Source organism: uncultured Vibrio sp., from assembly GCF_947488985.1.
Taxonomy (GTDB): domain Bacteria; phylum Pseudomonadota; class Gammaproteobacteria; order Enterobacterales; family Vibrionaceae; genus Vibrio.
This window is the reverse complement of the sequence record NZ_CANLBV010000030.1, coordinates 1-43,453: the sequence shown is the minus strand read 5'-3', so window position 1 is coordinate 43,453 and position 43,453 is coordinate 1. Positions and strand designations below refer to the sequence as shown.

General features: G+C 45.0%; 40 protein-coding genes and 1 pseudogene. 15 read left to right on the top strand and 26 right to left on the bottom strand.

Annotated features, from left to right (window positions below; all coding sequences use genetic code 11):
- Positions 1 to 73 precede the first annotated feature (73 nt).
- From csdA to Q1A70_RS09240, 3 genes are all read right to left on the bottom strand, one after another.
- Positions 74 to 1,285 (bottom strand): cysteine desulfurase CsdA, encoded by a 1,212-nt coding sequence (gene csdA / locus Q1A70_RS09250; protein ID WP_299689480.1) that lies wholly within the window; start codon positions 1,283 to 1,285, stop codon positions 74 to 76.
- 92 nt (positions 1,286 to 1,377) lie between these two features.
- Entirely contained in the window at positions 1,378 to 2,265 is an 888-nt protein-coding gene (panE, locus tag Q1A70_RS09245) for a 2-dehydropantoate 2-reductase (RefSeq protein ID WP_299689483.1), read from the bottom strand.
- A gap of 110 nt (positions 2,266 to 2,375) precedes the next feature.
- Complete coding sequence (locus tag Q1A70_RS09240; RefSeq protein WP_299689486.1) at positions 2,376 to 3,188, bottom strand: outer membrane protein OmpK; 813 nt, start codon at positions 3,186 to 3,188, stop codon at positions 2,376 to 2,378.
- A gap of 580 nt (positions 3,189 to 3,768) precedes the next feature.
- On the opposite strand from Q1A70_RS09240, the gene Q1A70_RS09235 reads away from it, so the two are divergent.
- Positions 3,769 to 5,115 (top strand): DUF4397 domain-containing protein, encoded by a 1,347-nt coding sequence (locus Q1A70_RS09235; RefSeq protein ID WP_299689489.1) that lies wholly within the window; start codon positions 3,769 to 3,771, stop codon positions 5,113 to 5,115.
- 59 nt (positions 5,116 to 5,174) lie between these two features.
- Here Q1A70_RS09235 and Q1A70_RS09230 read toward each other — a convergent pair whose 3' ends face one another.
- The 4 genes from Q1A70_RS09230 to Q1A70_RS09215 form a co-directional block, all read right to left on the bottom strand.
- Positions 5,175 to 6,533 carry an MFS transporter gene (locus Q1A70_RS09230; RefSeq protein WP_299689492.1) on the bottom strand — a complete coding sequence of 453 codons (1,359 nt, stop codon included), beginning with the start codon at positions 6,531 to 6,533 and terminating at the stop codon, positions 5,175 to 5,177.
- Positions 6,534 to 6,586: 53 nt separating this feature from the next.
- Entirely contained in the window at positions 6,587 to 7,135 is a 549-nt protein-coding gene (locus tag Q1A70_RS09225; RefSeq protein WP_299689495.1) for a peptidylprolyl isomerase, read from the bottom strand.
- Positions 7,135 to 7,704 carry a YajG family lipoprotein gene (locus Q1A70_RS09220; protein ID WP_299689498.1) on the bottom strand — a complete coding sequence of 190 codons (570 nt, stop codon included), beginning with the start codon at positions 7,702 to 7,704 and terminating at the stop codon, positions 7,135 to 7,137. Before Q1A70_RS09220 ends, Q1A70_RS09225 begins: the two co-directional genes overlap by 1 nt.
- A 66-nt stretch (positions 7,705 to 7,770) precedes the next feature.
- On the bottom strand, positions 7,771 to 8,922 hold the full coding sequence (locus tag Q1A70_RS09215) for a methyltransferase (RefSeq protein ID WP_299689501.1): 1,152 nt from the start codon (positions 8,920 to 8,922) through the stop codon (positions 7,771 to 7,773).
- Between the two features lie 174 nt (positions 8,923 to 9,096).
- On the opposite strand from Q1A70_RS09215, the gene Q1A70_RS09210 reads away from it, so the two are divergent.
- The 9 genes from Q1A70_RS09210 (at position 9,097) to nqrM (ending at position 17,203) form a co-directional block, all read left to right on the top strand.
- Positions 9,097 to 9,405 carry a BolA/IbaG family iron-sulfur metabolism protein gene (locus tag Q1A70_RS09210; RefSeq protein WP_299689504.1) on the top strand — a complete coding sequence of 103 codons (309 nt, stop codon included), beginning with the start codon at positions 9,097 to 9,099 and terminating at the stop codon, positions 9,403 to 9,405.
- Between the two features lie 510 nt (positions 9,406 to 9,915).
- Positions 9,916 to 11,256, top strand: coding sequence for a Na(+)-translocating NADH-quinone reductase subunit A (locus Q1A70_RS09205; RefSeq protein WP_299689509.1), 1,341 nt, complete (start codon positions 9,916 to 9,918; stop codon positions 11,254 to 11,256).
- Between the two features lie 5 nt (positions 11,257 to 11,261).
- Positions 11,262 to 12,506, top strand: a complete 1,245-nt coding sequence (locus Q1A70_RS09200; RefSeq protein WP_048669180.1) for an NADH:ubiquinone reductase (Na(+)-transporting) subunit B — start codon at positions 11,262 to 11,264, stop codon at positions 12,504 to 12,506.
- A complete protein-coding gene (locus Q1A70_RS09195) occupies positions 12,496 to 13,263 on the top strand; it encodes a Na(+)-translocating NADH-quinone reductase subunit C (RefSeq protein ID WP_299689518.1) in 768 nt (255 codons plus the stop codon). The genes Q1A70_RS09200 and Q1A70_RS09195 overlap by 11 nt, the downstream gene beginning before the upstream one ends.
- Positions 13,263 to 13,895: an NADH:ubiquinone reductase (Na(+)-transporting) subunit D gene (locus Q1A70_RS09190; protein ID WP_008223083.1), complete on the top strand. Its 633-nt coding sequence runs from the start codon at positions 13,263 to 13,265 to the stop codon at positions 13,893 to 13,895. The genes Q1A70_RS09195 and Q1A70_RS09190 overlap by 1 nt, the downstream gene beginning before the upstream one ends.
- A 7-nt stretch (positions 13,896 to 13,902) precedes the next feature.
- Entirely contained in the window at positions 13,903 to 14,499 is a 597-nt protein-coding gene (nqrE, locus tag Q1A70_RS09185) for an NADH:ubiquinone reductase (Na(+)-transporting) subunit E (RefSeq protein ID WP_004735211.1), read from the top strand.
- A gap of 29 nt (positions 14,500 to 14,528) precedes the next feature.
- Entirely contained in the window at positions 14,529 to 15,755 is a 1,227-nt protein-coding gene (gene nqrF / locus Q1A70_RS09180; protein WP_081231180.1) for an NADH:ubiquinone reductase (Na(+)-transporting) subunit F, read from the top strand.
- Between the two features lie 172 nt (positions 15,756 to 15,927).
- The gene (locus Q1A70_RS09175; RefSeq protein ID WP_299689534.1) at positions 15,928 to 16,932 is read left to right on the top strand and encodes an FAD:protein FMN transferase; all 1,005 of its coding nucleotides are present in this window, start codon (positions 15,928 to 15,930) and stop codon (positions 16,930 to 16,932) included.
- Between the two features lie 16 nt (positions 16,933 to 16,948).
- Positions 16,949 to 17,203: a (Na+)-NQR maturation NqrM gene (nqrM, locus tag Q1A70_RS09170; RefSeq protein WP_239832005.1), complete on the top strand. Its 255-nt coding sequence runs from the start codon at positions 16,949 to 16,951 to the stop codon at positions 17,201 to 17,203.
- A gap of 101 nt (positions 17,204 to 17,304) precedes the next feature.
- Here nqrM and Q1A70_RS09165 read toward each other — a convergent pair.
- Positions 17,305 to 17,589: pseudogene (locus tag Q1A70_RS09165) on the bottom strand (response regulator); the annotation flags it as partial.
- Between the two features lie 164 nt (positions 17,590 to 17,753).
- Between Q1A70_RS09165 and dinB the strand changes: the two are divergent.
- The gene (dinB, locus tag Q1A70_RS09160) at positions 17,754 to 18,830 is read left to right on the top strand and encodes a DNA polymerase IV (RefSeq protein ID WP_299689543.1); all 1,077 of its coding nucleotides are present in this window, start codon (positions 17,754 to 17,756) and stop codon (positions 18,828 to 18,830) included.
- A gap of 96 nt (positions 18,831 to 18,926) precedes the next feature.
- On the opposite strand, the gene Q1A70_RS09155 is transcribed toward dinB, so the two are convergent.
- Positions 18,927 to 20,861, bottom strand: coding sequence for a RecQ family ATP-dependent DNA helicase (locus Q1A70_RS09155; protein WP_299689546.1), 1,935 nt, complete (start codon positions 20,859 to 20,861; stop codon positions 18,927 to 18,929).
- A gap of 143 nt (positions 20,862 to 21,004) precedes the next feature.
- On the opposite strand from Q1A70_RS09155, the gene Q1A70_RS09150 reads away from it, so the two are divergent.
- Both Q1A70_RS09150 and Q1A70_RS09145 read left to right on the top strand, forming a co-directional pair.
- Complete coding sequence (locus tag Q1A70_RS09150) at positions 21,005 to 21,478, top strand: GreA/GreB family elongation factor (RefSeq protein ID WP_299689549.1); 474 nt, start codon at positions 21,005 to 21,007, stop codon at positions 21,476 to 21,478.
- 76 nt (positions 21,479 to 21,554) lie between these two features.
- Positions 21,555 to 22,313: a YggN family protein gene (locus tag Q1A70_RS09145; RefSeq protein WP_299689552.1), complete on the top strand. Its 759-nt coding sequence runs from the start codon at positions 21,555 to 21,557 to the stop codon at positions 22,311 to 22,313.
- 98 nt (positions 22,314 to 22,411) lie between these two features.
- On the opposite strand, the gene lipA is transcribed toward Q1A70_RS09145, so the two are convergent.
- The 12 genes from lipA to leuS form a co-directional block, all read right to left on the bottom strand.
- Entirely contained in the window at positions 22,412 to 23,377 is a 966-nt protein-coding gene (lipA, locus tag Q1A70_RS09140; RefSeq protein WP_299689555.1) for a lipoyl synthase, read from the bottom strand.
- Positions 23,378 to 23,381: 4 nt separating this feature from the next.
- Positions 23,382 to 24,041, bottom strand: a complete 660-nt coding sequence (lipB, locus tag Q1A70_RS09135; RefSeq protein ID WP_299689558.1) for a lipoyl(octanoyl) transferase LipB — start codon at positions 24,039 to 24,041, stop codon at positions 23,382 to 23,384.
- 194 nt (positions 24,042 to 24,235) lie between these two features.
- Positions 24,236 to 24,514, bottom strand: coding sequence for a DUF493 family protein YbeD (gene ybeD, locus Q1A70_RS09130; RefSeq protein WP_299689603.1), 279 nt, complete (start codon positions 24,512 to 24,514; stop codon positions 24,236 to 24,238).
- Between the two features lie 253 nt (positions 24,515 to 24,767).
- On the bottom strand, positions 24,768 to 25,949 hold the full coding sequence (locus Q1A70_RS09125; RefSeq protein WP_299689561.1) for a serine hydrolase: 1,182 nt from the start codon (positions 25,947 to 25,949) through the stop codon (positions 24,768 to 24,770).
- 100 nt (positions 25,950 to 26,049) lie between these two features.
- Positions 26,050 to 26,880 (bottom strand): septal ring lytic transglycosylase RlpA family protein, encoded by an 831-nt coding sequence (locus Q1A70_RS09120; RefSeq protein ID WP_363318246.1) that lies wholly within the window; start codon positions 26,878 to 26,880, stop codon positions 26,050 to 26,052.
- A gap of 3 nt (positions 26,881 to 26,883) precedes the next feature.
- Positions 26,884 to 28,005 (bottom strand): rod shape-determining protein RodA, encoded by a 1,122-nt coding sequence (gene rodA / locus Q1A70_RS09115; protein ID WP_299689564.1) that lies wholly within the window; start codon positions 28,003 to 28,005, stop codon positions 26,884 to 26,886.
- Positions 28,005 to 29,897 (bottom strand): penicillin-binding protein 2, encoded by a 1,893-nt coding sequence (gene mrdA, locus Q1A70_RS09110; protein ID WP_299689567.1) that lies wholly within the window; start codon positions 29,895 to 29,897, stop codon positions 28,005 to 28,007. Before mrdA ends, rodA begins: the two co-directional genes overlap by 1 nt.
- A gap of 6 nt (positions 29,898 to 29,903) precedes the next feature.
- Positions 29,904 to 30,374 carry a 23S rRNA (pseudouridine(1915)-N(3))-methyltransferase RlmH gene (gene rlmH / locus Q1A70_RS09105; RefSeq protein WP_048657916.1) on the bottom strand — a complete coding sequence of 157 codons (471 nt, stop codon included), beginning with the start codon at positions 30,372 to 30,374 and terminating at the stop codon, positions 29,904 to 29,906.
- A 3-nt stretch (positions 30,375 to 30,377) separates the two neighbouring features.
- The gene (gene rsfS, locus Q1A70_RS09100; RefSeq protein WP_299689572.1) at positions 30,378 to 30,695 is read right to left on the bottom strand and encodes a ribosome silencing factor; all 318 of its coding nucleotides are present in this window, start codon (positions 30,693 to 30,695) and stop codon (positions 30,378 to 30,380) included.
- 65 nt (positions 30,696 to 30,760) lie between these two features.
- Positions 30,761 to 31,786, bottom strand: coding sequence for a DNA polymerase III subunit delta (gene holA / locus Q1A70_RS09095; protein ID WP_299689575.1), 1,026 nt, complete (start codon positions 31,784 to 31,786; stop codon positions 30,761 to 30,763).
- A 12-nt stretch (positions 31,787 to 31,798) separates the two neighbouring features.
- Positions 31,799 to 32,452 carry an LPS assembly lipoprotein LptE gene (gene lptE / locus Q1A70_RS09090; protein WP_299689578.1) on the bottom strand — a complete coding sequence of 218 codons (654 nt, stop codon included), beginning with the start codon at positions 32,450 to 32,452 and terminating at the stop codon, positions 31,799 to 31,801.
- Positions 32,453 to 32,683: 231 nt separating this feature from the next.
- On the bottom strand, positions 32,684 to 35,260 hold the full coding sequence (leuS, locus tag Q1A70_RS09085; protein ID WP_299689581.1) for a leucine--tRNA ligase: 2,577 nt from the start codon (positions 35,258 to 35,260) through the stop codon (positions 32,684 to 32,686).
- A gap of 266 nt (positions 35,261 to 35,526) precedes the next feature.
- Between leuS and Q1A70_RS09080 the strand changes: the two genes are divergently transcribed.
- Positions 35,527 to 35,997 (top strand): zinc ribbon-containing protein, encoded by a 471-nt coding sequence (locus Q1A70_RS09080; RefSeq protein ID WP_299689584.1) that lies wholly within the window; start codon positions 35,527 to 35,529, stop codon positions 35,995 to 35,997.
- 126 nt (positions 35,998 to 36,123) lie between these two features.
- Here Q1A70_RS09080 and lnt read toward each other — a convergent pair whose 3' ends face one another.
- The 5 genes from lnt to miaB all read right to left on the bottom strand — a co-directional run bounded on the left by lnt (position 36,124) and on the right by miaB (position 41,853).
- Positions 36,124 to 37,638: an apolipoprotein N-acyltransferase gene (gene lnt / locus Q1A70_RS09075; protein ID WP_299689587.1), complete on the bottom strand. Its 1,515-nt coding sequence runs from the start codon at positions 37,636 to 37,638 to the stop codon at positions 36,124 to 36,126.
- Positions 37,639 to 37,670: 32 nt separating this feature from the next.
- Entirely contained in the window at positions 37,671 to 38,561 is an 891-nt protein-coding gene (gene corC / locus Q1A70_RS09070) for a CNNM family magnesium/cobalt transport protein CorC (protein WP_299689590.1), read from the bottom strand.
- A 120-nt stretch (positions 38,562 to 38,681) separates the two neighbouring features.
- Complete coding sequence (ybeY, locus tag Q1A70_RS09065; RefSeq protein ID WP_299689593.1) at positions 38,682 to 39,143, bottom strand: rRNA maturation RNase YbeY; 462 nt, start codon at positions 39,141 to 39,143, stop codon at positions 38,682 to 38,684.
- A complete protein-coding gene (locus Q1A70_RS09060) occupies positions 39,144 to 40,265 on the bottom strand; it encodes a PhoH family protein (RefSeq protein ID WP_299689596.1) in 1,122 nt (373 codons plus the stop codon).
- A 163-nt stretch (positions 40,266 to 40,428) separates the two neighbouring features.
- Positions 40,429 to 41,853 (bottom strand): tRNA (N6-isopentenyl adenosine(37)-C2)-methylthiotransferase MiaB, encoded by a 1,425-nt coding sequence (miaB, locus tag Q1A70_RS09055; protein WP_176681864.1) that lies wholly within the window; start codon positions 41,851 to 41,853, stop codon positions 40,429 to 40,431.
- Between the two features lie 307 nt (positions 41,854 to 42,160).
- Between miaB and Q1A70_RS09050 the strand changes: the two genes are divergently transcribed.
- Positions 42,161 to 43,336, top strand: a complete 1,176-nt coding sequence (locus Q1A70_RS09050; RefSeq protein WP_299689600.1) for a 2-octaprenyl-3-methyl-6-methoxy-1,4-benzoquinol hydroxylase — start codon at positions 42,161 to 42,163, stop codon at positions 43,334 to 43,336.
- The last annotated feature ends 117 nt before the right edge of the window (positions 43,337 to 43,453 follow it).

Here is a 43,453-nt window from a genome sequence, read left to right as displayed (position 1 = left end):
TCGCTACTCGCTACTCGCTACTCGCTACTCGCTACTCGCTACTCGCTACTCGCTACTCGCTACTCGCTACTCGCTACAGCATATCAACGGCTTTTTCTATCGCCGCTACGAGTTTTTCAACATCCTCCATGGTGTTGTAAATACCAAATGAAATTCGCACTGTTCCTTTTACATTGAGCGCATCCATTAATGGGTGAGCGCAATGATGCCCAGCGCGTACCGCAATGCCTTGTTGATCCAGCAGCGTTGCGATGTCTTGGTGGTGAACACCATCCATCACAAAAGTAATCACACTTGCGTTAGTTTGATACCCTAAAATCTGAATATCATCCAGTTTACTGAGCGCAAGATAAGTCTCGTGTTGTAGCTGATGGATATGATTTTCTACATCTTGTTGTGCAAAACCACTTAACCATTCTATTGCGGTGCTTAGTGCTATCGCTCCTGCCACATTTGGTGTGCCTGCTTCGAATTTGCCAGGCAGTTCAGAAAAAGTCGTACCCGAGAAAGAGACGCGTTCGACCATCTTGCCACCGCCATGCCAAGGAGGCATCGCCTCGAGCAATTCAAGCTTACCGTAAAGCACGCCAATCCCCGCTGGAGCGTAGAGCTTGTGCCCAGAGAATACGTAGAAATCAGCGCCTAAAGATGAAACATCTACGGGTTGATGAACGATACCTTGTGCACCATCCACCACCACAATCGCATTCATTTGGTGGGCTTTTTCGATCACTTGCTCTATCGGCTGACGTGAGCCCGTGACGTTGGTTATTTGGGCCAGTGCAACGATCTTGGTTCGTTGATTGAGTAGCGCATCAAACGCAGTGAGGTCAAATTCGCAATCCGATGTCATCGGTACTTTAACGACTTTAGCGCCGGTTTGCTCTGCAACAATTTGCCAAGGCACGATGTTGGCGTGATGCTCCATCTCGCTGACCAAGATCTCATCGCCAGGCTTAAGGGTGCTTCTGGCGTAGGTTTGAGCGATAAGATTGAGCGCTTCGGTAGCACCGCGAGTCCAAATAATCTCTTTTGAAGACGAAGCACCAATAAACTGGGCGACCTTGTCTCTGGCGGCTTCAAATTGGCTGGTAGCATGGGCCGTTAAGCTATGGCTACCACGGTGCACATTGGCATTCTGCTTCGAGTAATATTGGCTAATGGCATCAATGACCACCTGAGGCTTCTGTGTCGTCGCCGCGCTGTCTAAGTAAATCAACGGTTGTTGATTGATGGTTTGGGATAGCGCAGGAAACTGCTCTCGGATGTGATTGATATCAAGCATCTGTTCTTACCTAAATCTTGAAAGTGGGTGCTAGCATGATGCTGAGCGGTCTTGTTATTTTATCGCGACTTGTTAAGTGTTGCTGACGAATATTAATGATCCCAGCGCTTTTCTTGCTCTTTGACTTGAGTAAACAGCTTTTGGTTAACAGGAACCTCTATGCCGTGCTTAAGTGCAGTTTTGATTAGATGGCCGCTAATGAAGTCGACCTCTGTCTTACGCTGATAAAACATATCTTGCTGCATTGAAGAGTAGTTCTCTGCCGTCGCTTGGATGACGTGTTTGACGCTTGCTGCTAATTCCTCGAATGAACAGGCGATCCCTTCGGCTTGCATCACTTCTGTCAGTTCTTGAACTATCGAACCTAACACCCTCTCAAATTGGCGATCAGCAAGTTCGCCATTCTTAATCTGCTTAAGCCCTGTTAGTGGGTTGATGGCACAGTTAATCGCGAGCTTAGTCCAAAGCGCAGTTTTTATTTCAGGGTTCCAGTTTACCTCTGGCAGGGCATGATTGAGGACATCAACTAAAAACGTGCATTGTTGAGCGACTTGGTTAAAAGCACCCAGTTGGGTATGTCCTAACCCTGTATGTGACACATGATTACGGTTGGGTTTAAATGCGGCTTGAGTCGTGGTCGCCAATACAACGGGGTAACCATCTACTTGAGTAGCAATGTTATCGACCGCGCCCATTCCGTTATGCATGAACATCAGAATAGTGTCAGGGTTGAGATGTTTGAGGAGCGGAGTCGTTGCGGCTTCGACCTGCCAAGCCTTGACGGTGAAGATAACCAGATCACTCGCGGCTAATCGTTTGATATTGTTGTTGCTGATAGGGATAGAGGGTTGTCCATCAAGTGATAGCTCAATGGAATGATCGGAAGAACGGCTCCAAAAAGACACATTATGACCCGCTTGAAGCAGTTTTATGGCCCATAAAGAGCCAATAGCCCCAGGCCCAACAATAGTGATATTCACAGCAATACCGAGATAAGAAAGTGATGCAGCAAGGATAGCGAGGCATTAAATGAAAGCAATAAAAAATGGCACCCGAGGGTGCCATTTAGGAAATTTTGTCAGAGGTTCGATTAGAACTTGTACGTCGCTGCGAAGTAGTGCGCTACACCAGATGTTGAGAAGCGACCATCTTCAGGAGCTTTATTATCGAAATAAGCACCGTCTTGTAGGCCATAAACATTGTTGTAAAGTTTTAGGCCGTAACCTACAGCGTAGTTCTTGTAGTGCCAGTAAATACCGTTGTACATTGCACCACCGTGACCTGATAGGTTATCAGCGTCATCATCCATGCCAAATTCGTAATCTAGGTAGCCTTGGTACGAGATGAAAGAACCGTTTTCAAAGTTAACAAATGGTTTGAACCAGTTGGTAGAGATTTGGTAACCGTTCCACTCATGCGATGTTAACTCATGGCGCGCATACAGGTTAAATTGCATTTTGCCAAACCAAGGTACCATGATGTCAGAGCCGATACCCCATTTAGTGGTATAGCCATTATCACCACCATCAATGATATTTTCGCTTGCAATGTAGAGCTCTTGTAACGGGCCAAAAGATAAATCAGCACCTGTCGCTGCATCCAGTGACATACGCGGGTTAAATTTCATAAACAAGCGGTCAGCGCCATCTTTAGCGCTCGTTGAGTTATTCGTCGGGTTAAATAGATCAACATAGCCATAAAGATCGAAGATTCCAGAGCGACCACCAAATTCCATTTCTAGGTAAGTGTGATCAATATCTCCTGGTTTTTCATCAAGCACATGCATGATGTTAAACTGCATCCATGAATAGTCGTTACTACGAACTCCCTCTGAATAATCAGCTGCGATTGTAGGAGCTGAAGTTGCAGCAAGTAGACCAAGAGTTAAAAGTGATTTACGCATAATGGAACTCTCTATGTTTAAAATAAGTGACCCGAAAACTGGTAAGTATTTACGTCGTCCGAATGCAGAGCATAATAGCGATTTTGCTCTCAAATAAAAGTGAGACGGGGTTAAAATTGCAATTATTATTGTGATCACGATCACGCTAATGGTTTTAATTGCGGAACTTTATTATGTTAATGCATATTGATTCATATTTCACTGTATTGATTTTGTGACATTGATGGCTTTTTGGTGTGATTGTTCGATTTGTAATCTAAGCAAACGATTTTACTAAATGAAGAGGTGCGTATAGCCAAATTAACACGGCGGCTTTCTCCGTTTTTTATATTCAAAACGGACTAAATTTGTCGTTTAAATTTCCTTGGCTTGATCTATTTTTGACCGATGTCGTATTGGTGTTGCAATCGTGTGATGAACAATTTTGTCGAGAGTGATAGAGAATATAAGTCTTATTGCTTATCAAATCACACAGACCATCGATAACTGTTTTCTGCACCAGACACTGAGATAGTGTGTTGACCCGCTTCCACTGAATCGGTCGTTTGTGTTGAAGCAGTATGATATTTGGAGAGAGCCAATGAAATACTCACCAGTTTTAGCCGTAGCCATGTCAGCGCTGTTCATTGTCGGCTGTGACGACGATGATGATGCGACCACTCAACTTCAAGCAGTACATGCTTCTCCCGATGCGCCACTCGCGAATGTTTGGGTTAATAGCCAAGCAAGATGGACTGACGTCGATTTTGCTCAAGCATCGGGCTATGCCTCAGTGACCGAAGGGCAAACATTAGTGCAAGTGGATGTGCAACTTCCCGGAGAAGATGTCGCAACCGTGATCCCCCAGAGCCAATTTGATTTAAGCAGCGATACCGATTATACCGTGATGGTCGTTGGTGACGCGGATGGATCCAATAACCCAGTTGAAGCGCTTGTCGTAACACGACCAGCAGCAGGTACTGCAACCAACTCAACCTTAGATGTACAAATTGTTCACGCCGCGACGGGAGTTGGCGATGTGAATTTATATGTTACTGCCCCCAATGAACCATTAGGTACCCCCTTAGATACGTTGGCGTATAAAGATTTTACTGATGTGGTCAATATTCCAGCTGGTCAATATCAGGTGAGATTAGAAACGGTCAGTGGCAGTGCTATCGCTTTTGATTCTGGGGAGATCACTTTGGCAGGCGGAAGCGAGCTAACCATTGCAGCTATACCAAGAGCTGATTCAAACAGTGCATCGCCAGTCAAGTTAATAGTGATGGATGGTAGCGGTTCGTCTTTAATCTACGATATGGCGGAAACCGCGGAAGTGAGAGTGGGGCACTTAGTTGATGGGGCACCCGATGTCGATGTCTATGTGAACTCAGCTCAGTTTGCTCCACTTGATGCTCTTATGTTTAACGAGGTTCGTGGTTTCTTAGACTTAGACGCAGGCAGCTACGACATTGATATTTACGAGACGGCAACGACCTCGCCAACCTTTATCGATGTCGATGGTTTAGCTGTGGCTGCCGGCATGGATTACAGCATTTATGCCGTAGGGACAGTGAGCCCTCTGAGTTTGGAAGCATTAGTGGTTCCTGAAAATCGACGCCCAGTTGCTACTAGTGCTGTGCTGAACATTACTCATGCAGCAGCGAATCCAATTGCTGCTTCGGTTGATATTTACTTGACTGAAAACGCGGGGATCTCGGGAAGCACTCCTGCGTTGAGTGATGTGAAATTCAAAGACTATGCCAATGGTATTTATGTCGCAGCGGGTAACTACTATGTGACGATTACCGTAGCAGGAGATCCATCGACGGTTGCGATTGACTCAGCAGCGGCAATGTTAGCCGATGGTGTGGTCTATCAAGTGGTCGCGATTGATGATTCGATGGGGACAGGCTTTAACTTAATTGTGAGTGAGACAACAGACTGAGTCTCTATGGACAAGGAACCGTGATCAAAAGAGGGTAGCTTATCGCTACCCTCTTGCTATTACTCGTGGTTGTGTTTGGCTTTGTCTAATAAATCGGTGAAAAAGTGGCGTAACGAATAGAGCATGATCAAACTTGGTATCACCATTAACGATGTCAGGACAAAGAAGGTTGACCAATCATTAAGGTAATCGACGAGCTCACCACTGAATGAAGCCAGTGTTGTCCGACCAAAATTACCGAGAGAAGCTAACAGCGCGTATTGTGTCGCCGAGAAGGCTTGCCCGGTTAATATCGTTAGGAAAGAGACGAACGCTACCGTCGAAAAGGCGGTTGTGAAGTTGTCGACAATAATCGTCGCCAAGAACAGCGTTTCACTTGGACCAGCCTGCGCAATCCACGCGAACATTAGATTACTGGCTGCCATCGCAACACCGCCAATCATCAGTCCACGCACAATGCCAAACCTCACATTGAAGACACTGCCCAACAGAGTGAAGAATATGGTCGCACCCCAACCAATCAATTTGGAGTAGTGTCCAATCTGTTCGTTACTAAAACCGATTTCTTTATAAAACGGGATCGACATTCTACCTAAGAAAGCCTCACCTATCTTAAATAGGAATACAAACAGCAGCAGGGTAATGGCGACTTGAACACCGTTACGCTTAAAGAAGTCATAAAATGGCTCTAAAACCGTGACACTGAACCACGCCACGACTTTTGAACCGACCACTTTATTATGACGTTGTAGAGCTTCTTGTTGCAGAGCTTCGCGTTTGGTAACTGGCTCACCAACAAACAGGGTAAACACCATCAAAACGACTACCACGCCGGCCATGCCGTAATACACATCATTCCAACCGATTGAGTCAACATTGATAAAGGCGAGGTAACCCGGCAGGGAATAACCTGTCCACCATCCAACGACCGCCATTGCCGAGGCTTGTGGCAGTTTTGAAGCTTCAGATTTTGGAAATGAATCGATACGGAAAGCGTCAATCGCAATATCTTGGGTCGCCGATGCAATCGCAATGCCTAGGGCAAGCATCGAGGTGAACATCAAGTCATTAGCCGGGTTTACTCTGGCAATGAGCAGCGTACACACGAGGACAAAGCTTTGGCAGAGGAATATCCAACTGCGTCGCTGGCCTAATATTGCATGTAGAATGGGCAATTTGACTCGGTCTACCAATGGTGCCCATAAAAAGTTAATCGCATAAACGGCAAAGACACTGCCAAAATAGCCGATGGCAGCACGCGTTAAACCAGCATCTTTTAGCCAGCCAGACATGTTGGAGCCAATAAGAACCCATGGGAAGCCACTCGAACAACCGAGCATAAACACCCAAAGTAGGCGCTTGTCGAGATAGCTGCGGAAAGTCTGCATCCAAGAGAGAGAGGGAGTGCCAGATGACATAGGGCGTCCTTGTGTAGAAAAACGCCCTTAAGAATTAAGGGCGTGGTATGAGATTACTTAAGAAGGCTCATTTTGGTGATGACGATTGGATCGACGGGGATGTCTGACATACCGTTCATTCGCTTAGTTGGAATGGTTGTCATTTTTTGCACAACGTCGAAGCCTTCGGTTACCTTGCCAAAGACTGCGTAACCAGGGTTACCGCCATTGGCGTTTAAGAAATCGTTGTCTGCATAGTTAATGAAAAACTGACGCGTTGCAGAGTCAGGTGCATTGGTGCGAGCCATCGCAATCGTTGCCGTATCATTTTTTAGACCGTTGCTGCCTTCATTTTTAATTGGGGCATAAGTGGCAAGGCGGTTCATATCTTGATCAAAGCCGCCACCTTGTGCCATGAAACCAGGGATCACTCGGTGAAATTGGCTGCCTTCGTAACTGCCGTCTGCCACGTATTTTAGGAAGTTCTCAGCGCTAACCGGAGCTTGCTCTTGATTTAGCTCAATCGTGAAATTCCCTAGCGTGGTTTCAACATTCACTTTAGGACCTGCCCAAACGCTCACGCTGACCAGCATTAATGCGATAGAAGATAAAATACGACCCATTAGAAGCGTTCCTTCATGTAAGTTTGTAGTTCTTGGTCGTTCGAAATTTCAGTCAAAACCAAGTTAATCACATCGTTAAGTACCATAGAGATCTCTTCATCTGACGCACTTAAGGTACCTGTACGAGTGGCTGTTCCATTGAATGTTTTAACAAGCTTGCCTTCCGGCGTTTCCGCTGTGACTTCAAGCGTTACCTTGCCGTCCATTTGGTTTTCCATGATGCTGTGCTTGACGGTAACCAAGGCTTCTTGAATCTCTAAAACAATCGAATTTTCACTGTTTACGCTTGCTCGGAAACCTTGTGACTCGAACTGTTGCGCCAACGTGTTCTCAAGTGACATACGCATATTTTGTTTAGCGTGAATCGGCTGAATACTTGAACGACCACTATCCACCAATGCAACATACTGAGCTGCACGAACATCTTTACTGGTTAGCGTGTATGTTTTGCCTTGTACAAGGTTGCTTGAGCTTAGTGAAGCTTCTGGCACTACGTTGATCTGCTCTTGTTGAGGGGCAGAACATGCTGTCAAAGCCATAATAGAAGCAGCCAAAATCAGTTTTTTCATTCCTTTATCCTTTCTTAATTCACACCAGAAGCTCGGTATCTTAAATTCTTGTGAAGTCGTCTCTGCTTATTTATTAAAATTTGCAGGCTCTCTTGTTGCTTGTAATATCTCAAATTTTTGATTTAGTTCAAGCGTTTCAACGTTGGCCTCACCAAATAATCTTGCGAGTTTTACATCGTATCCGAGGTGTCGGTTGCCAATAACAATTAATTTGCCTCCATTGCTAAGAACATGCTTTGCATCACAGAACATTTGCCATGCAATGTGGTCCGTAATTGCTTGTTGCTGATGGAACGGAGGGTTACACATCACTAAGTAGGTACTGTTTTTCTTAAAGCCATCTAAGCAGTTGTTGGTAATGAACTGGAAGTTGCCTTCTTCACCAAGGTTATCCTTAATGTTTTGGCGCGCGGATTCCACCGCCATAAAGCTTTCATCGACACAGGTGATACGAGCCTGTGGGTTCAATTGCCCAGCTTTGACACTCAATACACCATTACCGCAGCCAAGATCGATAATATGACGCAGCTCAGGATCTTGAGGGATGTGCTCTAGCATATAGCGAGCGCCTTGATCGAGTGCTTCTCCCGAGTAAACGTTCGGTAAATTTTTCAGGCGGATATCTTCGCCATCTACATCCCACTCAACAAAAGGCTCTACCGTTTGAATTGGCTGACAGTTTGGAGAAGATAGCACCAAACGGTGCTTTTTCTTCGCGAGAGAGGTTTTAGTTTCGCCTAAGTATTTCTCGAAAAGATTGAGCGTTGAGGTGTGAATCTCTTTTACCTTGTTGACACCGATCACTTGGCAGTCTTCAGGCAGCGCTTGACGCAACTGACTCAATTGCCAAATGAGGTGACGATTTGTTTTTGGCAGCTGCATCAGCACCAGATCAATGCCGTGTGGAATGTCATCCATCGTGTTCAGGAAATTGACGCGGTTACTTTGATTACGTTGTAAGTTTTTTAGAGCGCCACGGTGAGAGATAAATGAGTCGCTCATCATAGTGACGTCATGATCTTTGGAGAACCAAGCTGATAGAGCACCAAAGCTATCGTTCATGATCAGAATATGCTTGCCGGGCTCCAGATTCATCTCTTCAACGTGACTAATGATGTATTCGTCACCCGCATCCCAAGCTTGAAGGGTTTCATTTGAACGTTTAGGGAAACGATGTAAGGTCAATGTTCTATCTTGAAAGGTCAGTTCGGTTTTCATAGCTTGAGATACTTATATAAGGATTAACAAAGATATTGTCGCAAAAGCGCGCTAAACAAGATAGAAAAAACTCAAGCAAACTGATGTCGTTTGATAGTAATCACTCAGACAGTATTGCTGTTAGGGTTTATACTCAGCCAGCACTTCACGTTAATACGTTACTAAGGAATCGCAATGCTTCAAGAAGTTATCGAAACAAAATTACACAATGAATTTTCGCCAACTCATTTAAACGTGATCAACGAGAGTTATATGCACAATGTTCCAGCGGGTTCTGAGAGTCATTTCAAAGTGATCGTGGTCAGTGAAGCCTTCGACGGTTTACGACTGATTGCCCGTCATCGTGCGGTCAATAAAACTCTTGCAGAAGAATTAGCGGATAATCTTCACGCGCTGTCGATTCATACTTACACCAAAAGTGAATGGCTCAAGCAGTTAGAGAGTGTGCCAGATAGCCCTATGTGCATGGGGGGAGGCAAGTAATCGCCTGCATACAGAGTGGATCCTCGCTGTTTCGTTGTTGTTGAGCCTGTGAATGTCTCATTTTTCGGGCTCAAGTGTTGGTTGATTTATAGCCATTAAATACCTACAACGAGTAATGTTTTTATTAACAGTGTTTCAACATGCGTCGTAAAATGTCAGTTTGCGACAGAGTATTAATCTCTTGTTTGAAACGCGAATTAACAATTATTTTATCTGTGCGGTTCGTCAAGTTTATGCATATTTAAGTGCCTATATGCTTCAATTCTCGCCAAATAAAGACCTTGTTAAAGACATTGGTCATGGCATCAAGTTGTTAAAAAATGCTAGAATGCCGCACCTGATAAATCTCACGGGATTCCTGTGATGTATTTATTGAGATTATGTTGCGATTTTGGTGTCTCAAATCTACCAAAACCGGACACTGTAATATCGTGTCTAAGGGCGATTTTAAACGTCCTGAATTTACGCAATTAAAAGAATCTTTTTCCCGATAAAGTAGTGCAAGTGCGTATGATTACAATAAAGAAGGGTTTGGATCTTCCTATCGCAGGAACTCCATCCCAGGTGATTAATGATGGTAAGTCCATCACTAAAGTCGCCTTGCTTGGCGAAGAGTACGTTGGTATGCGTCCTACGATGCATGCTCGCGTTGGTGATGAAGTGAAGAAAGGCCAAGTTCTTTTTGCAGATAAAAAGAACCCAGGTGTTGTATTTACTTCTCCAGCAAGCGGTAAAGTTATTGAAGTGAACCGTGGTGCTAAGCGTGTTCTTCAATCCGTAGTGATTGAAGTAGCAGGTAATGAGCAAATCACGTTCAATAGCTATGAAGCTAACCAATTAGCAGGTCTTGACCGTGAAACGGTTAAAACTCAGTTAGTTGAGTCTGGCGCATGGACCGCTTTGCGAACTCGTCCGTTCAGCAAGGTTCCAGCAGTTGATTCTGAAACTCAAGCTATTTTCGTTACTGCTATGGATACGAATCCGCTAGCAGCTGAGCCAGAATTAATCATTAACGAACAGTCTGGTGCGTTCGTTGCTGGTTTAGATCTTCTTTCAGCTCTGACTAACGGTAAAGTGTACGTTTGTAAAAAAGGTACCAGCTTACCTCGTTCAGCTCAGTCTAACGTTGAAGAACATGTCTTTGATGGCCCACACCCTGCAGGTCTTGCAGGCACGCATATGCATTACCTATACCCGGTAAATGCACAAAATGTAGCGTGGAGCATTAACTATCAAGATGTTATCGCATTCGGTAAGCTTTTCCTTACTGGTGAGATTTACTCTGAGCGTGTTGTTTCTCTGGCAGGTCCTGTAGTGAACAACCCACGTCTAGTTCGTACTCAAATTGGTGCTAGCCTTGAAGAGTTAACTGACAGCGAGTTAATGCCAGGTGAAGTTCGTGTGATTTCAGGCTCTGTACTTACGGGTACTGAGGCAACAGGTCCACATGCTTTCCTTGGTCGTTACCATCAGCAAGTTTCTGTTCTACGTGAAGGTCGTGATAAAGAGCTATTCGGCTGGGCTATGCCTGGTAAGAACAAGTTCTCTGTTACTCGTTCATTCCTTGGTCACCTGTTTAAAGGTCAGCTGTTCAACATGACAACGACGACAAACGGTAGTGACCGCTCAATGGTTCCAATCGGTAACTACGAGCGCGTAATGCCTCTAGATATGGAACCTACATTGCTGCTTCGTGATCTATGTGCAGGCGACGTTGATAGTGCTCAAGCACTTGGTGCGCTAGAGCTAGACGAAGAAGATGTAGCATTGTGTACCTTTGTATGTCCAGGTAAGTACGAGTACGGTCAACTACTTCGTGAATGCCTAGATACGATTGAGAAGGAAGGGTAATTTTCATGGGCCTTAAAAAGTTTCTTGAAGACATCGAGCATCATTTTGAGCCAGGTGGTAAACACGAGAAGTGGTTTGCGCTTTACGAAGCAGCAGCGACCGTGTTCTACACACCAGGTCTTATTACAAAGAAAAGCTCGCACGTTCGTGATAGCGTTGATTTAAAACGTATCATGATCATGGTTTGGTTCGCGGTATTCCCAGCAATGTTCTGGGGTATGTACAACGCGGGTGGCCAAGCTATCGCTGCACTTAACCATATGTATGCAGGCGCTGAACTAGCATCTGTTATCGATGGTAACTGGCACTACTGGCTAACCGAAATGCTTGGCGCCTCCTTAGGAGCCGATGCAGGTGTTGGCAGTAAGATGCTACTTGGTGCGACTTACTTCCTACCTATCTACGCAACGGTATTCATCGTTGGTGGTTTCTGGGAAGTTCTGTTCTGTATGGTGCGTAAGCACGAAGTAAACGAAGGTTTCTTTGTTACTTCTATCTTATTCGCGCTGATCGTTCCGCCAACACTTCCTCTATGGCAAGCAGCACTAGGTATTACCTTTGGTGTTGTTGTCGCTAAAGAGATCTTCGGTGGTACGGGTCGTAACTTCCTGAACCCTGCTCTTGCTGGCCGTGCGTTCCTATTCTTTGCATACCCTGCACAGATTTCAGGTGACGTAGTTTGGACTGCTGCAGACGGTTTCTCTGGTGCAACTGCGCTTAGCCAATGGGCTCAAGGCGGCGGTAGCGCACTAATGAACGTAACATCGGGTGAAGCAATCACTTGGATGGATGCATTCATTGGTAACATCCCAGGTTCTATCGGTGAAGTATCGACTCTAGCACTTATGATTGGTGCAGCGATGATCGTTTACATGCGTATCGCTTCATGGCGCATCATTGCTGGTGTAATGATCGGTATGATTGCTGTGTCTACGCTGTTCAACGTGATCGGTTCTGATACTAACGCAATGTTCAGCATGCCTTGGCACTGGCACCTAGTTCTAGGTGGCTTCGCATTCGGTATGTTCTTCATGGCGACTGACCCAGTATCAGCTTCATTTACCAACAAAGGTAAGTGGTGGTACGGCATCCTAATCGGCGCAATGTGTGTAATGATTCGTGTAGTTAACCCTGCATACCCAGAAGGCATGATGCTTGCGATTCTATTCGCAAACCTATTTGCTCCTCTGTTTGACCACGTTGTAATCGAGAAGAACATTAAGCGGAGACTAGCGCGCTATGGCAAGTAATAACGATAGCATTAAAAAGACGCTGTTTGTTGTTATCGCATTGAGCTTAGTGTGCTCAATCATCGTTTCAACAGCTGCAGTTGTTCTTAAACCTAAGCAACAAGCTAACGCGGTTTTGGATCAGCAAACCAAGATCCTTGAAGTGGCGGGCATCGACGTTGCAGGTGACATCCCAGCTCTATACGCAGAGAATATCGAACCTCGTCTAGTGGATTTCGCGACTGGTGATTTCGTTGACGCTGACGCTGCGACATATGACCAACGTAAAGCGGCAAAAGATCCAGCTCAGTCAATCAAGCTTTCTGCTGAAGATGACATTGCTAAGATCCTTCGTCGTGCTAACACGGGTACGGTATACCTTGTGAAAGATGGCGCTGAAACTTCTAAAGTTATCATCCCTGTTCACGGTAACGGTCTATGGTCAATGATGTACGCATTCGTTGCGGTAGAAACGGATGGCAACACTGTTTCTGGTATCACTTACTACGAGCAAGGTGAAACTCCTGGACTTGGTGGTGAAGTTGAGAGCCCAACTTGGCGCGCTCAATTCGTTGGTAAGAAATTATTCGACGAAAATCACAAACCAGCTATTCAGGTTGTTAAAGGTGGCGCTCCTCAAGGTTCTGAGCACGGTGTAGATGGCCTTTCTGGTGCAACACTGACTAGCGTTGGTGTTCAACATACATTTGACTTCTGGTTAGGTGATATGGGCTTTGGTCCGTTCCTAGCAAAAGTTCGTGACGGAGGTCTGAACTAATGTCTAGTGCAAAAGAAATTAAAAAGAGCATCTTAGCGCCGGTGTTGGACAACAACCCAATCGCGCTACAGGTTCTTGGTGTGTGTTCTGCTCTTGCGGTAACCACTAAGCTAGAAACAGCATTTGTTATGACTATCGCGGTAATGTTCGTTACTGCTCTGTCTAACTTCTTCGTTTCTTTGATCCGTAACCACATTCCTAACAGTGTGCGTATCATCGTTCAGATGGCAATCATCGCATCATTAGTAATCGTGGTAGACCAAGTGCTAAAAGCATACCTATACGATATCTCTAAGCAGCTATCTGTATTCGTAGGCCTAATCATTACTAACTGTATTGTAATGGGTCGTGCTGAAGCATTCGCAATGAAGTCTGCGCCAATCCCATCTCTAATCGATGGTCTTGGTAATGGTCTTGGTTACGGTTTCGTTCTTATCACTGTTGGTTTCTTCCGTGAGCTTCTAGGCTCTGGCAAACTATTTGGTATGGAAGTACTACCTCTAGTGAGCAACGGTGGTTGGTATCAGCCAAACGGCTTGATGCTTCTAGCACCTTCTGCATTCTTCCTAATTGGTTTCTTGATTTGGGCAATTCGTGTGTTCAAACCAGAACAAGTAGAAGCGAAGGGGTAAGGTAGTCATGGAACATTATATTAGTCTGCTCGTTAAATCGATTTTCATCGAAAACATGGCGCTTTCTTTCTTCCTAGGTATGTGTACATTCCTAGCGGTATCGAAGAAAGTTAAAACTTCTTTTGGTCTTGGTGTAGCGGTCGTTGTAGTACTTACAATCGCTGTTCCTGTAAACAACCTTGTTTACACACACATCCTAAAAGAAAATGCACTTGTTGCCGGTGTCGATTTAAGTTTCCTTAACTTCATCGCATTCATCGGTGTTATCGCGGCACTTGTACAAATCCTAGAGATGGTTCTAGACCGTTTCTTCCCACCTTTGTACAACGCACTAGGTATCTTCCTGCCACTGATCACAGTTAACTGTGCCATCTTTGGTGGTGTATCTTTCATGGTAACTCGTGACTACAACTTTGCTGAGTCTGTTGTTTACGGCTTCGGTTCTGGTGTGGGTTGGATGCTAGCTATCGTTGCTCTTGCGGGTATCCGTGAGAAAATGAAGTACTCTGACGTACCTCCTGGTCTTCGTGGCCTTGGTATCACGTTCATTACTGTTGGTCTGATGGCGTTAGGCTTTATGTCTTTCTCTGGTGTTCAACTGTAGGGTAAGCACCCAGTAATAAGGAATAACAAATGTTTAGTATTATTCTTGGCGTAGCGATGTTTACCATTATTGTACTGGCTCTAGTACTAGTGATTCTTTTCGCTAAGTCTAAGTTAGTACCATCAGGTGATATCACTATTTCAGTAAACGGTGACCCTGAAAAGGCGATCGTTACTCAACCTGGTAGCAAGCTACTTGGTGCCCTAGCTGGCGCTGGTATCTTCGTATCTTCTGCTTGTGGTGGCGGTGGCTCTTGTGGTCAGTGTCGTGTAAAAGTTAAGTCTGGTGGTGGCGACATCCTTCCAACTGAACTTGATCACATCACAAAAGGTGAAGCTCGCGAAGGCGAACGTCTTGCATGTCAAGTTGCTATGAAAACGGACATGGAGATTGAACTAGACGAAGATATCTTTGGTGTTAAGAAGTGGGAATGTACTGTTATCTCGAATAACAACGAAGCGACTTTCATCAAAGAGCTGGCTCTAGCTATCCCTGAAGGTGAAGAAGTTCCGTTCCGCGCGGGTGGTTACATTCAGATTGAAGCTGAACCACATCACGTGAAATACGCAGATTACGATATTCCTGAGGAATACCGTGGTGACTGGGATAAGTTCAACTTGTTCCGTTACGAGTCTATCGTTAAAGAGCATTCGATCCGTGCTTACTCTATGGCTTCATACCCAGAAGAGAAAGGCATCATCAAGCTTAACGTGCGTATCGCAACTCCGCCGCCAAACAACCCTGATGTAGCTCCTGGTGTGATGTCTTCATACATCTGGTCTCTTAAAGAAGGCGACAAATGTACTATTTCTGGTCCATTTGGTGAGTTCTTTGCTAAAGACACAGACAATGAAATGGTCTTCATCGGTGGTGGTGCAGGTATGGCGCCAATGCGTTCACATATCTTCGACCAACTTAAGCGTCTTAACTCTACTCGTAAGATGTCTTACTGGTATGGTGCACGTTCTAAGCGTGAGATGTTCTACATTGAAGACTTCGATGGCCTAGCGGCTGCAAACGAGAACTTCGTGTGGCACTGCGCACTGTCTGATCCTCAACCTGAGGACAACTGGGACGGTTACACTGGCTTCATCCATAACGTATTGTACGAAAACTACCTGAAGGATCACGAAGCTCCTGAAGACTGTGAGTACTACATGTGTGGTCCACCAATGATGAACGCGGCTGTTATCGGCATGCTGAAAGATCTTGGTGTAGAAGATGAAAACATCCTACTCGATGACTTCGGTGGTTAATTCACTTAAGTAATTGATATTATGGCTGACTCTCGCGAGTCAGCCATTTGTTTTTCTAAGACTATTTTTAAAAACATAGCGATTTATATAAGAAAGAGTAGGGCATTCAAAGAGCGATTTTTACTCTTATTTTTCCTTATATAAATCCTCAACTTTAGACAGGAGTAAACAAGTGAGAATTTGGCTTGTTGCATTAACTTCTTTGATTTTTCTTGCGGGCTGCGAGCAACCAAGAGAGCAAGTGCATTTAAGTGGCCCAACAATGGGTACCAGTTACAACATTAAATATATCAAAGGTGATCAATTTCCTGAGTCTAATGAAATTCATACCGAGATCGATCGTTTGCTTGAGCAAGTCAATGATCAAATGTCGACCTATCGCGAAGGTTCAGAGCTGAGCCGCTTCAACCAGCATAAAGGCTCGGACGCATTCGAAGTCTCTGAACAAACTGCGACTGTTGTGAAAGAAGCGATTCGTTTGAACGGTCTTACTGAAGGTGCGTTAGATGTTACGGTTGGTCCATTAGTTAACCTTTGGGGGTTTGGTCCTGAAGCGCGTCCAGAAGTGGTCCCTACAGACGAAGATCTTGCTGCTCGTAGAGCGAAGGTCGGCATTCATCATCTAAGCATTGAAGGTAACAAACTCACCAAGGATCTACCTAACTTATATGTCGACCTGTCAACCATTGCAAAAGGTTGGGGTGTTGATGTAGTTGCCGATTATCTCGATTCTATCGGTATTCACAACTACATGGTTGAGGTTGGCGGTGAAATCCGTTTGAAAGGCCTAAACCGCGACAATGTAGGTTGGCGTATTGCGATTGAGAAGCCAACGGTTGAAGAGCGCACTATTCAAGAGATCATTGAACCTGGAGATATGGCGATAGCAACATCGGGTGATTACCGCAACTATTTTGAGCACGATGGTGTCCGTTACTCACATATCATCAACCCGGAAACGGGCAAACCCATTCATCATAAAGTGGTTTCAGTGACGGTTTTAAACCCATCCTCAATGACTGCAGACGGCTTATCTACTGGCCTTATGGTGTTAGGTGAGGTAAAAGGAATAGAAGTCGCAAACCAACATGGTATCCCAGCATTTATGGTGGTAAAAACAGCAGATGGTTTTGATGAGATTGCTTCTGAAGCATTCAAGCCATACTTAGGTAAATAAGGCAAGCGAGAGAATTATGAATACATTTCTGATTACATTTGGTGTTTTTCTAGCCGTCATTGCAGCTATGTCGATTGGCTATATCATCCAAAAGAAAGTGGTGAAAGGTAGCTGTGGCGGATTGGGTGCTGTGGGTATTGATAAAGTATGTAACTGCCCAGAACCTTGTGACGCGCGTAAAAAGCGCGAAGCTCGTGAAGCTTACCGTGAAGAGAAACTGGCTGAACGTCAGCAAAAAGAAGCGGCTTGGAACAAAGATCGTATCGCGTAATTGGTCACCGCGAGTAATTAGTCACCGTGATTAGGGGGAGATTCACTACCCCCTTAAATGAAAAGCTCAAGATTTTCGTCTTGAGCTTTTTGGGTTTTAGAGCCTTTTGTTAAAACTTGCTCACGCAGTTGATTATCGAACATTCCGGTAAGAACAATGATTTTTTGTTGGTAGCCTAAGACGAGATCAATGATTTCACCGTCTTGTCCATTAGGCAAGCAGTAGTCTAAGACGGTACACAAGAAATCCGTCTCTTGCTCTAGTATGGCTCTCGCCTTAGGTATAGATTCAGCAAGCGCTACCTCATAGCCACTATTTTTCAGTTGTTGGTACAGGTAGTTGCGAAATGCACGGCTATCCTCCACCACTAGTATTTTTTCACTCAAAAGCTAGCCCTACTTATAGACCAAATACTCGTTCACGATAGTAACAGAGGAGTAAATCGTTGTTGAAGAGTAAACCTTTAAGCTGGACTCTAGATCATTTTTAATCCGATAATAATTGATTTATACTGTTTATTGATACAGTTGTAGGGTTAGGTTATTACTCGATGTCTAGTGGGTGTGAAGAGAAAATAAGAAAGATAATCCATGTCGATATGGATTGTTTTTACGCGGCTGTAGAAATGCGTGACAACCCTGCCTACCGAAATCGACCACTGGCCGTTGGCGGGCATGAAAAGCAGCGTGGTGTTCTGAGTACCTGTAATTACGAAGCACGCAAGTTTGGTATTCGCTCGGCAATGCCGACTGGGAAAGCACTTCAATTATGTCCTAATCTATTGGTTGTGCCGGGAAGAATGTCGGTCTATGTCGAGATCTCTAAAAAGATCCGTGAAATATTCTCTCGATACACATCAATCATTGAACCACTTTCCTTGGATGAAGCTTTCCTTGATGTCACCGATTCTAAGCAGTGTCATGGTTCGGCCACTTTGATTGCCGAGTCGATTCGCCGTGATATTTGGAATGAACTGAATCTGACCGCTTCTGCAGGTATTGCGCCGATTAAATTCTTGGCGAAAGTGGCCTCGGATCTGAATAAGCCCAATGGTCAGTTTGTTATCCCTCCACAGGATGTTCAGGCGGTGATCGATGAATTACCACTCGAAAAAATCCCTGGTGTCGGTAAGGTGAGCATCGAAAAACTGCAACTGGCTGGTTTTTTTACCTGTAAGGATATCAAAGAAGCAGACTATCGAGAGTTGCTGTTGAAATTTGGGCGTCAGGGAGCATCACTTTGGAAGCGTAGCCATGGCATTGATGAAAGGGAGGTGATCGTTGAGCGAGAGCGTAAATCGGTAGGAGTCGAGCGCACCTTTACTCAAAATATATCAACCTATGCTGAGTGTTGGCAGGTGATAGAAGACAAACTGTTTCCTGAGCTTGAAACTCGCCTAGAAAAAGCCAGCCCGAGTAAGGCGATCATCAAGCAAGGTATTAAGCTTAAGTTTGCCGACTTTCAACAAACCACCATTGAACACATACATGCTTCGCTTGATCGCGATCACTTCAAAGAGCTCTTGAGCGAAATACTAAAAAGGCAGCAAGGACGAGAAATACGGTTACTCGGTTTAAGCGTAATGCTGCAACCCAAAGATCAGATGCGTCAGTTGAGCTTCTTTTAAGGAAAGGTTTGGCAGCTTAGGTTTAGAAGTATTGTTGTTTGAGTGCCGACTAGACTTCACGGCCTAGTCGGTTTTTTCAACAAACCAAGACGATGATTACCTAGGAAGCTGTTCAACTCGCGCTAAGGTGTCACTGAAGGGGTGCTGTTCTAACTTCCCGTAACCGACCATTTTACTGGCTTTAAGTTTGGTTGAAAGCGGGGTGGCGATTCCGCATAGAAAGCGGGTGATGGCCTCATCGGTAATCAGTTGCTGGTTGCTGGAGATGAACTCATGAATCCAGGCCATCACGGTTTCATCATCAACAGGCTCAACATCAACGGTTGGTAAGGTTGCTACTTGACCGCGACATACTGAACAGTGGCCACACTTGGTTGGCGCTTTATCATCGGCAAAGTAACTTGCAAGACGTGAGCTTAAGCAGGTGTCCGCTTCAAAGAAGTTCAGCATCTGATTAAGGCGATTGATTTCACTATTCTCTTTTGCCTTAAACAACTCCGTTAATCGTTCAGATAACTGCATCATTTCTTCAGAGGTACTGTGAATTGCGTAGACATCTGTGATCTGTTTGCTTTCGAGCTCAATCCAACCTTGTTCATTAAAGTAATCAATAGCGGCAATCACACGCTGGCGGTCCGCTTGGAAGTGTGTCCAAAGCGCTTCGAAATCAACTTGGCACCAGACTCTTGCTTGTGGTGAGCATTGAAAGATAGCTTCAACAAAGTTACGACGTTCTCCTTGGAACTGCTCGCAGATCTGCTGTTTAGGGCGAATGAACTTAAATTTGTAGTCTGCGAAGTAGCTGTACTTCGGCTCAATCACCCCTTCAATTTCGAGGTAAACCAGCAGTGTTTTAAGCGGTAGCTGACGAATGTTGGATTCACGCGAGAGCTGATTAAGCATGATCTCCCATTGATTCGAACCCGAAGCATTAATGTTTCGGTTTTCGTAGATCTCTTTCAATACTGCCTGGATCGATATGTTGTCTGGCGTATCGCCAAAGACGAAGTTCTCTAGTGTGCTCAAGCCGTGTTTATTCGCTAGCAATATACACTCAGAAGCTTGTCCGTCTCGTCCTGCTCTACCTATTTCTTGAGAGTAGTTTTCTATCGATTTTGGTAAGTCAAAGTGAATCACTCGGCGAATATTCGACTTGTCGACACCCATACCAAATGCAATCGTTGCCACGATACAGTTGATGTCATCACTCATGAATTGATGTTGGATGGCGTCTCTGTTTTCTGGCTTAAGACCGGCATGATAAGCCACAGCATTAACACCAGCATTCCGAAGGTGCTGAGCGACCATCTCTGCTGTTTGTTGAAGAGTGACATACACAATAGTCGGAGCGAGAGAAGCTTGGTTGACGACATTGCACAAGGTTTCTAGTTTGCTGGCTTGGTTGCAAGGTTGAATTGAAAGGTCTAGGTTTTGACGATAAAAACCTGTCACTACAACACGCTCTTCATTGATATCAAACTTAGACTTCATATCTTGGATAACAGATGTCGTCGCGGTTGCCGTGAGCAATAGTACTTGAGGAATATTCAGTTGTTTTTGGTATTGAGGTAGTTTTAGGTAGTCAGGTCTGAAGTTGTGACCCCATTCCGAGATGCAGTGCGCTTCATCGACCACTAACAGAGAAATCGGTACTTGAGAGATGAACTGACGAAAGCGTTCGTTCTTCAAGCGTTCAACCGAGATCATTAGAATTTTTGTGTCACCGTTGCGCACCGACTGCATCACCTGCTGGGTGGTTTGTCGGTCTTGGCTTGATTCTATCGCGGCCGCGCTGATGCCCTTGTTGTGCAAAAAGCTGAGTTGATCTTTCATTAAAGCTAATAGCGGCGATATCACTAATGTTAAGTGTGGTAGCGCTAGTGCTGGCAATTGATAGCAAAGGGATTTGCCTGAGCCTGTCGGAAATATCGCGGCAGTCGAGTGGCCAGATAGAACATTATCAATGACTTGTTTTTGTCCGTGACGCAGTGAATCGAATCCGAATACTTGTTTTAGCTTCTGCTCAATCATGTGTTCTACCTGAATTAATAAGTGTGTTATTGATGCTAAAGCGGGCGACTATTGGTGATAGCGTCGCTTGATGAATCAAATGTCTTGCACCTGATTGTACCTAATTCTATTCTGTAGCTCCTATAGAAAAGCACCTCAATAGTATGAATAAGTCTGAACTGCGCCAAATAATTTTAGAGCACCTCGAATCCCGATTACACATTGCACAGTCTGCGACTCAGCGTGCCATCGACGCTGCGACGGATGAAGAGACAGTGCCTGAGCATAAGTACGATACATTGGCGCTAGAAGCGTCGTATCTCGCGCATGGGCAAGCGGTGAGAGTGCAAGAGTGTGAAGACGATATTCAGTGTTACCGAAACCTTGTATTGCGAGATAGCGAAAAAATTACGGTGAGCAGCTATGTGGTGGTGATTGACGAGCATGATCACTATAAACACTTTTTTATGGGGCCGAGCGTCGGGGGGCTTTCTGTATCGTGGAATGACAACGAAGTTGCTATCGTGACGGCAAATGCCCCTTTTGGTCAGGCGCTAATGGGTAAAGAACTCGGTGATGAAATTGAATTTAAAGTCGCAGATAAACAGTTTTGCTATGAAGTCATTTCTGTTGATTGAATAGTTGAACCATCTTCCCTGACAAAGAAGCATAAACTCAGGGTATAGTAATCTGGCAGATTGATGAGAGGATGTTATGAAAAAAAGGCTATTAATTACATCGTTAACTGCGGCAATCTCGGTTATGAGCCTGCCAACGTTTGCAGCTCAGTGTCGAGTTGATTTGAAAAATGAATTGCGAATCGATGATCAAAGCGTCGAGATCCACCAAGCTGATGGGGATACTGCCGTTATCGATAATAACTATGATCTTTATATTGATGGCGCAAAGGTTGACCTTGATGCTGCTCAGCAAGCCGCGATTGAGAAATACCGTGACACAATGAGTGAGTATCTGCCAAAAGCAAAACAGCTGGCAAGCGAAAGCTTAGCCTTAGCCAACGATGTTATTGATGATATCGCGATTAGTTTAGATTCCCCTGAATCGTTCGATAATGTCAAAGAATCCATGCAAACGTTTTTGGCTGATCTAGAGGCTCGTTACTATCAGGATGGTGAGCTAGTGTTGCCCGCAGACAGTTTCGAATCGATGGTGAGTGGTTGGTCTGAAGATTTCGAGAAGGCGAAAGAGATCTTTAACCAAGAGTTTATTTCAAGTGCCTTTAACGCGATGTCAGAGAAAATGCAACAAGAGGGAGGGTTAAACCTGACTGAGTTGGCTGACAGTATGGCTCAATTAAAACTCAAAGTTGAAGAGCGAATGAAAGCGCATTCTCAACAAGTTGAAGAGCAAGCGGCTGAACTCTGTGACTCTCTTGATGATATGACAGAGCAAGAGCAAGAGCTGCACAACCTGATTCCTAACCTTAAAGATTATCAAGTGTTTACGATTTAGCTTGAATGTTGAAAACTATGCTAAAGAAAAGGTGCTCTAGCAATTGCTAGAGCACCTTTTTTATCAATCTTAGAGCGAACATCAATAATCAAATGAGATTATTTGATTTCCATGCCTTGAGCTTGTAAGTCAGCATGGTAAGAAGAGCGCACAAACGGCCCACAAGCTGCGTGAGTAAAGCCTAGCTCTAGAGCAATCTCTTTCAGCTCATCGAACTCAGAAGGCGGTACGTAGCGTTCTACTGGTAAGTGGTGACGGCTTGGGGCTAGGTATTGGCCCAGTGTCAGCATCGTCACGCCATGTTCGCGTAGGTCTTTCAGTACTTGAATGATTTCTTCTTTTGTCTCACCAAGGCCCATCATCACACCTGATTTGGTTGGGATCTCAGGGTGTTGCTCTTTGAACTTCTTCAGCAAATTGAGAGACCACTTATAGTTCGCACCCGGACGCGCTTTACGATATAGGCGTGGTGCTGTCTCTAGGTTGTGGTTGAAAACATCGGGCGGATTGTCTTTCATCAGATCAAGCGCAACGTCCATACGACCACGGAAGTCTGGAACCAGTGTTTCGATACGAATATTTGGGTTTAGTTCGCGAATCTCACGGTTACAGTCAGCAAAGTGTTGAGCACCGCCGTCACGCAAGTCATCACGGTCAACGGAAGTGATGACGACATACTTCAGTTTCATGTCTTGAATCGTCTTAGCCAGTTTCTTCGGCTCTTCTGCTTCAGGAGCAACAGGACGACCATGGGCAACATCACAGAACGGGCAGCGACGAGTACAGATAGCGCCAAGAATCATAAACGTTGCCGTACCGTGGTTAAAACACTCGGCTAGGTTAGGGCAAGACGCTTCTTCACAAACTGAGTGCAGGTTGTTTTTGCGCATTGCTGATTTGATTTCTTGAATACGATGGCTGTCTGAAGGAAGTTTAATCTTCATCCATTCTGGCTTACGTAGAACTTCTTTCTGTTCAGCAGGCATATTCTTTACGGGAATTAATGCCATTTTGTCAGCGTCACGATATTTAACGCCTTTTTCCATTTGGATTGGTTTGCTCATGATTTTATGCTTCTGCTGTAATGTGACTGGTGGCTTGAATGTCTACTTGGTCATAGCCGAGTAGTTCTACGAGCTCTTGTATTAACTGTTGCTCAACGTTCTCTAGCTCACTGGGGCCGCCGAGTTGGCTTACTTGCGCCATTTCCATACCTTGGTAACCGCATGGGTTAATACGTAGGAATGGAGACAGGTCCATATCAACGTTGAGTGCTAACCCGTGGAACGAGCAGCCACGTCGAATGCGTAACCCGAGAGAACAGATTTTCTTGCCATCGACATAAACACCAGGCGCGTCTGGTCGGGCAGTTGAATCGATATTGTAAGCTTTCAGAGTATTGATTACGAGGTTCTCGATATGAGTCACCAAATCACGCACTCCGAAGCTTTTTCGGCGGATATTAATCAGGAAATAAGCCACTAATTGACCTGGACCATGATACGTTACTTGGCCACCACGGTCGCTTTGAATCACAGGGATATTCCCCGCATTCAAAACATGTTCAGCTTTGCCTGCTTGCCCTTGAGTGAAGACTGGGTTGTGCTCAACCAGCCAAACTTGGTCTGCGTCTTCTTCCGTTCGTTCGTCAGTGAACTTATGCATGGCTTTCCATACCGGTTCGTAATCCTGACGGCCTAATTTTTTTACGATTAGCTTATTTTGCAAAGCAGCACTCCCTCAAGGATTAATAAAGTGAACGCATTATAAACGTGAAACAAGATTCTAACTACAGATGGACAGCAAGGTTTTTCAACTTTCTTTGTATTAATTGAAAATAAATTTGAATGAGTATGGCTCTCATCGGTCGCTTAAAACAAAAACAGCGGCAATAAGCCGCTGTTTTTAATCGTCATCGAAGGTTATAGAACCATACGAACGATATCAATTTCGCCAAGTTCTTTATAGAGCGTTTCTACCTGCTCAATGGATGTCGCGGTAATGTTGATAGAAACTGAGTGGTAGTTGCCTTTGGCACTTGGTTTAAGTGTCGGGCTGTAATCACCAGGAGCATGGCGCTGGATCACTTCTAACACTAGCTCAGTCAGTTCTGGCTTAGCGTGGCCCATTACTTTGTAAGTGAATGAACAAGGGAACTCTAAGAGGTCTTTTAGTTTTGCATCAGAATTGATGTTCATGATTAGCTCCAAAAGGCTAGACTCTCGCAAATTGGCGAAATGTCGATAAAAAGTGTGTTCGGTCAACAGACACGAGTAATAAGGCGGAATATTACGTGTAAATATCACCGAACTCAAGATCAACAAAAGCCGCAAATTGCGGCTTTTGGTTCATTAATGACTAAGTTTGTTTCGTTAATGAGTAAATCAGTAATTGACTCATTAGGTTAGCTATACAATAAGTTTAGGTTTGGCTAAGAACAAACCTTTTACTTATTTAGAATAAACCTTTGAACAGCAGCACTAGGTAGTCCCATAGGCGGCTAAATAGGCTACCTTGCTCTACATCTTCAAGAGCAAGCAATGGGTATTCGGCAACGTCTTCACCGTCGACTTGGTAGAAGAGTTTTCCAACCACATCCCCTTTGCTGATTGGCGCTTCTAGCTCTTGCTCAAGAACAAAGCTGGCTTTTAGGTTCTTCGCTTGGCCGCGAGGTAGCGTCACGAAAGTATCTTCGTTAACACCCAGTGCAACCGTATCTTGGCTACCCATCCAGATCTTCTCATTAACGAAGGTTTCACCAGCCGTATGCGGTGCCACAGTTTCAAAGAAGCGGAAACCGTAGCTCAACAGTTTTTTACTTTCTGTTTTACGAGCGTTCGCATTCTTAGTGCCCATCACTACCGCTACCAGGCGCATCTTACCTTCTGTCGCTGAGCTTACAAGGCTGTATCCTGCATTGCTTGTGTGGCCTGTTTTGATGCCATCAACGTTCATGCTCTTATCCCATAACAGACCGTTACGGTTGTACTGAGTGATACCGTTGTAAGTGAATTTTTTCTCTGAGTAGACTCTGTACTCGCTCGGAACGTCGCGAATCAGAGCCTGACCAAGGAGCGCCATATCATAAGGTGTTGAGTATAGATCTGGGTTGTCTAAACCATGTGCGTTCGCAAAGTGGGTGTCGCTCATGCCAATCGAGCTTGCCCATGCATTCATAAGATCAACAAATGCGTCTTCAGAGCCTGCGATATGCTCCGCCATAGCCACACAAGCATCGTTACCTGATTGGACGATGATGCCTCGGTTTAGCTCTTCAACTTTTACCGTTGTACCGACTTCAATGAACATTTTCGATGAGTCTGGGAAGTTTTTCGCCCACGCATTTTCACTGATGACCACATCGTCATTAAGGTTGATGTTACCACGTTCAAGTTCTTGACCGATCACGTAGCTCGTCATCATCTTGGTTAAACTTGCTGGAGAAAGTTGAGTTTTCATCTCTTTCTCGGCCAGTACTTTACCTGAATGGTAGTCCATCAGAACAAAACCTTTAGCAGCGATTTGAGGTGCGTCAGGAACAACAATAGGAGCAGCAAATGAGGATGTCACTATTGTTGCTGAAAGGGCAACAGAAGTCGTAAAAATCGATTTAACAAGTTTATTAGATTTAATCATTTTGAATGCAATTATTTGGTTAACTATTCATATATTAACAGAATCATTCTGTTACACCAGAGCGCTGATACCAGAAGTAACTGTTAGATTAATTAGCGAGTTAGCGTGTGCTTTTTATATAAGCAGATGGGTAACCCATCTGCTTAATCTGTTCTAGTTTTTCTTGGGTCAGAGCGTAGTCATGAAATGGGCCAAGCATCAGTCGGTAGTTATCATCATTGGGCTGCAAGAAAGTGGCGACTGAGAGCTTTTCGCCGAGATCTTTGGCTAATTGCTCTGTTCTGTCCTCATGTGGCGAGGTGGCAACCTGAATAATAAATTGAGGTAAAGCGTCTTTTTTATTCGCGTCGGTTGGAATAGCCACAGTGATAACCTCAATCTCAACATTTGCGGTACCTGTATTAACGATATCGAGCTTGTGAGCAGCAGCGTAGCTGAGGTCAATAATACGACCATCATGAAATGGCCCACGGTCATTGATACGTACAATGGTCGCTTTATTGTTATCGGTATTGGTCACTTTTACATAGCTCGGAATAGGCAATGTTTTGTGAGCTGCAGACATCGAGTACATGTCGTAGATCTCGCCATTAGAGGTTAAATGGCCATGAAATTTTTTTCCGTACCAAGAAGCCTGACCTTTTTCGGTAAACCCTTCAGCTTCTTTTATGATGCTGTAATCTTCACCACGCAACGTGTAGTTACTGTTACCGCCCAAACTATAAGGCTCATACTGAGGCTGAGCATCTTCGATATGTTCAACGGAAATCGGCGCGTCAGGTGCGATGTCTGAATCGATATCATAGCGACCATCCGTCTTTTGAGAAGAACAGCCATTGATTAATACCGCTAAGCTAACGGTCGCGATGATTTTCTTGAGTGGTCGTTCGTCAACCAAAGATGCTTTGTTTATGTGTGTTGTAATCGACATCGATTAGGTCGCCTTTGAGAATGATTTTCTGTGGGTATGTATCGACATTAAGATACCAAAACCGGCCATGAGAGTGACCATTGACGTACCGCCGTAACTGACAAGTGGAAGAGGAACACCTACTACAGGCAGAATGCCACTGACCATGCCAATGTTAACAAAAATATAAACGAAGAAACTCAGTACAATACTGCCACCCATCATTCGGCCAAATGCGGTTTGCGCTTGGCTCGCGAGCACTAAGCCGCGTCCAATGATGAATAGATAGATCGCCAGTAAAAGCAAAATACCAATCATGCCCCATTCTTCGGCAATGACCGCAAAAATAAAGTCAGTGTGACGCTCTGGGATAAATTCTAGTTGAGATTGAGTACCTTGTAGCCAACCCTTGCCAGATATGCCGCCCGAGCCTATCGCAATCTTACTTTGGATGATGTGATAACCTGCGCCGAGTGGATCAGACTCAGGGTCAAAAAGTGTTCTTACCCGTACTTTTTGATATTCGCGCATCAAGAAAAACCATAAGATTGGGATAAATGCGCCTAGTGCAATCGCGGCACTGGCGATGATTTTCCAGCTAATACCGGCAAGAAATATGACGAAGATCCCTGATGCGGCAATGAGGATTGAAGTGCCTAAGTCGGGTTGCTTAGCAATTAAAATTGTCGGCACAAACACCATGACCAACGATATCGCCAAGGTCTGAAAGGTGGGCGGAAGTGAGCGGTTACCGATAAACCTTGCAACCATTAATGGCACCGCAAGCTTTAAAAGCTCAGAGGGCTGGAATCGAACAAAGCCAAAGTTCAGCCAGCGCTGGGCGCCTTTTGATGCTTCTCCAAAAAACAATACCCCCAACAGCAATATGATACCGCTAGCAAATAGCACTGGAGCTAAGCTCTCATAGGTGCGGGGTGAAATCTGCGCTAAGAAGATCATGACACCTAAAGACAGCACCATACGCATCGCCTGACGATCCATCATCGCAAGGCTTTGACCACTTGCGCTGTACATGATTAGCAGGGCAACGCCCATTAACACTAGGATACCGAGCAGTAACGGTAGATCGATATGCAGTCTTTCAAACAAGGCTCTATTTCGACCAGTAGAAGGATCAAGTTTCATTATTTTGTTGCCTTACTTTCATCTTCTTCAGCGAGGATAATGTGATCTAATATTTTTCTAACGACAGGGCCGCCATTGGTTGAACCACCACCGGCATTCTCTAATACGACAGTCACAACCGCTTCTGGGTTTTCAAAAGGGGCATAACCAGTAAAGAGGGCGTGATCGCGTAAATGTTCGGCGATTTCGTCCGCGTTGTATTTTTCATCTTCCTTCAAGCCAAATACTTGTGCTGTGCCTGACTTGCCAGCTGTTTGGTAAGACATGTTTTGGAAAGAACGTCTTGCCGTACCTTTACGGCCATGGTTGACCAACTTCATACCTTTTTGAGCAATATCCCAGTATTTTTGTTTAACGCCAGTGATTGGTGGGTAAGTTTCGACTTCTGATAGTTGCTGTTGATCGAACGATTGATTATTCTCAATCGTTGAACGCAGCAAGTGAGGAGCGAGCACTTCACCTTCGTTGACTAATACCGAAGTAGCCTTTGCGATCTGCATCGGTGTTGCTGTCCAGTAACCTTGGCCAATGCCGACAGGGATGGTGTCACCTTGATACCAAGGCACGCGGTGTCGTGACATTTTCCATTCTCGGGTTGGCATATTCGCCTTACTTTCTTCGTAAATATCAATACCGGTGTAGTCACCAAAGCCAAACATCATCATCCATTTAGAGAGGCGATCGATACCTAGATCAAAGGCTATCTGATAGAAGAAAGTATCCACCGACTCTTCAATCGCTTTCTCAATATCGACGACGCCGTGCCCCCAGCGAAGCCAATCACGGAAAGGCTTTGTTTTCGAATTTGGTATCTTCCAATAACCCGGGTCGTTTCTTTTCGTGTTCGGGGTAATGACACGCTCTTGCAGCGCTGCAACTGCAATGAATGGCTTGATAGTTGAAGCGGGCGGATAAATACCCAGTGTTGCACGGTTCACCAAAGGCCTGTCTTTATTTTGCAGTAAGGCATTGTAACCTTTAGACGAAATACCGTGAACGAAGGCGTTTGGATCGTAGCTCGGGCTCGATACCATAGCTAACACGCCATTGTCTTTCGGGTCTAAAACTACCGCTGAGCCACGACGACCATCCAGCAAGTTATGCACGTATAGCTGCAGGTCAATATCAAGGTTGAGTACGATATCTTTACCTGGGATTGCGGGAACAAATTTGAGTGTGCGGATCACTCGTCCACGGCTATTGACCTCAACCTCTTGATATCCGGCAGTACCGTGAAGTATATCTTCATAGTAACGTTCAATACCTAGTTTGCCGATATCACGAGTGGCTTGGTAATTGGCGTCTTTTTCTTCTCGTTCCAATCGCTGCATGTCACGATCATTGATGCGAGACACATAGCCAATAACATGCGTTAGCACATCACCATAAGGGTAGAAACGTTTTAAAGTACCTGTTACTTCAACCCCAGGAAACCTGTGCTGGTTAACGGAAAAAACCGCAACCTGCTCTTCGGTTAATTGATTCAGAATTGGAACGGATTTAAAGCGTCTTGAATTACGACGTTCGCGATTAAAGCGCTCGATTCGTTCAGGTGGAATCTCGATTAACGCTTGGAGGCGAGCAAGCGTATCATCCATATCTTTGATTTTTTCGGGGGTGATTTCTAGGTTGAAAACGGGTTGGTTTTCAGCAAGAAGTACGCCGTTACGATCGTAAATTAACCCACGGTTGGGGGCAATTGGTACCACCTTGATGCGGTTGTCGTTCGAGCGAGTTTTATAGTCTTGATACTGATTAACTTGAATGTTGTAAAGGTTTACAACTAACAAGCTCATCATCACTATGATGCCTACAAACGCAACAAAAGCACGACGAGTAAATAGTCGTGCTTCTGCTTTGTAATCGCGGATTTGGCTACGTTTACGTAACATTAACGCTTATTCTCGATGATAAGGGTGATTAGCAGTGATGCTCCAAGCTCGATACAAGCTTTCAGCCATGATAACGCGTACTAATGGGTGAGGGAGAGTAAGCGCAGACAGAGACCAACTCTGGTCTGCTGCTGCTTTACATGCCGGAGCCAAGCCTTCAGGCCCGCCAATCAGGATAGAAACGTCACGGCCATCGAGCTTCCAGCTTTCTAATTGCTCAGCAAGCTGTGGGGTATCCCACTTTTTACCTGGAATATCAAGTGTGACAATTCGGTTGCCTTTAGGAACCGCCGCCAACATCGCTTCACCTTCTTTTTGAAGAATACGAGCAATATCGGCATTTTTTCCGCGTTTTCCGGCAGTGATTTCAATGAGCTCTAATGGCATGTCATGAGGGAAGCGGCGTTTGTATTCTTGAAACCCCTCTTCAACCCACTTTGGCATTTTTGTGCCAACTGCGATTAACTGGATCTTCAACGCTTAGCCCCAAAGTTTTTCTAGTTGGTAAAGCTCACGATGCTCTTCTTGCATAACGTGGAGCATGCTTGTGCCCATATCTAGAACCACCCATTCACCTTCTTGCTGGCCGTCCATACCTAGCGGTTGCATACCTGCTTTACGTACTTCATCAGCAACATGCTGGGCAATAGAGGTAACGTGGCGCTTAGAAGTGCCAGTACAAACAATCATGAAATCAGTCACACTTGATTTGCCTTCTACATCGATAGTTACAATCGATTCTGCTTTCATGTCGTCGGCTTTGTCTGCAAGAAAATCTTTTAGTTCTTCACGTAACACGGGGTGTTCCTTAAATCTGAATTTAGCTTTACTAGGGTCTGCTGACCCTAGAATATACCACGCTTTTAGGCGTGAAATGGTATTGAAGCGGAAGGGATACAAAACTCAACGCTTAACTGATGAATTAGTGGCCAAGGCGACTGTTCATATTGAGTTTTTGTCATCAACTCTGCCTGAGTGAGTAACGCAACGAGAGAGTGTAATTGAGAAATTGACACCCTTGTTAGCGCAGCGTTATAAAGCGGCTTTTTAGATTGCCAGATCCGGTGCTTTTCGAAGACCTGACTGATTGGCATCTGTTTCATCTGCTGCTGCATTTGCATTAGCAGGGTAAGTTCACGTTGTAAGCTACGTAGCAAAATTACCGCTTCGACCCCCTCAGCTTCCAATTGTCTTAGAATTCGTTGTGCTCGATTGCCTTTGCCTGCCAGTAAGGCATCAAGCCAGTGGTACGGGGTAAAGTGGTTGTGGCGACTCAAGGACTCTTCGAGTCGTATCAGTGTGAGTTTTCCATCGGGATACTGAAGCGCCAGTTTTTCTAGGCTTTGGGTGAGTGCAAATAAGTTGCCCTCATGCCATTGCGCTAGCATTTGAATGGCTTCAGGATCTGGCGCTAATCCGACTTGGCGGCACCGAGCTTGAACAAACTGAGGTAGCCTGCTGACATCAGGCGTTAGGCAGCTGACCCAATGGCCTTGATTTGACAGAGCCTTAAACCATTTTGCATTCTCTTGAGCCTTGGTGAGTTTGCTACCAACCAATATCAATAGAATATCGCTGTGGATATGCTCAGAAATGGCCAGTAGCTCTTTCGCTATCGTGGCATTTACTCCAGACTCTGGCAGTTCAAGTTCGATGATTTGACGGCTAGAAAATAGGCTCAATGCTTGAGTGCAGTCGTAGACTTGATTCCAGTCGAGGCTGCTATCAATCGCAAAGCGGTGCCGCTCGTCAAACCCTTGTTGTTTTGCCGCCTTTTGAATCGCTTCTCGGCTTTCTTGCAATAGCAGCGACTCGTTACCAAAAATGAGGTAAACATTGCCCAACTGTTTGGCAAGTTGTTCGGATAAGCGATCAGCAAAAATACGCATCAAATAACCCTATTATTCAGCCGATTCGCTTACTGATGATGGTTTGGTAGAGTCAGATGCGCTGTCAACGTCCTCGATTTCAACATTCTTGATGTTGTATTGCTTTTCGAGCTCTTTCACTTGAACCTGTTCTAGTTGATCTAGATTCATGGTATCTGCCGCAATATTGGCTTTGAGGCGAGCCATTTGGCGCAAGATCTGGCTAGTGGCCAGCTTACGCATCTCATCTTCAATCATGTCTCGCTCAACCGATTTTGCCAGTGCCGTCAACGGGTTATCTAGGTAGCTGCGAGTGACGCTGGTCGAGAAGGTTTTGTCACCAAGCTCTGGGATAGTCACGCGGTAAGACGCACGGAAGGTCAGCTCTTTCTCTGCAGCACGAGTATTTTGGTAAAGTGATAGCGTTCGCTCACTGACATTTTCTCGAATGATATGTAGGTTTGGTATGTTGGCAGCCGGTGGCACAATGTTGACATCATTCATACGTAACTGACTTTTAATCATGCGCGTAAACGTACTGTATTGGTCATAACTGGTTACGGAGATCTTGTTGAGCTCTTCAGGAACAGAATAGTCACCACGTAGGTGAAAACCACAAGCACTTAACAGGCTGACGGTTAAAATAACAACAGTAACTTTCAATGAAGATAGTGAAATCAGGCGCATTATTTGATGGTTCTCATGAAGGTAGAATAGTTATTTAAAGGCTTTAGCTAGTTTGAGTTGTTGGGCTCAAGTCTAAAGCGCTTAAATAAGTAGACAGGGCAATTTAATTGCCCTGTCTAGAGACTGCTAAAAACGAAATAAGTTCGTTACAACAGTTATATATGCAGACTAAAACCAGTTAGCCAGTTTTGGTCTACAACTGATTAGCTAGCCAATGTTAGTTAACTATTATTAATTAGCAACGATGTTTAGAAGCTTACCAGGTACGAAGATAACCTTACGGATCGTTAGGCCATCTAGGAACTTCTTAGCGTTCTCATCGTTGAGACCAAGCTCACGAACTTGCTCTTCGGTCGCATCAGCAGCAACAGTCAGTTTCGCACGTAGCTTACCGTTGATCATGACAACGATAGTCTTCTCGTCTTCAACTAGCGCTTTCTCATCGAAAGTTGGCCATGTTGCTGAATCTACGTTTGATTCACCCAGTGCAATCCACATTTCGTAAGAGATGTGTGGAGTCATTGGGTAAAGCATACGAACTACCGCTTTTAGTGCTTCATCAAGGATTGCACGATCTTGTACAGATTCTTGAGGTGCTTTCGCCAGCTTGTTCATCAGTTCCATGATCGCAGCGATTGCTGTGTTGAACGTTTGGCGGCGGCCGATATCGTCCGTTACTTTCGCGATAGTCTTGTGGATATCACGACGAAGTGCTTTCTGGTTACCAGATAGCGCAGCAGCGTCAACAGTTTCTGCAGCACCCTTAGAAGAGTGAGCGTGAACCAGTTTCCAAACACGTTTAAGGAAACGGTTTGCGCCTTCAACGCCAGACTCTTGCCACTCAAGTGTCATGTCTGCAGGAGAAGCAAACATCATGAATAGACGTACTGTATCAGCGCCGTATTTGTCTACCATTTCTTGTGGGTCGATACCGTTGTTCTTAGATTTAGACATTTTGATCATGCCTGAGTGTTCAACATCGCGTCCTTGAGCATCGACTGCTTTTTCGATGCGACCTTTGCCGTCACGTTCAACCGTTACGTCAGTCGGTGCAATCCACTCTTTGGTGCCTTTTTCGTTTTCGTGATAGAACGCGTCAGCCAGAACCATGCCTTGACATAGTAGTTGCTTGAACGGTTCGTCAGACGTCACGTAGCCAGCATCACGTAGAAGCTTATGGAAGAAACGAGAGTAAAGCAGGTGCATACAAGCGTGTTCGATACCACCCACGTATTGGTCAACTGGTAGCCAGTAGTTTGCTTTCTCTGGATCTAGAATGTCATCAGCTTGTGGTGAACAGTAACGAGCGTAGTACCATGAAGATTCCATGAACGTATCGAACGTGTCTGTTTCACGTAGAGCTGGTTCGCCGTTGAATGTTGTTTCAGCCCAAGACTTGTCAGCCTTGATTGGGCTCGTTACGCCATCCATTACGACATCTTCAGGAAGAATGACAGGCAGTTGGTCTGCTGGTACTGGGTGAACTTCACCGTCTTCAGTGGTTACCATAGGGATTGGAGCACCCCAGTAACGCTGACGAGATACACCCCAGTCACGTAGACGGAAGTTTACTGTCTTCTTACCTTTACCTTCAGCTTCAAGCTTCGCAGCAATTGCATCGAATGCTTCTTGGAACGCAAGACCATCGAATTCACCAGAATCGAACAATACACCTTTCTCTGTGTAAGCAGCTTCAGAAACGTCTAGTTCAGAGCCATCTTCAGGTTTGATTACTGGGATGATATCGATGCCGTACTTAGTGGCGAATTCGTAGTCACGTTGATCGTGAGCAGGAACCGCCATTACTGCACCTGTGCCGTAATCCATAAGTACGAAGTTTGCTACGTATACAGGCACAACACGACCGTTAAGAGGGTGGATAGCTGTTAGGCCCGTATCCATACCTTTCTTTTCCATCGTTGCGAGTTCAGCTTCAGCAACTTTCGTGTTACGACACTCTTCAACGAATGCAGCAAGCTCTGGGTTGTTCTTCGATGCTTTCTCTGCAAGAGGGTGACCTGCAGCGATACCAACGTAAGAAACACCCATTAGTGTATCTGGACGTGTTGTATACACTTCTAATGGTGCTTCTTCGCCGTTAACCGCGAAAGACAGCTCAACACCTTCAGAGCGACCGATCCAGTTACGCTGCATGGTCTTCACCATTTCAGGCCAACCTTCAAGGTTGTCTAGATCGTCGAGTAGTTCTTGTGCGTACTCAGTGATTTTAATGAACCACTGTGGAATCTTCTTTTGTTCTACTGGGGTATCACAACGCCAGCAGCAACCGTCTTCTACTTGCTCGTTTGCCAGAACCGTTTGGTCGTTTGGACACCAGTTCACAGAAGAAGTTTTCTTGTAAACTAGGCCTTTTTCGTAAAGCTTAGTGAAGAACTCTTGTTCCCAACGGTAGTACTCTGGAGTACATGTTGCGAATTCACGGTTCCAGTCGTAACCAAAGCCTAGAAGCTTAAGTTGGTTTTTCATGTACTCAATGTTTTCGTAAGTCCATGGTGCAGGCGCTGTGTTGTTTTTAACAGCTGCGTTTTCTGCTGGTAGGCCGAATGCATCCCAACCAATCGGCTGCATTACGTTTTTGCCTTGTAGACGTTGGAAACGAGATACCACATCACCGATGGTGTAGTTACGCACGTGACCCATGTGCAGTCGGCCACTTGGGTACGGGAACATAGAAAGACAGTAAAATTTTTCTTTGTTTGGAGCTTCAGTTACAACGAAAGTCTCGCTGTTATCCCAGTGTTGTTGAACCTTTTGTTCAATCTCTTGCGGGTTATATTGTTCTTGCATCGATGGTATCCGGTTATCTTGGAATTTGTGAGTTCGGTTAGAACAGAATCTTACAGATCGTCATAGAATACCTAAAGGAGCTGAGTACAACAATAGTTATACCCTTCATACTTGCAGTTGCCGCGCAGTTGATTCTGTAAATTCAACCGGATTACTGAGGATAGCTATACTTAAGGGTATGAATTGCATTTGTTTGTTAGGGATTAGCCACCTAGTGGCAAGCTGGTTCCTAATTGTAAAGGTCGCTTGTTTTAAGGAGGTCGCATATGCCGAAGAAAAAAGCACTCTATGAAGAAGTCGTCGAAGAGGTCATTGAAACTCTGAAGCATAGTCCTGAAGAGCTCAATAATAAAATTGAAACGTCAGGCAAATTTGCGAAAGCAGCCAATGATATGACCAAAGATGAGCTGTCATTGATCTCAGCATACGTAAAATCGGACTTAAAAGAGTTTTCCGAAAGTTATGAAGAGAGTAAAAGTGGCCCATTTTATTTGATGATTGCTGACTCTATTTGGCAAGGGTTGCTGGATATCACAGATCGCACGAAAGTGGAATGGGTTGAGCTGTTCCAAGACTTAGAGCACCAAGGCTTGTATCAAGCGGGTGAAGTCATTGGCTTGGGAACCTTGGTATGCGATGAGTGTGGTCATCAAACCGAATATAATCACCCAACTACGATTATCCCATGCACCAAATGTGGATCGACAGGGTTTAGCCGTAAAGCGCTTAAACCGTAAAATCTTGAGCCTTAGCGTTACCCACGTTAAAGCCTTGTAATAAAAAAGGGTTGACTCAATCAGTCAACCCTCAAATTACTTCTCGTCGAATCTCGAATCTCGAATCTCGAATCTCGAATCTCGAATCTAGCCTTTTCTTCTTAAAAGCCAGCCAACGACTAAGCTCAATAACGTCCAGATATACAGTGGCCAAGTGCCCACCACACGGTATGGGGTGTGGCCATCGGTTGAGGCTAATTCAGCTTTTAATACGGCAGTTTCAAATTGAGGCAGTTGTTGAATGATCTTGCCTTTGTGATCCGTGACCGCAGTGACGCCATTGTTGGTCGAGCGAATAACTGGCTTACCAAGCTCCAGAGCCCGCATCTGAGCGATTTCCATATGTTGCAATGGTCCAATCGAACGACCAAACCACGCATCGTTAGAGAGCGTTAAAATGAAATCGGTCTCATCGGTTACGTTTTGTCTAACTTGATCGTTAAAGATGATTTCATAACATAGTGCAGGCGTAAGGTGGCGACCATTTGCCACGATATTGGGTTGAACAAAATCGCCACGGCTGAATGATGACATCGGCAAATTAAAGAATGGTGCCAATGGACGCAAGATATCTTCAAACGGCACAAACTCACCAAACGGCAATAGGTGATGTTTATGGTAGCGCTCGTTTGGATCGTAGCTGTACTCACCATATGGATTAATACCAAGTGATAGAATGCTGTTGTAGTACTGTTTATTTTCAGACTGATTGAGCACACCGGTGATGATTGAACTGTTGTTCATCTTTGCTGCGCTATCTAAGTTACGTAAAAAAGAAGGGATCTCCACCTCAAACGCAGGTATGGCAGCTTCAGGCCAGATGATGATGTCTGCCCCCCAGTTTTCTCTGCTTAGGTCGGTGTACTTCATCATGGTTGGCCAGCGCTGACTAGGCAGCCATTTGCTGTCTTGATCAACATTGCCTTGTATTAAAACGACTGACGTTGTTTTCTCAGGGGTTGGCGTGACCCAATCAATATTTCGAAGCCCAAAACCTGCACTAAATATGACGGCAGGGATGATACCCACACTCCATGCCTTGTTGATCACCATATAAGCCAGTGCAGACGCGGAAACAATGACGGCCAGAGTCACTAACTCGACGCCGCCAATCGGTGCAAATGAACCTAATGGCGAATCGATCTGGCTATAGCCAAGCCAAAGCCAAGGGAAGCCCGTCATTACCCAGCCACGTAGCCAATCACTGATTAACCACAATGCGGGAGCGGCGAGAAAAAAGCGGCTTAAATTATTGGCAGGGAAGAACTTGTTTAAGATCCAGGTAAACAGGCCAGAATACACGGCTAGGTAACTCACGAGCAATGCCATCAAGAACAAGTTGGCAGCGAGTGGCATGCCACCAAAGCCATCAATACTGACATATACCCAGCTGATGCCTGTTGCAAATTGACCTAGGCCCCATGCATAACCGATCCACAGTGCACTTTTTGCTGAGCGGTTATGGATCAGTAGCAATAATAATGCAGGGCTGAGGATAGCAAGCGGCCATATTGAGTATGGAGCGAATGAAAGGGTTGTTATAGCGCCAACAAAAACGGCCGCAAGCGGCCGTAATAGGCGATGAATAAAGGTCTTAGTCATCTAATTTCTGTCATCTCTTTAGAGAGAAGTGGTTATTCTTCGATAGTCGGAAGAGGTTGCTCATCAGGGATCGTTACTTGTAACTGAATGACACGACGATTGTCAGCTGATGTTATTTTGAAATGGTAGCTTTCAATTTCTACAATTTCGCCACGAACGGGTAAGTGACCGAGAGCCGTCATAACCATGCCACCGACTGTATCAACTTCATCATCACTAAAATCTGTTCCAAATGTCTCATTGAACTCTTCAATAGTGGTTAAAGCTTTAACAGAGAAGGTATGCTTACTCAGCTTGCGAATATCAAGCTCTTCTTCATCGTCGAACTCGTCTTCAATTTCACCAACGATTTCTTCGAGGATATCTTCAATGGTTACCAGGCCAGAAACTCCGCCAAACTCATCGACAACGATAGACATGTGGTAGCGCTCTTCTTGGAACTCCTTGAGCAGGCGATCAACTCGCTTACTTTCAGGAACAACCACGACAGGGCGAATCACTTGCTCGATATCAAATGGGGCACTTTCTGAACCCAGATACTTAAGTAGGTCCTTCGCTAATAGAATGCCTTCAACATGGTCTTTGTCTTCACTGATCACTGGGTAGCGAGAGTGTTGAGCATCAGTAATAAGCGCAATCAATGTGTCTAAATCATCGGTGCGTTCAACTGTAACCATTTGAGAGCGCGGTAGCATGATATCACGCACTCGCATCTCTGAAATTTCCATAACACCTTCGAGCATGTCGCGTGTGTCGTGGTCAATTAGGTCATTAATTTCTGAGTCGCGGATTACATCTACGAGCTCTTGGCGGTCTTTTACCTCGCCTTGAAATAGTTGGCCTAGGCGTTCAAAGAAGGACTTTCTACTCGGACCTTCAGATTTTTTACTTCCCTCAGAAGTGGGGGGGTTACCTTCGTTCATGATTTCTCAAAAAATAACGCTATCAGAAGTGTGATAGCACACATCACAACTCAGATTCCTGTCAAAAAAACAGGCTTGATGAGTCATTGGTTCTCTGCAAACTACTTTACTAGAATCAATTTACTTTTCTAGAATATATGGGTCTTCAAACCCCATAGTTTGCATAATTTCTGTTTCGAGTGACTCCATCTCTTCAGCTTCATCATCTTCGATATGATCATAACCTAGCAGATGAAGACTGCCATGTACAACCATATGAGCCCAGTGTGCTAGCAGAGGCTTATTTTGCTCTTCTGCTTCTTTTTCGACAACTTGGCGGCAGATAATGAGGTCGCCTAAGAGATCTAACTCGATCCCTGGAGGAGCCTCGAATGGAAAAGACAAAACGTTAGTTGGCTTATCTTTCCCACGGTATTCATGGTTGAGCTGGTGGCTTTCTTGCGTATCGACGATACGAATAGTCAACTCAGCGTTCTCTTGAAATGGAGGTATAGTCTTGTCCAACCAAAGTTGAATCTCTTGCTTGGTTGGCAGGCCTTGCTCATTTTCGACTGCTAATTGTAGGTCGAGTTCAATAGACATCTATTCATCACCTTGTTCTGCAATGACAGAACTATTTTGTGTTGCTAATTGTGTCATCACCGCTTGCTGCGTTTCTAGCTGCTTAGCTTCTCGCTCTTCGCGTTTACGTTTTTCAAACTCTTTGCGTTCTTTTTGGTCTTTCGCTTCCCACTTCTCGTAGGCGTTGACGATGCGAGCCACCACAGGGTGACGAACGACGTCTTCAGACATGAAGAAGTTAAAGCTAATGTCATCCACTTCACTAAGCACTTCAGTGGCATGGCGTAGGCCTGACTTTGCACCGCGAGGTAAATCGATTTGTGTGATATCACCTGTGATCACTGCACGTGAGTTAAAACCGATACGGGTTAAGAACATTTTCATTTGTTCTACAGTGGTGTTTTGACTCTCATCCAGAATGATAAACGCATCATTCAATGTACGACCACGCATGTAAGCCAGTGGCGCAACTTCAATTACGTTACGTTCAATCAGCTTCTCAACTCGCTCGAAGCCAAGCATCTCAAATAGTGCATCGTATAGAGGACGTAGATAAGGATCGACTTTCTGGCTTAAATCACCAGGTAGGAAACCCAGTTTTTCACCAGCTTCAACCGCAGGGCGAGTCAGGAGGATTCGGCGAACTTCTTGACGTTCCAGTGCATCCACCGCAGCCGCAACGGCTAAATAGGTTTTGCCTGTACCCGCGGGACCAATACCAAAGGTGATGTCATGGGTGACCATGTTCATTAGGTACTGTGCTTGGTTCGGAGTACGTGGCTTAATCATGCCTTTTTTAGTCTTAATCGTGACTTCTTTGCCGTAGTCAATTTCAGACTCGACGTGTTGCTCCAAAATGCCAGATTCAGTGACCGCTAAGTGCACTTGCTCTGGTTCAATATCGATGATGTTGCCTTTAACTGGAGCCGTTTCAACATAGAGGTGTTTGATGATGTCTAAAGCAGCAGCAGTCGTGTGAGGCTTACCAACGATGGTGAAGAAGTTGCTTCGGTAATTAATCTCAACGCCAAGACGACGCTCAAGGTGCTTGATGTTGTCGTCGAATGGTCCGCATAAACTAGCCAAGCGCTTGTTGTCTGCTGGCTCTAGATTTATCTCTAAGGTAACGATTTTATTGCTCAAATTAGCCTCTCATTTTGTGCCACTCGCTCTTAAATAAAACAAAGAGCAAAAAGCCCGATTTAGACCGGGCTTCTGATGGTGATATCCCTATCTCTAAGATGGTCACTTAGTTAGGTAATTTCAAGCTTTGTGTTTGCGCTTTGTGCTCAAACAGTTGTATTGCCTATGGTGTAAATGTTGCTACACCTAGCTCGTCTTCGCGTTTTGTGTTCGCCATCATTTGAGTCGGCGAGATCACGCTGCGAAGATCCATGTCTTTCTCAGTACGTACTACTTCACCACGTAGTGAGTTAGCAAATACTTCTGTGATTTTCACGTCTACGAACTGGCCGATAAGGTCAGCAGAGCCTTCAAAGTTCACTACGCGGCTGTTTTCAGTACGAGCACGAAGTTCCATTAGGTTCTTCTTCGATGGACCTTCAACCAATACGCGTTGCTCTGTACCAAGCATTAGGCGAGAGTAGCGCATTGCTTGGGTGTTCACGGTTTGCTGTAATTCGTATAGACGATCTTTCTTCTCTTGCTCTGGCACGTCACATGGGTAATCTGCAGCAGGAGTGCCTGGACGAGGAGAGAAGATAAAGCTGAAGCTCATATCGAAATCAACGTCTTTGATCAGTTTCATCGTGTCTTGGAAATCTTGGTTAGATTCACCAGGGAAACCAACGATAAAGTCAGAGCTGATTTGAATGTCTGGGCGCGCTTTACGTAGCTTACGAATAATCGACTTGTACTCGATTGCTGTGTGAGGACGTTTCATCATAGTAAGAATACGGTCACTACCACTTTGTACTGGCAAGTGAAGGAAGCTCACTAGCTCTGGAGTGTCTTCGTAAACTGCGATGATGTCATCACCAAACTCAAGCGGGTGGCTTGTTGTGAAACGAATACGGTCGATACCATCGATAGAAGCCACAAGGCGAAGCAGTTCTGCGAATGAACAGATATCACCTTCGTGAGTTGGACCACGGTATGCGTTTACGTTTTGACCTAGCAGGTTTACTTCACGTACGCCTTGCTCTGCAAGTTGAGCCACTTCGAACAGTACATCGTCCATTGGGCGGCTAACTTCTTCACCACGCGTGTAAGGCACAACGCAGTAAGTACAGTATTTAGAACAACCTTCCATGATAGAAACGAATGCCGTTGCGCCTTCAGCACGTGGTTCAGGCAGGCTATCGAATTTTTCGATCTCAGGGAAAGAGATGTCCATCACTGGCGCGTCATTAGAGAGAGAAGATTTAATCATCTCAGGAAGACGGTGCAGTGTTTGTGGGCCAAAGATAACGTCTACGTATGGTGCACGTTGACGAATGTGATCGCCTTCTTGAGTCGCTACACAGCCACCCACACCGATCACCACGCCTTCTTTCTTATCTTTTAGCGTTTTCCAACGACCAAGCTGGTGGAATACTTTCTCTTGCGCTTTTTCGCGGATAGAACAAGTATTCAGTAGTAGTACATCTGCTTCCTCAGGTACTTCAGTTAGCTCATAGCCATTAGCAGCGTTAAGCAGGTCGGCCATTTTTGATGAATCGTATTCGTTCATCTGACAGCCCCAAGTTTTAATTAGCAGTTTCTTACTCATTTTTTGTTCGCTCGATCGTTAGTTTAATTTAAGGGAGCAAATCGCCCAGTATTCATCTGCGAGGGCCCTTTGTCATAATTAGGTATTCATTTTATGACTGGCTCTAGCAGCAAGCGGCGTATTGTACTGGTTTCAAAACCGACTGACTAGTAGTCTGATAAAATCTCTTATGGAGTGGTTTTTATTATCGTTAACGCTAGATACAGCAAGGGATAACCCTTTTTTCAAATAAGGTTTTTGGTTACAAGTTAGTTATGAAAAAGTACAATCAAAAACAGTCAAAGAATCAAACTGATAAGTACGAAATATGAACAGTTACGATATTGTGGTCGTCGGCGGCGGCATGGTTGGTGCAGCAACAGCGATTGGTTTTGCAAAGCAAGGATTGAAGGTTGCTGTGATCGAAGGCTTTGCGCCTCAAGCTTTTGATAAGTCGCAAGCGATGGATATTCGCGTTTCCGCAATTTCTCAAGCATCGGTCGATTTGCTTGACGATCTTGGTGCATGGCAGCATATAGAAGCAATGCGAGTATGTTCTTATAAGCGTTTAGAAACGTGGGAACACCCAGAATGTCGCACTCGGTTTGATGCTGTATCACTCGCTCTGCCCCGTTTAGGCTACATTGTTGAAAACCGACTGATTCAATTGGGCTTATGGTCCCAGTTTGATGCTTATGACAATTTAGAACTGCTGTGCCCTGAAAAGTTGGATTCTATTGAATTTGGCGAAACTAATATCGTTCAGCTTCAATCTGGTGCTCAGTTATCGGCTAAATGGGTTATTGGTGCAGATGGCGCTAATTCTGCTGTTCGTCAGCAAGCTGGTATTGGTATCACTGCTTGGGATTACCGACAGCACTGTATGCTGATCAATGTGGAAACTGAGCTCCCTCAGCAAGACATTACCTGGCAACAGTTTCTACCAAGTGGCCCGCGTTCGTTTCTTCCTCTGTGTTCTTTCGTTTCTGAAGGGAAAGAAGTCGGGCAGGGTTCCTTAGTTTGGTATGACTCGCCAACTCGCATTAAGCAACTGTCAGCAATGAACCCAGATAAGTTACGAAATGAAGTGCTTGCTAACTTCCCTGCGGAACTGGGAGACATCAAAGTCCTCAACTCTGGTTCGTTTCCTCTCACTCGACGTCATGCGCAATCTTACGCTAAGAACAACTGCATTCTGGTTGGCGACTCGGCACACACGATCAACCCATTAGCAGGGCAGGGCGTGAACTTAGGCTTCAAAGATGTTGCCGCTTTATTGGATGTGACTAAAGAAAAAGGTGAACTGAATCATTCTGTCGCAAGGCGTTATGAGGTGATGAGAAGAGGCGATAACCTGATGATGCAAAGCGGTATGGACTTCTTCTATAAAACTTTCAGCAATGATATTGGCCCACTGAAATTTGTGCGTAATGCTGCTCTAAAACTTGCTGAAAATTCAGGCCCGATAAAAGTTCAGGTATTGAAATACGCTTTGGGTCTTTAATTGAGCGTTTCAGACTGCTTATAAATAGAAGGAGAGTGGGTGCTCTAATGCCGTTCACTTAAGGTGAGCGGCATTGTTTTTTCTAGGATATCGGCTTGGCTTTTTCTTCACGACTCT

What these genes read in the sequence shown, in the direction of transcription:
- csdA (WP_299689480.1), bottom strand. Translation starts at nt 1,285, where the DNA reads ATGCTTGATATCAATCACATCCGAGAGCAGTTTCCTGCGCTATCCCAA.
- Q1A70_RS09240 (WP_299689486.1), bottom strand. Translation starts at nt 3,188, where the DNA reads ATGCGTAAATCACTTTTAACTCTTGGTCTACTTGCTGCAACTTCAGCT.
- Q1A70_RS09235 (WP_299689489.1), top strand. Translation starts at nt 3,769, where the DNA reads ATGAAATACTCACCAGTTTTAGCCGTAGCCATGTCAGCGCTGTTCATT.
- Q1A70_RS09230 (WP_299689492.1), bottom strand. Translation starts at nt 6,533, where the DNA reads ATGTCATCTGGCACTCCCTCTCTCTCTTGGATGCAGACTTTCCGCAGC.
- Q1A70_RS09225 (WP_299689495.1), bottom strand. Translation starts at nt 7,135, where the DNA reads ATGGGTCGTATTTTATCTTCTATCGCATTAATGCTGGTCAGCGTGAGC.
- Q1A70_RS09220 (WP_299689498.1), bottom strand. Translation starts at nt 7,704, where the DNA reads ATGAAAAAACTGATTTTGGCTGCTTCTATTATGGCTTTGACAGCATGT.
- Q1A70_RS09215 (WP_299689501.1), bottom strand. Translation starts at nt 8,922, where the DNA reads ATGAAAACCGAACTGACCTTTCAAGATAGAACATTGACCTTACATCGT.
- Q1A70_RS09210 (WP_299689504.1), top strand. Translation starts at nt 9,097, where the DNA reads ATGCTTCAAGAAGTTATCGAAACAAAATTACACAATGAATTTTCGCCA.
- Q1A70_RS09205 (WP_299689509.1), top strand. Translation starts at nt 9,916, where the DNA reads ATGATTACAATAAAGAAGGGTTTGGATCTTCCTATCGCAGGAACTCCA.
- Q1A70_RS09200 (WP_048669180.1), top strand. Translation starts at nt 11,262, where the DNA reads ATGGGCCTTAAAAAGTTTCTTGAAGACATCGAGCATCATTTTGAGCCA.
- Q1A70_RS09195 (WP_299689518.1), top strand. Translation starts at nt 12,496, where the DNA reads ATGGCAAGTAATAACGATAGCATTAAAAAGACGCTGTTTGTTGTTATC.
- Q1A70_RS09190 (WP_008223083.1), top strand. Translation starts at nt 13,263, where the DNA reads ATGTCTAGTGCAAAAGAAATTAAAAAGAGCATCTTAGCGCCGGTGTTG.
- nqrE (WP_004735211.1), top strand. Translation starts at nt 13,903, where the DNA reads ATGGAACATTATATTAGTCTGCTCGTTAAATCGATTTTCATCGAAAAC.
- nqrF (WP_081231180.1), top strand. Translation starts at nt 14,529, where the DNA reads ATGTTTAGTATTATTCTTGGCGTAGCGATGTTTACCATTATTGTACTG.
- nqrM (WP_239832005.1), top strand. Translation starts at nt 16,949, where the DNA reads ATGAATACATTTCTGATTACATTTGGTGTTTTTCTAGCCGTCATTGCA.
- dinB (WP_299689543.1), top strand. Translation starts at nt 17,754, where the DNA reads ATGTCTAGTGGGTGTGAAGAGAAAATAAGAAAGATAATCCATGTCGAT.
- Q1A70_RS09155 (WP_299689546.1), bottom strand. Translation starts at nt 20,861, where the DNA reads ATGATTGAGCAGAAGCTAAAACAAGTATTCGGATTCGATTCACTGCGT.
- Q1A70_RS09150 (WP_299689549.1), top strand. Translation starts at nt 21,005, where the DNA reads ATGAATAAGTCTGAACTGCGCCAAATAATTTTAGAGCACCTCGAATCC.
- Q1A70_RS09145 (WP_299689552.1), top strand. Translation starts at nt 21,555, where the DNA reads ATGAAAAAAAGGCTATTAATTACATCGTTAACTGCGGCAATCTCGGTT.
- lipA (WP_299689555.1), bottom strand. Translation starts at nt 23,377, where the DNA reads ATGAGCAAACCAATCCAAATGGAAAAAGGCGTTAAATATCGTGACGCT.
- Q1A70_RS09125 (WP_299689561.1), bottom strand. Translation starts at nt 25,949, where the DNA reads ATGATTAAATCTAATAAACTTGTTAAATCGATTTTTACGACTTCTGTT.
- Q1A70_RS09120 (WP_363318246.1), bottom strand. Translation starts at nt 26,880, where the DNA reads ATGTCGATTACAACACACATAAACAAAGCATCTTTGGTTGACGAACGA.
- rodA (WP_299689564.1), bottom strand. Translation starts at nt 28,005, where the DNA reads ATGAAACTTGATCCTTCTACTGGTCGAAATAGAGCCTTGTTTGAAAGA.
- mrdA (WP_299689567.1), bottom strand. Translation starts at nt 29,897, where the DNA reads ATGTTACGTAAACGTAGCCAAATCCGCGATTACAAAGCAGAAGCACGA.
- holA (WP_299689575.1), bottom strand. Translation starts at nt 31,786, where the DNA reads ATGCGTATTTTTGCTGATCGCTTATCCGAACAACTTGCCAAACAGTTG.
- lptE (WP_299689578.1), bottom strand. Translation starts at nt 32,452, where the DNA reads ATGCGCCTGATTTCACTATCTTCATTGAAAGTTACTGTTGTTATTTTA.
- leuS (WP_299689581.1), bottom strand. Translation starts at nt 35,260, where the DNA reads ATGCAAGAACAATATAACCCGCAAGAGATTGAACAAAAGGTTCAACAA.
- Q1A70_RS09080 (WP_299689584.1), top strand. Translation starts at nt 35,527, where the DNA reads ATGCCGAAGAAAAAAGCACTCTATGAAGAAGTCGTCGAAGAGGTCATT.
- lnt (WP_299689587.1), bottom strand. Translation starts at nt 37,638, where the DNA reads ATGACTAAGACCTTTATTCATCGCCTATTACGGCCGCTTGCGGCCGTT.
- corC (WP_299689590.1), bottom strand. Translation starts at nt 38,561, where the DNA reads ATGAACGAAGGTAACCCCCCCACTTCTGAGGGAAGTAAAAAATCTGAA.
- ybeY (WP_299689593.1), bottom strand. Translation starts at nt 39,143, where the DNA reads ATGTCTATTGAACTCGACCTACAATTAGCAGTCGAAAATGAGCAAGGC.
- miaB (WP_176681864.1), bottom strand. Translation starts at nt 41,853, where the DNA reads ATGAGTAAGAAACTGCTAATTAAAACTTGGGGCTGTCAGATGAACGAA.
- Q1A70_RS09050 (WP_299689600.1), top strand. Translation starts at nt 42,161, where the DNA reads ATGAACAGTTACGATATTGTGGTCGTCGGCGGCGGCATGGTTGGTGCA.